The organism is Mycobacterium sp. IDUB_19, assembly GCF_055419445.1.
On sequence record NZ_JBVAXR010000015.1, the window covers coordinates 1 to 57,671 of the forward strand.

The following is a 57,671-nucleotide window of genomic DNA, read 5'->3' on the forward strand; positions in this document are numbered from 1 at the left end:
TTCCATGGCACCGGTCCGGCGATGCGCGGGTTCACCAGCCGCTGGGACAGAACGGTCAGCGCCTCGGCGAGTTCGCGGCGGGCCAGGTTGGCGCCCAGGCAGTAGTGAATGCCACCGCCGAATGTCAGGATGGGCGGTGCCCCCTCGCGGGTGATGTCGACGCGGTGTGGGTCGGCGTACACATCCGGATCACGGTTGGCCGCAGCGGTATTCACCAACACCATGGTGCCGGCAGGGAAGAGGTAGCCGTCGAGCTCGGCATCCTCGATCACCAGCCGCAGAGTCCCACAGGCGATCGGTGAATGGCGCATGGTTTCCTCGACCGCGCGCATGGCCAGTTCGGGATTCCCCTTGAGCAGTTCCCACTGCTCGGGGTGCTCGCAGAGCACCTGCACCGAGGCGCCCACCTGGTTGCGGGTGGTGTCCGTCCCCGCCAGCAACAGCCCTCCGGCGAGCATGCGCAGCTCGGCGGCATTGAGGCGGTCCCCGTCGTCCTCGGCGCGGATGAGGTCGGAAAGCAGGTCGTCGGTCAGGCTGTGCCGGCGCCGGTCGACCATGTCGTCGACATAGTCGTCGAGTTCGGCCCACGCGCGCATGACGCCGGGCTCGAGTTCGCGAATGTCGACATTGAAGCTGAAGGCTTTGAAGATCTCGTCGGCCCACAGCGAAAACTGTTGCCAATCCTCACGCGGCGCGCCGAGCAGCGCGCAGATGATCGGCACGGGGTAGGGGCGGGCGATGTCGGTGACGACGTCGCAGCGCCCCGCGTCGGCAACCTGGTCGACGAGCTCGTTCATCAGGTCGGCCATCGTGTCGTGCAGGCGCAGGGTCGCCCGGGGGGTGAACGCCTTGGAGGTCAGACTGCGCAGCCGATGGTGCGCGTCGCCTTCCAGGCAGAGCAAGCTGTTGACCACCTTGTCCCACAACGGGCCCGACGTGATGCCCTGGACGAGCAGATTGATGCCGGGCGGAATCTGGAACCGGGTGTCGCGAAGAACGGTGCGCACGAGGCGGTATGAGAGCACCTCGGGTCCGAAAGGTCCGATCGCGATCGGGGCCTGTCGTTGCACGGCTTCGATGCGCGGGTAGATCTCCGCCGGGGTTTCCCCGGCGTCGTAGTCCAGCGCAGGCAGGTCGGCGTCGAAAACACTTGCGGGAGCGGTACCGACGGCCATGGCGGTCTCCTTAGCCCGGGAATCCGCGCTGAGCGAAGCTCGCGGACAACTTCCAGACAATGTATGGCCACGGTGTACAGGTGTCAACGAGGCGCGTTTCGGGGAATCGATTTTGGCCGTCAAGTGGACCGGTTTTGGGGCGGATGCCTCATGTGCCGACGGGGCCCGGAGCCGACAATTGCGGCATGGTTGTCTTAGATTCCACGCCCGCCACCGCTCCGATAGCCCCAAAGCAGCCGTGGGAGAAGGTGTTAACGGAAGGTCATGCGCCTCTGGTCAGGGCGCGACGGGTGTTCCGTTACCTGCCCTCGGAACCGCGTTGCAAGGTGTGCAACAACCCGTTTGGTGGGCCGGTCGGACGCGTCTTCGCTGCGGCCGGATTCAGCCCGTCGCGCAAGAACCCCAATCTGTGCAGTCGCTGTTGCGACGCGCTTCCTCCGGGTGGCGCCGAAGTGGACGTCGCGGTGTTGTTCGCCGACGTTCGCGGTTCCACGGCGCTGGGCCAGCGCGGTGACGCCGCGGACTTTGCCGCGCTGCTCAACCGGTTCTACGCAGCCGCGACGCAGGCTCTACTGCGGCATGATGCGGTGATCGACAAGCTCATCGGCGACGAGGTCATGGCGTTCTTTGTGCGGGGCATCAGTGGGCCCCATTACCGGAGTCGTGCGGTGCGCGCGGGGATGGATCTGCTCCACGCGGTCGGGTACGGGGGTGACCAGGGGCCTTGGCTGCAGCTAGGCGTGGCGGTCAATGCGGGAATCGCGTACGTCGGCAATGTCGGGGAGGCGGTGGTCGATTTCACCGCGCTCGGCGATCCGGTCAACGTTTCGGCGCGGATGCAACAGCACGCCGCCGGTGGGGAGATGCTCGTCGCGTCCGGAGTGGCCGACGAGTTGATGGGAAGCTCGCCGCAGCGGCGGTTGAGCCTGCGCGGATACGACCAGCCGATCGACGCGTTCAGCCTCAAGGTGTGACTTCGATTACCGGCGAACAGGACTCAGCCGCTACTGAGCGAAGGGACAGGCGCTGTTGTAGTCGACCTGCCAATGCTTGATGCCGTTGATGAACGGTGAGCGCAGCCGCTGGGGATCTCCCGCGGAAGCCAGGTCGGGCAGGTGATCGGCGATCGCGTTGAACATGATGTCGATCGTCATGCGAGCCAGGTTGGCGCCGATGCAGTAATGCGCTCCGGTGCCACCGAATCCGAGGTGCGGGTTGGGGCTGCGCAACACGTTGAAGGCGAACGGGTCGTCGAAGACCTCTTCGTCGAAATTGGCGGAGCGGTAGAACATCACCACCCGCTGACCCTTTTTGATCTCGACGCCGCCGAGCTCGGTGTCGGTCAGGGCGGTGCGCTGAAAAGCCGTGATCGGAGTGGCCCACCGGATGATCTCATCGGCCGCGGTCTTGGGTCGCTGCGCCTTGAACAGCTCCCACTGCTCGGGGTGGTCGGTGAAGGCCATCATCCCCTGCGTGATCGAGTTGCGAGTCGTCTCGTTGCCGGCGATGCCCAGCGTGACCACGAACATGCCGAACTCCGCCTCGGAAAGTCCGTCACCGTCGGCGTCGGCCTCGACCAGCGTCGTAACGATGTCGTCACCCGGATCTTCGGCTTTGCGGGCAGCCAATTGCATTGCGTACCACATCAATTCGCCTGCCGAGGTGAGGGCGTCGTAGTCGGCGAATTCCGGGTCGTCGCTTCCGATCATCTTGTTGGACCAGTCGAACAGCTTGCCGCGGTCCTCCGCCGGCACCCCGAGCAGGCCGGCGATGGCCTGCAGCGGCAACTCGCAGGCCACCTGAAGAACGAAGTCGCCCGAGCGTTGCGCCGCGGCGTGTTGGGCGATCTGCCGCGCGCGCTCGTTGAGGTCGGCGCGTAGGCGTTCGACGGCGCGCGGGGTGAATCCGCGGGCGACGATCTTGCGCAACCGGCTGTGTTCGGGGTCGTCCATCATGATCATCGATGCCCGGCCGGCTTCGATCTGGCCCTGTGCCTGGTCTTCCCGGTAGCGCGGCACGATGGATTTCGTTGCCGACGAGAAGATGTCGCTGCGCAGCGACACCTCGCGGATGTCGCGGTGCTTGGTCACCACCCAGTAGCCGCCGTCGGAGAACCCGCCCTGGTCGAGCGGTTGCTCATTCCACCAGATCGGCGCCGCCCGGCGCAGTTCCGCCAACTCGCCCACCGGTAACCGGTGGGCATAGATGTCGGGATCGGTGAAGTCGAACCCCGGCGGGAGGTTGACAGTGGCGATGGGTGCGCTCCTCGGGGATTGCGGGTGGTGAGGAGATGCTAGCGCTTAGACGCGGTTGGGCATACACATAAGACCAAATGTCGGCCATGCGCCTTTGCCTGCGGGTGCAGAGCCACTGCCAAGCCGATCCCGCTGGTCGAGCCACTGTGCGAGAGCCCGGCGAAGACAGGAGACAATCGGACTATGTTTCTGGTCCCGGCGTGGGCGTGGCGCGGGGGTCCGGTGCGGCGGGGGGTGTGCGTAGGGATTCCCGTCGGATTCTTCCTGGCCACGTTGGTGCTCGCCGAATCCGGACTGGTGCTGGGTGGGGTAATCGCATTCGTGGTGACGAGCGTCTTCTACGGCGCGGTGGTGGCTAGGCGGATGGGCAAATTCTGGCCGGTCGCCAAGGATCTGAGCGGTGCCGAACGAGTCGCGTTGGTTCGTGCGGCACGACAGGGCCACCGCCTGGACGACGCGCGCCTGGCGTCCGCGGCCGTTGAGTACGCGACGGGTCTGCGCGATGCCCGCGAGCAAGCCCGTGCCGGGCGGTGGCTGGTGTGGCTGACGGCCGCGGCGATGGTGGTGTTGGCGGTGCTCGATAGCGTCTCCGCGTCACCCCGAAGCGCCTTTGTGTCATGGCTTTTCGTCGTATTCTTCGCCGTCGAGATCTTCTGGTGGCCGCGGGTGCGGGATCTGCTCGTCGTCGACGCGGAGCACACCCTGCAACTGAGCCAGACCGACGACGGGTGATGCTCAGCGCGCGGTCGAGCTGGGTGCCTGCTGGGTGTCGTGCGCGCCGAGGTTTATTGCCGCGGTGATGACGGCCCGCTCGATCTGGCGAAGCGCGTGCACCGCGGTGAGGAATCGCCTCGTGTCGGGATGCGGCCCGTCCTCGCCGTCGTGATGGCGGGCCAGGGCCTCGGCGGCGTCCAGCGCGTAGGTCGCGGAGTTGACGGTCGCCGTGCCCGCTCCGTCGACGAGGGTGACGAGCGCATCGATGTTGCCCAGAGTTTGCGCTGCGGCAGCGGTGAACGCGTCGCCCAGCTGTGGTGACCCGACGGCATCCCGGTAGCGCTCGCTGCTGCGGGCCAGGCTTCGCCCGTAGCGATCGCAGGCGGTGAAGATGCGTAGGCCGCGGCGAATGCTGCGGCGCCCGGCGAGGCCGGCCACTCCTGCCAAGAGTGGCTTGGCGGTAATCCGGAACTGTTGCAGGTTCCGGTCGAGCTGGCGCGCTTGCTCGGTCGGGCTGACGGACTCGTCCTCGCCGAACATCGTCGCGGTGGAGATCTCGATCAGCGCGGTCAACGCCTTCAAGAAGGCACGGGTGTCCTCGCGGATGGCGGTTCTGGTGTTCGTCGGTAACACCAGGATTGCCACGGTAACTCCGATCACGGCGCCGATCGCGGTTTCTTCGATGCGCAACATCAATACGCCCAAAGAGAATTGGCCCATCAAGCCGTAAAGCAGCGCCAGCATGGTGGTGATCCAGAAGGTCATCAGGCTGTAGGTGACCGTCATGAAATAGAACGCGCAGAACAGGCAGACGAAAATCGCCACCAGCGAGGCGGTCTTGTCGCCGGCGAACAGCGTGGCCGCCAGCATGCCGCAAGGCACGCCGAGGATGGTGCCGAGCGTCCGCTGCCAGCCCTTGGTCAGGGTTTCACCCCACGAGTTGGTCCCGGCGAAGATCACGAACGCCGCGATGACCGCCCAAAACCAACGGGCGGGCGACACCAACTCGCCGATGGCGATAGCCAGCGACGCGGCGATCGTCACCTGAATGGCTTGCCGAGTGGTCTGCGACAGCCCGCGGTCGGCTGGCTTGGCATCGGCATCGTCAACTTCGGGGCAGGCTTCGGATTCGGGTGGCTGTGTGGTACCGGAGGTTTGCACGGCGCCGGCGGTGGCCCGTTCGACGATGGCGCGGACTTCGGCAGTTGCGTTGGCGGCGTTGATGATTGCCAGCGCAAGGCGGCGTACCGCCGCTTCGGCGGGGTCGTCAGTGGCGGTGGGCCGGGGCAGCTGGTCGACTACCCGCTGGGCCTGACTCGCGGCCTGCGCAAGCCCGTCGAGCGACGGAATGCGGATCGCTCGCGCGAGCTCGTTGAGCGCCCCGACCAGTTCGAGGCGGGTGTTGGGCGCGATGGCGGGCGGATTCTCCGCGACGACCAATGCCGCTTGCCGCCCGGCGTTGGCTACCCACTCGATGGCCAGTTCGGCGTCGAACAACCACGGAGCCAGCTGTTGGCTGGTCACCCCGGGCCACAGCACGGCGGGATCGGCCTTGTCTTCGATCTGGCTCTGCACCAGCAAGGCGGTCTCGTTGAGCCGAATGGTGCGGGCCCGCATGTGGCGTCGTCGCCGTTCGTCGAGCCGGCCGGTGCGAACCGCCTCCGCCGTGGTGTCGACAACGATCGCCATCCGCGCCCGCAGCGCGCGAATCGTGGCGCGCAGCACGCGTTCTGGCCGATCAGGCAGTACGTAGGTGCTCATTACGAACGTGCACACCGTTCCGACCACGACGGCGCCGATCATCCACGGCAACTCCGAAATACTCGCTCGCAGATACAAAGTGAAGAAATAGGCCATGAACGCGACCATGCCGAGTGCTCTGCCGCGGGGCCCGAAGCGGCGGACGTAGACCGCGGCGAAGACCACCACCACGAAGACGGCGTCGGCGGCCACCAGGTGCGGCGCGAGCAGCACGGCAGCTGTGATCGACAGCGCGGCGGGCAACGGCAACAGTGCCATCGTGATTCGCTGCTGGCGCGGGTCGGGCTCGTTGACCGATCGGGACGCGATCATCGTGATGACGACGCCCAGCAACGCTACGGTCAACGGCTGTCCGGTCGCGCGGGTCAGCGCGAAAAGGATCGCGAGCGAGCAGGCCAGCGCGGCCGTCGTCCGAATCGCCATTCGCAGTCGCAACAGTCCCGGATCGGAGCCGATCCACCAGTTTCGCGCCCGCTCATACAGCACCGTCGCCGATGCGCCGAGACCCTCGGCGGCGCTGGAATCCACATCATCTCGGCGGGTATCGCGAAGGCCGGGCTCGTGCGCCCCGCGCCCACCCGACACCGGCTACCGCCTCTCCTTTTTTGCTTCCTCATCACGGCGCTACTGCGCGACCGCTGTGGACCAGGCTAGTCTTCGAGGTCGTGACAGCGCCGACGCGGGCGAAGCTGGCCGATGGCCGTGACCTGTTGTTCTTCGCGTTGCCCGGGCACCGTCCGGCGCCGGTCGCCGATCGCAGGCCCTTGCCGGAGCGGGTTCCGGACCAGACGCAGTTGCGGTTTGACCGGTCGACCGGACAGTGGGTGATCATCGCGGCGCTGCGACAAGACCGCACCTACAAGCCGCCAGCCGACCAGTGTCCGCTGTGTCCGGGTCCGACCGGGCTGACCAGCGAGGTGCCCGCGCCGGACTACGACGTAGTCGTGTTCGAGAACCGGTTCCCGAGCCTGTCCGGTGCCGGCCGGCCGGTGGGCGCGCCGGACGCTGACGGATTTGTCTGCGCACCCGGGCATGGCCGGACCGAGGTGATCTGTTTTTCCAGCAACCACACCGGGTCGTTCTCGGAGCTGGAACCGGCGCACGGGCGGCTGGTTGTCGAGGCATGGCGGCACCGCACCGCCGATCTGATGGCCGCACCGGGCATCGAGCAGGTGTTCTGTTTCGAAAATCGCGGCGAGGAAATCGGGGTGACGCTGACCCATCCGCATGGTCAGATCTACGGCTACCCTTATCTGACGCCGCGAACCACCGCGATGCTGGGGCAGGCGCGCGAATATCGAATGCGTCACGGCGGCAACCTCTTTGCCAATCTGCTGGCCGGTGAGGTCGCCGACAGCAGTCGCATTGTCAAGCGCACCGAACTGTTCACGGCGTTTGTCCCGTTCGCGGCGCGCTGGCCGGTCGAGGTGCACATCTACCCGAACAGGTTCGTGCACAACCTCGTTGAGTTAACAGAGGACGAGCTGGACGCGTTCGCGCAGCTCTACCTCGACGTGCTGGGGCGGTTCGACCGGATGTATTCAGCTCCGCTGCCCTATATTTCGGCGCTGCACCAGTACGCCGACACCGCGGCTCAGGCTGACGGCTACTTCCACGTCGAGTTGATGTCGATTCGGCGCAGCGCCACCAAGCTCAAGTATCTGGCGGCCTCCGAATCGGCGATGGACGCGTTCATCACCGACGTCACGCCCGAAAGCGTGGCCCAGCGACTGGCCGAACTCGGATGACGGTTCGGTACGCCGCGCCGGGGCGGATCAATCTGATCGGGGAGCACACCGATTACAACCTCGGGTTCGCGCTGCCGATCGCGCTCCCGCAGCGCACGGTGGTGACCTTTACCCCCGACCGCGGTGACGCGATCACGGTGAGCAGCGACCGCACGGACGGCGCGGTGCGCATTCCGCTCGGCACCGCTCCCGGGGACCTGGATGGCTGGGCGAGTTATGTGGCCGGGGTGATGTGGGCGCTGCGCCAGGCCGGTCACCCGGTGCCGGGCGGCGCGATGTCGATCACCAGCGACGTGGAGATGGGGTCGGGCCTGTCTTCCTCGGCGGCATTGGAATGCGCGACGCTGGGCGCGATCGCGTCGGCCGCCGGTGTGCACATCGACGCAACAGAGCAGGCGTTGCTGGCCCAGCGCGCCGAGAATGAATATGTCGGTGCCCCAACGGGTTTGCTTGATCAACTGTCCGCACTGTTCGGGGAGTCGTCGACCGCGCTGCTGATCGACTTTCGCGATGTCACCGTGCAGCCCGTCGCATTCGACCCGGACGCGTGCGGCGTCGCGCTGCTGCTGATCGACTCCCGGGCGCGGCATCGGCACGCGGGTGGCGAGTATGCGGCCCGGCGTGCGTCGTGCGAGCGGGCGGCCGCCGAGCTCAAGGTGCCGTCATTGCGTGAGGTCCAAGATCGCGGACCATCGGTTTTGGCGGCGGTCACCGATGCGGTCGACGCCCGTCGGGCCCGTCATGTGCTGACCGAGAACCGGCGTGTCCTTGATTTCGTTGGCACACTGCGGGATTCGGACTTCACCGCGGCCGGCCAGATCATGACCGCGTCGCATGCCTCCATGCGTGACGATTTCGAAATCACCATTCCGCACATCGACCTGATCGCCGACACCGCGGTCCGCGCGGGTGCCCTGGGCGCTCGGATGACCGGCGGCGGCTTCGGGGGCTGTGTGATCGCCCTGGTGCCAACCGAGCAGGCAGAGGTGGTTGGCGAGGCGGTGCGACGGGCGCTGATTGATGCCGGGTTTGAGCAGCCGGTGATCACTCGAACCCGCGCGGCTACGGGGGCGCGACTATGTGGGTAGAGGGTGCCCGCCAGTGCCCGCTGGACGTCGACGCGTGGGCTACCCGCCCGGAGTGAACCGAACCGCGCCGAGGTGCATGCGGTCGACCGCCTCGCCGAATTCCTCGAGCGTCGGGATTCGCTGGTCGCGGAATTTCAACCCGATCATCGTTTGTGCACGCCGGACGCCATACGAGTCGGCGCAGCGCTTATAGAGATCGGAAACGATAGCGCGGTCCCGGATGAGCTCGCCGTGCATCGCGGTCGTCCTGCCGTCGTAGATGACCTGGGCGGGAGCGCCGCCGCGGAAGTTCTGCTTCCACGGTGCACCGGTCAGCGCATACAGATCGCTGTCGATCACATGGGCGCTCACCGGAAGTGTGAACGGGCGCCCCGTCTTTCGCCCGGTGAAGCTCAACACCATGAGCTGCTTGCGGGCGGGGCCGGCCAGCGGGGTGCGCAGCAGGAAGCCCAGCATCGGGTTGATGAGTTTGAGCAGGGCCGACGGTGGGTGCCCGGCGTCGATCGCGTACGACTCTTCTGCCATGCACATACCGTAAGACCAATCGTGCTTCGCGGGGCCACGAATGTGCGGCCAGCCGCACGCGCGGCGGGGAATCGGGGGCGACGATTTCGATGAGCCTGCGTCAATCGTTACGTTGAGCAGCGTTTTCCCGACGCCACAGCAATAGTTGCTGCGGAGAAATGTTTCGCCGATCTACTCTCCCGAAAATTGGGTCGCCACCAGTGCCAGTAGGGCGTAATCAGACTGGCCGACATCGTCGGGAAAGGTTGCTAGCGCGATATCGGCCGCTCGGAGCACGGTCGTCCGAAAATGCTTTTCCTAAACACGTGCCCGCAGGGACGAGTATGCAGTAAGAGACAGCTATGAAGTCACGAAGGATCCTCATCGCACTGGTTGCGGTGACGGCTGTCTTCATGACGTTTATTGGGGCCGCCCCGCCCATTGCCTACGACGGTGAACCCGGGTTCGTCGCGAATCCGGTCGAGCATGTCGACACGCTCATCGGAACGGGCACGGGCGGCGAGACGGTGGGCGAGATCAACGACTTTCCCGGCGCCTCGGTGCCATTCGGAATGGTGCAGTACTCGCCGGACACCGTCGGCAACTACGCCGGCTATAGCTACCACAACTCGCGCTCGACCGGCTTCAGCATGACGCATGCGTCGGTGGGCTGTGCGGCATTCGGCGACATCTCAATGTTGCCGACCACCACCCCGACTTATGCACAATCGTGGAATGCCTGGGAACGGATCGCCCACGATGACACGGAGCAGGGCGACCCGGGCTACTACACGGTGCGGTTCCCCGATACCGAAGTGACCGCTGAACTCACTGCCACCACCCGCACCGGCGTCGGCCGGTTCAGTTACCCGCACAACGGTCGGCCCGCGCTGTTCCACGTGCGTTCCGGCGCTTCGCTGGCGGGCAACTCCCGCGCAGCCATCCAAATCGGAGAAGACAACACCACGATCACCGGATGGGCGACCAGCGGCGGATTCTGCGGCAAAAACAATACGTACACAGTGTATTTCGCCATGAAATTCAGCAAGCCGTTCACCTCCTACGGCACCTGGGACGGCTATTCGGTCTACGCCGGTGCCCGCAACGCGGCTTCGTCCTTCGGCGGAGGGTACGTGGGGTTCCCGGCCGGTTCGGTGGTCGAGGTGCACACCGCGATCTCCTACGTCGGTATCGAAGGAGCGCGGGCCAACCTGGCTTCCGAGGGCGCAGCAAGCTTCGATGAAGTGCGGGCCGCCGCACTCTCCGAGTGGAACACGACCCTGTCGTGTATCGCGGTGGCCGGCCGGAACTCCGCCAACCTCGACACGTTCTATACCTCCCTGTACCGATCTCTGTTGCACCCCAACACCTTCAACGATGTGGACGGACGCTACATCGGATTCGACGGCTTCATCCACGAGGTGGCCAAGGGGCACACCCAGTACGCCAACTTCTCCGACTGGGACACCTACCGCAGCCTGGCGCCTCTACAGGGACTGCTCTTTCCGAAGCAAGCCAGCGACATGGCGCAGTCGCTCGTCAATGACGCCGAGCAAAGCGGATCATTTCCACGTTGGTCTTTTGCGAATTCGGCGACCGGCGAGATGAGCGGAGACAACGTAGTACCGTTCATCGTCAATCTGTACGCCTACGGGGCCACCGACTTCGACGTTCGAACGGCGTTGCGCTACATGGTGAATACGGCGACGTACGGCGGAGTCGGCTTGAACGGGTACGTGGAGCGGCCTGGCATCAAGAAGTACTTGCAGTTCGGCTATGCACCGTTCACCTTCGAGTTCGGCAGCAACGGTTGGATCACCGACGCTTCCCTCACACTCGAATGGTCGGTCGACGACTTCGCCATCTCGCGATTCGCCGACTCACTCGGCGACGCCGCAACCGCAGCCCACTTCCAGAACCGGTCGCAGTACTGGCAGAACCTGTTCAATCCGACCACCCGCTACGTTTCGCCGCGGAGTCTGATGGGATTCTTCCCTGCCGGGCCTGGATTCGTAGATTCGCCTGCAACTTTCGGCCAAATCGGATACGACGAGGGCAACGCGGAGCAATACGTCTGGTGGGTACCGCACAACGTAGCCGGCCTGGTGACGGCGCTCGGCGGCCGTCAGGCAGTGGCGGACCGGCTCGACCGCTTCACCAGGAAACTCAATGTGGGCCCCAATGAGCCGTACCTTTGGGCCGGCAATGAGCCGGGATTCGGGGTGCCATGGCTCTACAACTACATCGGTCAGCCCTCGAAGACTCAGCTCACGGTCGACCGGGTGCGCGGCCTCTTCGGACCTACGCCGGATGGCGCGCCGGGCAACGATGACCTCGGGGCGCTCTCCAGCTGGTATGTCTGGGCCGCGCTCGGCCTGTATCCCGTCACTCCCGGTACGCCGATCCTCACACTGAACACGCCGCTCTTCGATCGCGCCGTAATCAAGCTTCCGGCAGGCAATTCCATCCGGATCTCCGCGCCGGGGGCATCCGGACCGAACCATCTGAAGTACATCAGCGGTCTGAGCGTCGACCGCAAGCCCACCGACCGGACCTTTCTTCCCGAGTCGATCATCAAGACCGGCGGCGAGCTGGCGTTCTCGCTCGCCGCCTACCCGGACATGGGCTGGGGCGCGGGTGAATCCTCGGCGCCACCGTCGTTTGGCGCGGGCGGTTCTGCCGTGACACTCAATGTGTCCCCTCCCGTCGTCACGATTGCTCCCGGAAGCACGGGAAGTGCCAAAGTCGACGCTCAACGGATGGCCGGCGATGCCGGCAACTACAGCATCACCGGCGTGTCCTCCGCCGACGGGGTTACAGCTACACCGGTGTCGGGTCAGTTCGCCTCTGACGGGTCGTCCGCGGTTACCGTCCCGATCACGCTGGCGCGGTCGGTGCCCGAGGGCTATTACATCGTCTATCTCACCGTCATGGTCGGCGAGAGTGTCCGGAGGGCAACCGTACTGGTCATGGCGCAAGCCCATAGTGACGAACCCTGAGTGTATCGCTAGACCATGTCGTTGTCGGCGAGCCAGCGCATCACCGGCCACCCGATGAAGACCGGCAGCCAGCAGGTGAGCACCCGATACAGCAGCACCGACGGCACCCCGACGGCGGCGGGCACGCCGAATGCGGCCAGCCCACCGATCAGCGCTGCTTCGACGGCACCCACCCCACCGGGCGTCGGCGCAGCCGAGGCCAGCGTGCCGCCGACCATCGTCACCACGGTGCAGGTGACGAACGTGGCGCCGCCGCCGAAGGCCTGGACGCTGGACCACAGCGCCAGCGCCGCACCGAGAGTTGTTCCGGCACAACCGAGTACAATCAGCGCCAATCGCCTGGGTTCACGGACGAGCTCGACGAGGTCCTTGGCCACCTCCTGCAGCCGCGGGCGGACCGCCGTCGCCAGCCAGCCGCGGAGCTTGGGCACGAACCCGAACGTCCCGACAATACCCAGCGCCACACCCGCGATCAGGTAGAGCACCGTGGCATCCGGGACGAAATGCGAAAGGTCCATCGACGCGCCCGCCACGGTGCTGAACAAAATCAGCAATATCAGGTGCATGATCACCTGCACCGATTGCTGCAGCGCCACCGCGGCGGTGGCCCGCATGACGGACAGACCGCCCTTCTGCAGGATACGGGTGCTCAGCGCCAGACCGCCGACCCCGGCCGGGGTCGTGGTGGCAGCAAAGGTGTTGGCTACCTGGGCAATTGACAGCTTCCAAAAGTTCACCGTCCCGTCCGTGCAAGCCCACAACGCCGCAGCCGCACCCACATATGTCGAGGCCGAAATGAACAGGCCTAGTAGCGCCCACCACCAATTCGCGGTTCTGAGTTCGGAAAAGAACGTCGGCACGGTGCTGATGAAGGGGTACGCCACATAGACCAGCGCCCCGAGCAGGACCAGCTGGACGACCTGGCTACGGGTGAATCGGGTGATGGTCTGCTTCTCGATCTGATCAGCACCCGTTTGGGACTTGACTTCGGCCCTCGCAGCGGAGATGACGGCGGACGGGTCGCCCACCGAATTCCGGACTCGTTTGGGCACAGCGGATTTGGTAAGCCGCCGGGAGGCGGTCAAGACGCTGTCTTTGCCGAACGTGTCGATGGCCGCCCGCACCGCCGATTTGGCGTCGTACAGCGCTGACGTGGTCACCAGGAGCTGGGCGAGGTCGGATTGGAGTTGGACGTCGGTGGCGCCGTATTCGGCGTTGCCGAACCCGCCGAAGAGCACCGTGCCATCATCGACGGTGATCTCGTGGCTGCGCAGGTCGCCGTGCGAGATCTGAAAGTCGTGCAGCTTTCCCAGCGATTCCCACACCCGCGCGACCGGCGTCGTCTTTGTGCACTCGTCGAGCGGGATCCCCCGAACGGGCCTGTGCGCGTAGAGCGTCCATCCCCGGTCCAGAGCCGCGAAGGCGATCGTCGACGTGTTGGCCACCCCCGCCTCACCGATGGCGATGGCCATCAAGGCGCGATGTTCGACGGCGCGACGCATCGAGGCCTGCAGGGGAGCGGTTTCGGCATCGCGCAGTCGTAGCTTGCGCCATAGCTCGCGCAGCGCGCCGCCGCTGCGTTGGTGCGGGCCGTACAACTCGATCGCTGCCGTCGAATCGGGATCGCCGGAATCGGTCGACAACACAAGCGGACCGGGTCCGGCGGGCCGGATCACCATCAGCCGCGAGACGACGAATCCACGCTTGGCCATCGCACGGACCGCGGCCACCAGCGGCACTTCCAGCGCGGGCGTACCGACGGCAAGCACCACCAGCGCGCCGACGAACCATCCCACCGCCAGCCCCGCCAAGGAGCGAGCCGGGACGATGGCACTGATGACGAGGTGAATCGGTACGAAGGCGAGCAGCAGCGCCCACCACCAGTGCCGCCAGCGCGCGGGCAGCCAGGGGCCGGAGACCGTCAGCACCGCGGCCAGCATCGCGATCCAGCGCGGGTCGTCGAGGAACTGCGCCGGCAGGGTGCTCAGCCGGTCCGAGACATCGAAGTGCCATCGGGGTGCCGCGAGGCGGTTGCTGCTGATCGACAACGGCAGTGCCGCGAGAATCGCGGCCGCCCCGTAGGCGCCCAATAATTTCCATTGCCGGGCGACGATCAGGCCGATCAGGATCATGAACGGCAACGCCAGAATCGCGAATCCGTACAGCAGGTAAACCAGGTCGGATTGCGTGGGGGTCAAGACCCCGACAATCTGCGAGATGGATCTTTCCAGCCGAATCCAGCGGGGGCGGGTGATCAGTGAACCGGTGATCACCGTCGCGAGAAAGGCGGTGGCCAAGATCAGCCGCAGAATGTCGTTGGTCCGCCGGTTCACCGGTTGCAGCAAGCTGCCCGAAACGCTGATATCGCGCCCGTCAACTCGCATGTCAGGATCCTTCGGACCGGGGCCACGCTGTTAGCGGCCCGCCGACAACTTAACCGGATACCTCCGGGCAAGCGTGCATGAACTTGACGGACAGCTTGTTCACCTGCAGGTCAACGGTAGCGGGGCGCCGCCGACGGACACAGCTTGCGGACAGCTCGCTCACGTAAGGTCGCCCAAGGCATGTGTCAACCGGGAGGACGTGAGCGTGGCCAGAACCGATAACGACAGCTGGGAGATCACCGAGAGCGTGGGGGCGACGGCGCTGGGGGTCGCGGCATCCCGCGCGGCCGAGACCGAGAGCGAAAATCCACTCATCCGCGATCCGTTCGCGCGCGTCTTCCTCGACGCCGCCGGCGACGGAGTGTGGAACTGGTACTCCGCGCCGCAGCTGCCCGCCGACCTCCTCGAGACCGAACCCAATTTGGCGCAGCAGATGCAGGCGATGGTCGGCTACATGGCTTCCCGGACCGCCTTTTTCGACGCGTTCTTTCTGGACGCGACAACGGCGGGCATTTCCCAGGCGGTGATCCTGGCGGCCGGCCTGGACTCGCGGTCCTGGCGGTTGCCGTGGCCGGACGGCACGACGGTCTACGAACTCGACCAGCCCAGGGTGCTGGATTTCAAGGCGTCGACGTTGGCTGAACACGGGGCAGAACCCGCCTGCAACCGGATCGCGGTCCCGGTGGACTTGCGCCAGGACTGGCCGAAGGCGTTGCAGGAGGCTGGTTTTGACGCCTCGGCACCCAGTGCCTGGTCGGCCGAGGGGCTGATGCCGTATCTGCCGGCCGCGGCGCAGGAGCTGCTTTTCGAACGTGTGCAGGGGCTGACTGTCGCCGGGAGCCGGGTCGGCGTGGAGGCGCTGGGACCGAAGTTCCTCGACCCCGAAGCCCGGGCGCGCCGGCGGGCGCGGATGGATCGCGTCCGCGCGGCGTTCGCCAAATCCGACCCGCAGCGACAGGTCCCCAGCACCGACGAACTGTGGTACTTCGAAGAGCGTGAGGACGTGGGTGACTGGTTTTCTCGCCACGGCTGGGACGTGACGGTGACCCCGTCTCTGGAGCTGATGGCCGGCTATGGCCGCAGCGCCCCGGAAGAAGTCGAGAACGACGTCCCCGGCAATCTGTTCGTGGCTGCGCAACGCTCGGCAGGGTAGCGACTTCAAATCCGTTGGCGTAGCGCAAACTCATCAGCCCTACAGCGGGTGTTCGTGTCGATGTAACGGCTGGTTAGACCTTCATGGCGAATGCTGTGGGTGTATCCGCCGCCGTCGTCGGAGTGGCAACGTTCCGACGGGAGACAGCCATGAGCATCGCCAAGGTCGCGCCCGGCGCCGTCACCGGGCAACGCGACGGCAAAGCAACCGAGATAGCGTTTTCGGGACGGTTTGGTTTTGGCATCTACCGGTGGGCTTACCTGCCGTTCGACGTACCGCGGGGCGTGCAACAAATTCGGGTGGCCACTTCCCACGACTTCGGCGTGGGTGGCTTGGCGCGAAATGTGTTGGATCTAGGGATGTTTGGCCCTGCCGGCCACGACTTGGGCAATGCGGCCGGGTTCCGCGGCTGGTCCGGCGGGGCCCGCGACGGCTTTGTGATCGCCAGTGGCTATGCCACGCCCGGTTATCTGGCGGGTCCCATCGAGCCGGGAGTGTGGGCGGTAGCGCTGGGCCCGGTGGTGCTGAGCCCGTGGGGAATGGCGTGGCAGGTGCGGGTCACGTTGGACACCGAGCCGCCCGCCACGCACAACGGGCGACCGGTCGCGCAGGACGCTGCGACGAGCGCGTTTATGCCCGCCTCGGTCGTTGGTGCGCGCTGGTATCGCGGTGATCTGCATCTGCATACGGTTCACTCCGACGGTGAGCGCGATCCCGGTGAACTCGTGTCGGCCGCGCACGCCGGCGGACTTGATTTCATCGTCTCCACCGAACACAACACCACCTCCGCCAACCGGGTATGGCCTGGCTGCGACACCGGATCGCTATTGGTGATTCCGGGTGAGGAGGTCACTACCCGCCACGGACACTGGCTGGCTGTCGGCCTGCCTCCGCGCGCCTGGGTGGACTGGCGATACGGGCCGCGCGACGGGGTGTTTCCCCGCTTCGCCACCGAGGTGCGCCAAGCCGGTGGACTGGTGGTCGCTGCCCATCCCGCCGCGCCACTGCCGGGCTCGGCGTGGGAATTCGGATTCGCCGACGTGGACGCGCTGGAGGTGTGGAACGGCCGGTGGAACGTCGATGATGAACTATCCCTTCGTATTTGGCAAAGGCTGCTGCGCAATGGGCGGCGCCTTGTCGCGGTTGGCGGCAGCGACTCGCACGCCAAACGCCAGTTGGTCGGCGCGCCCCAGACGGCCGTGCACGCGGCCGAGCTGTCGATCCCCGCAATCGTCGACGGGCTGCGCCGCGGCCGCTCCTACATCGTGGGATCCCGCGATGTCGCGTGCGAGCTGACCGCGTTCTGCAGCGGTGGCGACGTGACCGGGCCCGGGCAGCAGCTGCGGGTACCGCCCGAGACGCCGGTGACGGTCACCGCCGTGATCAGTGGAGCTCCCGGTACAACCGCCGCCCTGATCACCGCGGCCGGCTGCGTCCGACGAGCATCGGTGTCCTCGACGCGTACCCGGCTGCAATGGGAGCTCGACGCCGCGTCGGCGCGTTTTGCCCGACTCGAGGTACGCGACGGGCGGCGGGGGCGGCTCGGTGCGATGGTCGCCTTGACGAATCCGGTGTGGCTAACCTGAGAAAGGGCAAGACACACCGGCATTCACGGCGTGGCGGGCGCAGACGAGAGAGGAACGAGATGGAAACCTGGGATGCGATCTGCGCTCGGCGCAATGTCCGGCAGTACAACCCCCAACCGGTGTCAGAGGACGACCTGAACCGAATCGCCGAGGCCGGATGGCGGGCGCCGTCCGCGAAAAACCGACAGCCGTGGGACTTTGTGATCGTCACCGACTCGGCTGCGCTGCAGGAGCTTTCCACGGTCTGGCGCGGCGCCGGTCATATCGCGGCGGCCCCGGCCGCGATCGTGTTGGTCGTACCGGTGCCACCGGACGATCGCCGGCTGGTGACCGACAACTACGACGTGGGCCAGGCGACGATGGCGATGATGATCGCGGCCACCGACCTGGGCATCGGCACTGGCCATTCGTCGGTGGGCGATCAGGAGAAGGCGCGCGCGATCCTGGGTGTCCCGGACGACTACCTGGTGGCCTTCATGCTCGGCGTCGGGTATCCGGCCGATCGTCCGCTCACCCCGATCCGCAAGCCGGACCGGCGCCCGTTCAACGAAGTCGTCCACCGCGGACGCTGGTGAAGGCCGGGACAGTGGCAGACACGGCGCGGGAGCACAAGGGCGAATACGGCTACGACGGGTCGTTCCACACCGTCTCGGCCGGGTCGCAGGTGGCGGGGGTGGCCGGCATCTCGGCCGTCCTGTTCGCCGGCGCGGGCGTCGCCCTGGCCCGCGGTAACCGGCTGGCGGCAGCGCTCGGCGCGGCCTCGGCGATCGAGGTGCTCGCCACGACCGCCTCCTACATCTACGCAACCAGGCGCGGCAAGTTCGTGGTGTGGGACCGAATCCTCGACGAACTGGGGCTGCAAGGCGACGAAACCGTGCTCGATCTCGGATGTGGCCGCGGCGCGGTGTTGCTCGCCGCGGCCAAACGGTTGCCGCGCGGCCTTGCCATAGGCGTCGATCTGTGGCGTGCCGATCAGACCGAGAATTCGCAGCAGGCAACGTTGTCCAACGCCGATCTGGAAAACGTCGCCGACCGCATCGAGGTGCACACCGCCGACATGACTGCACTGCCGTTGGCCGACGAGAGCGTGGACGCGATCGTCAGCAGCCTGGCCATCCACAACATCCCGAGCCCCGAGGGCCGGCGCAAGGCCTTGGACGAAGCGATTCGGGTGCTGCGCCCGGGCGGCCGCCTCGCGATCGCCGACCTCTGGGAAACCAGCCGTCACGCCGCACATTTGCGCGACCTTGGTTGGGATAACGTCCGACGCCGCAACCTCGGTTGGCGCATGTGGTACGGCGCTCCCTGGTTTGCAACGCGTGTGGTCACCGCCACCAAGCGCACTTAGCCCGCGTGCAGCATGCTGGATTCATGAACAGAAACGACATCACCGAACAGATCGTCGTTGCGCGCCTGACGCGCGGTCTCACCTGGCAGGAGCTGGCCGACGCCATCGGCCGGCCGGTGGTGTGGACAACCTCGGCGTTGCTCGGCCAGCATCCGATTCCGCCGGAGTTCGGCAAGCTGCTGGCCGAGATGCTCGGTCTCGACCAGTCGGTGGTTCCGGTGCTCGCGGCGCCGCCGATGCGCGCGGGACTGCCCACCTCCTCAGCTGGAGGGGTGCCGACCGACCCCACCATTTACCGCTTCTACGAAGCACTTCAGGTGTACGGTGGCGCCATCAAGGAACTGATCCACGAGCAGTTCGGCGACGGCATCATGAGCGCGATCAACTTCAGCGTCGACCTGCAGAAGAAGCCGCACCCGTCGGGCGATCGCGTCGTCGTGACTTTCGACGGCAAATACCTTGCCTACGACTGGGTTTCAGCGCAAGGGGAGTGATGGCCAAGGCGAGCCCAAAGCCGACACCCGCAGATCTCGTCCTCTCCGGTGGGGGCGTCAAGTTCATCGGCCTGGTCGGTGCCATCGTCGCCTTGATGGACGCGGGATATACCTTTCCGCGGGTGTCGGGGGTTTCGGCCGGATCGGTGGTCGGTGCGATCTTGGCCGCCGCGTCCAACGGCGACCAGCTGACGAGCCAGGAGGTCAAGGAGCTCGCGCTGTCGGCGCCGCTGAGCAAATGGCGCGACGCGGGACCCGTGCCCATCCTCGGTGCCGCATGGGGACTTGTCCGGGACACCAGCATGTTTCGCGGTGACGCCGCCTACGACTGGATTCGCAGCGAGCTGAAGAACCTGGGTGTCACCTACTTCGGTGATCTGGTCCTCGAGGACGGCATGCTGCCCAAGGGACGGCACCACAAGCTGGTGGTCACCGTTGCCGACTTGACCGCGGCACAGCTGGTGAGACTGCCCTGGGACTACCGGCGGCTCTACGGGCTGGACCCCGATGAGCAGCTGGTCGCCGACGCCGTGCGCGCGTCGATGGCGATCCCGTTCTTTTACCCCCCGGTCAAGCTGACCGGGGTCAGCGGCGCAACGTCCACCCTCGTCGATGGTGGTGTGCTGTCAAACTTTCCAATCGACACCTTTGACCGGTTCGACGGAAAACCGCCACGCTGGCCCACATTTGGGATCACGGTCTTACCCAGGCTCAATGAAGGTTTCAGCGCGGTCATGCCCGCGCTGAAGCCCCTGCGCTTTTTCGAGCAGACCGCGTTGCTGGAAAGTCTGCTCACCACCATCCTGGCGGGCCACGACCAGACCCACCTCAACCAGCCGTGGGTTGCGGCCCGCGCGATCGCCGTCGAATCGACCGATGTGGGCGTGCTCGACTTCGATGTAGCAGCGGATCGCCTTGCGGCGCTGTACGCCAAGGGTCATGAGGCGGCGCAGGAATTCCTGCTGACGTGGGACTGGGCGGGGTATCTCAAACGGTTCCGCTGGGCCGTTTGACGCTGGGGCCGCAAGGGTGAAGTGACGACTCATCGCCGGCGTGCCACACTTCGGATTGGAGGAGGCGACGGGAGGTGAGGCGGTTGCCCGGGCAACCGCATCGCCTCCTCCTTACAGGCCGAATTCGGCTTCTATGCCGTCGATTCCGGCGCGCAGCGCCTTGAGCGTGTCTGCGCGGGCACGCAATTTTGTTGCGGCGTGCGCGTGCTGGTGCAGGCCGGCGAATTCCTGCGCGGCTTCTTCGGCGCGGCTGACCACCATCTCGGGCAACACGATCTCGTCGACAAAGCCTGCGGCGAGTGCGGTTTCACCGAAGAACGTCTTGGCCAGCCCGGTGGCTTGCTGATACGCCGACCGCGTCAGCCGCAGCTTCAGGATCTCCAGGGCCGCATAGGGGATCGTCATGCCGATCGCCACCTCGTTGGCCTGGATGTTGTAGGCGTGGGCGGCCACCCGGTGATCGCCGGAGCACAACAGGAACGATCCCATCGCGATGGCGTGTCCGGTGCAGGCGATCACCACCGGCTTCGGATAGGAAAGCAGCCGATACGACAACTCGAAGCCACCCCTGAGCATGTCGATCGCGGGCTGTGCCTCGCCCGAGGTCAGGATCTTCAGGTCGAATCCGCCGCTGAACACCCGCTCGTTGCCGGTGATCACCAGCGCGCCGGCATTGTCGCTGTCCGCCTGGTCGATCGCCTCGTTGATCGCCGCCTGCATGGTGGGACCCAGCGCATTGACCTTGCCGTCGTCCAACTTGATGACAGCGACGGCATCCTTGACGGTGTAGCTGACCGGACCGCTCATGGAGTCGATTGAATCAGATTGACGTTGAGTGACGCCGCGGGGCCGGATCTAGCCCGAGGGTCACACCTGTTCGCCGTGATGTCTACCCAGATCGTTTTCGCCATTACCCAGGCGCAGACCGACATCGGTGGGTGCGTCGAGCTGCCGGGCGCGCCAGCGATCCTGAGTTTCGGCCACCGCGTTGTTGATACGTTCGATCTCACTGCGGAACACGTCTGCGCGCGTTTCCTTGCTCGCGTAGTGAAAGTAGGTCAGCAGGCTGCGTAGCAGTTCCAGCTTCTGCTTTTCCCTCTTGGCCAGGTCGTGCGTGGTCATCAACTCAATGCGCTGAACGGGCGGCAGCGCCTCCCAGTCCAGCACCACGTTGGTCTGAAGCGGCTGGCGTTCGCGTTCCCAGAACCGCCACCCGCGCGGCTTATCAGGGCGGTCGTAATAGATCACTGACCCGGCAAAGCGAGATTCGATGGCACCGCCGATTTCGGCGCGGTCGAGCGCCGAATCCCAGACCATCCGCCACTCCTGGCCGGGCGCAAGCACCGGCAATTCGCGGGGGAGCTGCAGTTCGACGACTTCGGCATAGCCGTCGCTGGAATTCTCGTATTCGGCCACCGTCGGTGGAGTCGGAAATGAAAACCGGATGTCGTAGGCCGCGGTCCGGCCGAAATTGCGGACCACCAGCTCGATCACATGCCAGTCCGCAGCATGCGGTTCCATCAGCATGCCGACGTGGGGCCGAGTCTGCTCGGCGGCCAGTCGCCGGTTACGGCTGATCTGGTGATTGGTAAACACCAGCGCGATGATGCCGAGCGCAATCGCCGCCCACGCCGCCCATGCCAACCAGGTGCTGGACTCAACGTCGGTGACCCCGTGCCAGCCGCCCTGGATCCACCCCATTGAATCCATCCCTCCGCTATATCACAGCGACATGCACCCGAAATTCTGCTGGTCCGGCTGCCGAATCGCAACGATCCGTTAGCCGCCCATCAACATTCGCCACTGATCAAGATTGGTGGCTCGATACACATAGTTGGAACGCTTCACCTCCGCCAGCGACGCGCTCGGGTCGACGGAATACCAGTGCCCTGGAAACACGGTCGGGTCGCCGGGCAGCGTAGCCAGCTGCTGCAGACTGCGGTACATCTCGTCGGAGTCGCCGCCCGGAAAGTCGGTGCGCCCGCAGCCATCCAGGAAGAGGGTGTCACCGGCAACCAGCCGACCGTCGAGCAGAAAGCACTGGCTACCGGGCGTATGACCCGGAGTGTGCAGCAGCTCGATCTCGATGTCGCCGATGCTGATCTTGTCGCGATGCTCATGCGTGGTCAGGTCACCGATGGCAACCCCGGTGACTCGCGAAACCCAAACTGCTTCATGGGTATTCACGTGAACCGGCACATTGGTCCGCTCGAGTAACTCGGCCAGTCCATTGAGCTCGAAACCCATCATCGACCCGCCCACGTGGTCCGGGTGGTGGTGGGTCACCAGCACGCCGGACAGGCGCATGCCGTCGGCCTCCACCGCGTCGACAAGCTCGCCGGCCGCGTACGCCGGGTCGACCACGACGCAATCCCCGGTCTGACGGTCACCGATCAGGTATGCGAAATTGCGCATCTGTGTCGCGAACATGTCGCCGGGGGCGAAATCGCGGCCGGCGAGCAGTTGGCGGAAATACAGTCGGTCCGCTGACGAGTCTGTCACCGCACCAGACTATGACCCGGCCATCAGACCTGGCATTTCGGGCGCGTCGTGGCCTGTCAACCGTGCTTTTGTCGAACGATTGGGCACGTATCCGGTGGGTATTGTTGGTCCATGCTGAAGAAGGTCGAAATGGAGATCGACGACGACCTTGTCCTGGAGGCAATACGTCGCTATCACCTGGCCGACGCCCGCGAGGCCGTCCATCTCGCGCTGCGGACTCTGCTCGGCGACACCGCGGACGGACCCGGCGACCAAGAGGACATTTACGACGAGTTCAGCGACCTCAGCGCATGGCAACCGCACCGCGGCAGCGACGGGGGCTGACCGCTGCCGGTCGTTTGGTGCGGTCGCGCGTCGCGCTGTACCCTCTTTTAGGCCCGAGGCAAGACTGATCGCTACGGGTTCCAGGCCCCCTTAGCTCAGTCGGTAGAGCGTTTCCATGGTAAGGAAAAGGTCAACGGTTCGATTCCGTTAGGGGGCTCGGCGGGACGCCGAGCAGGCGGGCGGCGCGTGTCAGAGGCGATGTAGCTCAGTCGGTTAGAGCGAACGACTCATAATCGTTAGGTCGCCGGTTCGAGTCCGGCCATCGCTACAACACAACAATGTGACGTGTGAAAGAGAACTGAAATGGCTTCAAGTACCGATGTGCGGCCCAAGATCACTTTGGCCTGCGACGTGTGCAAGCACCGCAACTACATCACCAAAAAGAACCGCCGTAACGACCCGGACCGGCTGGAGCTGAAGAAATTCTGCCCGAACTGCGGCAAGCACCAGGCGCATCGCGAGACGCGCTAATTGTTGGCGACCGTTTAGCCGAGATTGACCAGGTAGGTTTTGTAGCCGTGCCGTTGACCACAGACATCGTCGGGATGCACTATCGCTATCCCGACTACTACGAGGTGGAGCGGGAGAAGATCCGCGAGTACGCGGGGGCCGTGCAGAACGCCGACGCGTGCTTCTCCGATGAGGACGCCGCCGCCGAGCTCGGCTACAAGGGGCTGCTGGCCCCGCTGACGTTTTGCTGTGTGTTCGGCTACCAGGCTCAGACGGCGTTCTTCAGGTACGCCAACGTCGCGGTCCAGGACGCGCAGATCGTCCAGGTCGACCAGGTGCTCAAGTACTTCAAGCCGCTGGTGGCGGGCGACCGGCTCTACTGCGACGTATTCGTGGATTCGGTGCGTGTGTCGCACGGCACCCAGATCATCGTGACCAAGAACATCATCACCAACGAAGACGGCGAGACTGTCCAGGAGACCTACACGACCTTGGCGGGCCGTGCCGGCGACGATGGAGAAGAGGGTTTTTCTGATGCCACTGCGTGAGTTCAGCTCGGTGAAGGTGGGCGACCAGCTGCCGGAGAAGACCTATCCGCTCACGCGCCAGGATCTGGTGAACTATGCGGGAGTTTCGGGTGACTTGAACCCGATCCACTGGGACGATGAGATCGCCAAGATCGTCGGGCTGGACACCGCGATCGCCCACGGCATGCTGACCATGGGCATCGGCGGCGGTTATGTCACCTCGTGGGTCGGCGACCCCGGTGCGGTCACCGAGTACAACGTGCGATTCACGGCGGTCGTGCCGGTGCCCAACGACGGCAAGGGTGCCGAGCTGGTCTTCAGCGGTCGGGTCAAGTCCGTCGATCCGGAGAGCAGGTCGGTCGTCATCGCAATCAGCGCCACTACCGGCGGCAAGAAGATCTTCGGACGGGCCATCGCGTCGGCCACGTTGGCGTAGCCCATGGCGCTCAAAACCGATATACGCGGCATGGTCTGGCGGTATCCGGACTACTACGTGGTGGGCCGCGAGCAGCTTCGCGAGTTTGCCCGGTCGATCAAGAACGACCACCCGGCCTACTTCGAGGAGACCGCGGCGGCAGAACTCGGCTACGACGCCATCGTCGCGCCGCTGACCCTCGTCACGATCTTCGCCAAGCACGTGCAGTTGGATTTCTTCCGTCACGTCGACCTGGGCATGGAGAGCTTGGTGATTGTCCAGGTTGAACAGCGGTTCGTCTTCAACAGGCCGATCCTGGCGGGCGACAAGCTGTGGGGGCGGATGGACGTCGTGTCGGTCAACGAGCGTTTCGGCGCCGACATCGTCCTCACCAAGAACGTCTGCACCGACGACGACGGTGAGGTCGTGATGGAGGCCTACACCACGTTGATGGGGCAATACAACGAGGTTCCGGACGACGGTTCTGTCCAGCTCAAATGGGACCCCGCATCCGGGCAGGTCGTCAGAACCGCGTAATTAGTATCTGACTCGCGTGCCGATGTACACTCGGACCTCGGGGTTTTCCCATTACAGCGCGCTGTCCGTAGGTTCGGCGATCACCGAACGGAGAGCGCGCGCGTCATGTAGGCCCCGGTAGGTAAGCGCAGGTTGGCCTGCCAACCGCGAAGGGGCGTAGCTCAACTGGCAGAGCAGCGGTCTCCAAAACCGCAGGTTGCAGGTTCAAGTCCTGTCGCCCCTGCAAAAGGCGAAGCGTGCCATGCTGGACACTGAGGTGCCCGATCAGCGCGGGACGAATCGTGAGATAGCGAGCGACAAAGGAGCATGCGGTGAGCGACGAAGGCGACGCTGCCAGCGACGCGGCACGCGACGGCGGTGACACCGACGACAGCACGAGCGGTGGCCGGACGGCCGTGGTGACCAAGTCTGCGACGCGTCCGCAACGTCCGACCGGTAAGCGGTCCCGGCAGCGAGTGGCGGATACCGACGACGACGTCGACGTAGAGTCCTCGGACGAGGTCGAAGCCGCCAAGCAGGACAAGAAAACCCCGGCAGCCAAGAAGGCCAAGAAGCCGAAGAAACCCGGCGACCGTACGGCTAACCCGTTCGTTTTCATCTACAACTACCTCAAGCAGGTCGTTGCAGAAATGCGGAAGGTGATCTGGCCGAACCGCAAGCAGATGCTCACTTACACGTCCGTGGTGCTGGTGTTCCTGGCATTCATGGTGGCGCTGGTAGGTCTTGCTGATTTTGGCCTGACCAAGCTCGTGCTGTTGGTGTTCGGCTGAGCTTTCCAGAGTGATAGAGAGGACTGAAAACCGTGACTACCTTCGACGGTGACACGTCCGCGGGCGAAGCGGTCGACGTAGACGAGCCCGCCGAGGTCGTCGAGGCCCCTGAGACCTCGGAGGCCTCGGAGGCCTCGGAGGCCCCCGAGGCCCCGGAGCCCGCCGAGAACGCGGAATCGGCCGAGGAGGCCGACCCTGCCGCCGCGCTCAAGGCCGACCTGCGCAGCAAGCCCGGCGACTGGTACGTCATCCACTCCTATGCGGGATACGAGAACAAGGTCAAAGCCAACCTCGAAACCCGTGTGCAGAACCTGGACGTCGGCGACTACATCTTCCAGGTCGAGGTGCCCACCGAAGAGGTCACCGAGATCAAGAACGGCCAGCGCAAGCAGGTCAACCGCAAGGTGCTGCCGGGCTACATCCTGGTGCGCATGGAATTGACCGACGACTCGTGGGCCGCGGTGCGCAACACCCCCGGCGTGACCGGATTCGTCGGCGCGACCTCTCGCCCGTCGGCCCTGCGGCTCGACGACGTGGTGAAATTCCTGCTGCCGCCGGCGGCGACGAAAAAGGCCGCCAAGGGTGCCGCCACCGCTGCTGCCGCCACCGAGGCCGGTGGGCTGGAACGTCCGGTTATTGACGTCGAGTACGAGGTCGGCGAATCGGTGACGGTCATGGACGGGCCGTTCGCCACGCTGCCGGCCACGATCAACGAGATCAACGCCGAACAACAGAAGCTCAAGGTGCTGGTGTCGATCTTCGGCCGCGAAACACCCGTGGAACTCACCTTTACCCAAGTCTCCAAGATCTAGCCAGCCGGCCCCGTTCGCGGGAACGGCTGGACGCATAAACCAGGAAGGAACGTCACAATCTCATGGCCCCGAAGAAGAAAGTCGTTGGGCTGATCAAGCTGCAGATCCAGGCCGGGCAGGCCAACCCCGCCCCGCCGGTGGGGCCCGCGCTCGGCCAGCACGGCGTCAACATCATGGAGTTCTGCAAGGCGTACAACGCCGCGACGGAGAACCAGCGCGGCAACGTGATCCCGGTGGAGATCACGGTCTACGAGGACCGCAGCTTCACCTTCGCGCTCAAGACGCCGCCCGCCGCCAAGTTGCTGCTCAAGGCCGCCGGCGTGGGCAAGGGCTCGGCCGAACCGCACAAGACCAAGGTCGCCAAGGTCAGCTGGGATCAGGTGCGCGACATCGCCGAGACCAAGAAGGCCGATCTCAACGCCAACGACATCGACGCCGCCGCCAAGATCATCGCCGGCACCGCCCGGTCGATGGGGATCACCGTCGAGTAATCCCCAGCACCACCGTGGGAGGGCCAGCTTCGGCCCGAATTAACCACGACCCAACACCAGATTGGATAAATCATGAGCAAGAACAGCAAGGCCTACCGCGCCGCCTCCGAGAAGATCGACCGGGACAATCTGTACACCCCGCTGGAGGCCGCCAAGCTGGCCAAGGAGACGTCCTCGTCCAAGCAGGACGCGACCGTCGAGGTGGCGATCCGGCTCGGCGTCGACCCGCGCAAGGCCGACCAGATGGTCCGCGGCACGGTCAACCTGCCGCACGGCACCGGCAAGACCGCCCGCGTCGCGGTGTTCGCCGTGGGTGACAAGGCCGAACAGGCGCAGGCCGCCGGCGCCGACATCGTCGGCAGCGACGACCTGATCGAGAAGATTCAGGGCGGCTGGCTGGAATTCGACGCCGCGATCGCGACTCCTGACCAGATGGCCAAGGTCGGTCGCATCGCGCGTGTGCTGGGTCCGCGCGGTCTAATGCCGAACCCCAAGACCGGCACCGTGACGCCCGACGTCGCCAAGGCCGTCGCCGACATCAAGGGCGGAAAGATCAACTTCCGCATCGACAAGCAGGCGAACCTGCACTTTGTGATCGGCAAGGCCTCGTTCGACGAGAAGAACCTTGTGGAGAACTACGGCGCTGCGATCGACGAAGTGCTGCGGCTCAAGCCGTCGTCGTCGAAGGGCCGCTACCTGAAAAAGATCACCGTCTCGACGACGACCGGCCCGGGCATTCCGGTGGACCCGTCCGTCACCCGGAACTTCTCCGAGGCGTAGTCACGCCGAACGTCGACTTGTCGGGCGTTTTCCTCCGAAATCGGCCCGACAACTCGACGCTCGGCAGGCTAGCCGCCGCATTCGGCGATACGTCGCCGCAGGAAGTCGCGCCCGGGCTCAGAACCGTTGGACTCCAACGCCGTTCGATACCAGGTGAGCGCTTCGCTGGGCCGTCCCGCGCGCCGCAGCAGATCGGCCCTTACCGTCGCTACCAGATTCGACCGGGTCAGCCGGGGATCACGTGCCACTTCGTCGAGTGCGACAAGACCGGCGTCGGGGCCATCGCGGAAGCCCACTGCCAGCGCGCGGTTGGCACCTGCCACCGGCGAACCCGTCAACTCCAAGAGCCGGTCATAGGCCGTGCAGATGGTGATCCAGTCGGTGTCCTCCCAGGAGGCGGCCGTCGCGTGCAGTGCGGCGATCACCGCCTGGGGCAGGTACGGGCCGGTCGAACCCTCGGCCCGCCGCAGCCGATCCAGCCCGCGCGCGATGCGGCCGCGGTCCCACTTGCGGCGATCCTGCTCCTCGAGCGGCACCAGCATCCCGGCGTCGTCGACTCGGGTTGCGCGCCGCGAGTCATGTAGCAGCATCAGGGCGGCCAGGGCGTGCGCCTCGCGCTCGTCCGGCATCAGCGCGCACAACTCCCCGGCCAGCCGAACGCCCTCGTCGCACAGCTCGTCGCGAATCGCGGACGGGCCGGCGGTCGACCAGTACCCCTCGGTGAACACCGAATAGATGCAACCGAGCACGTGTGGTGTCCGCTCACCCAACAGCTGCGCCGGCGGCACCCGCAGCGGGATGTTGGCGTGGCGAATCTTGTTCTTGGCGCGCGTGATTCGCTGACCGACGGCGATGTCCGTCTGTAGCAGCGCGCGCGCGATCTCGGCAACGGTCAGCCCGGACACCAACCGCAGCGTGAGCGCCAATTGCGACTGCCGGTCCAGCGCCGGATGCGCACAGGTGAACATCATCCGCAGCTCGTCGTCGCGAACCGGATGCGGGTCGGTGCGGTCGGTGCGCGCCCTGATGTCGTCCACGACAGCAGCCAATTCCTTTCCGGGACGCACTGATTCGCGACGCAGCCGATCCCGCGCGCGGTTGCGGGCGACGGTGAGCAGCCACCCGCCGGGGTTATCGGGCACACCGTCGTCGGGCCAGCTGCGCAGCGCCTCGGCGCAGGCCTCCTGGACGGCGTCCTCGGCGACGGTGAGGTCACCGGACCACCGCGCGAGCGCGGCGACGGCGGAACCCCATTCCCGGCGGAAGACGCCGTCCAGGTTGGTCATTGCGGGCGATTAGAGTGCCGAGACTCCGGCCAGTTGCCGCAGCTGCACCGTCGAAGCGGGGATCATCGACGCGATCTTGACGGCCTCGTCGCGATCCGCTGCGTCAAGCAGGTAGAAGCCGGTGGCCACTTCGGCGCCCTCCGCGTACGGTCCATCGGTGACGATCGCCTCGCCGTCGCGCACCTTGACCGTCGTCGCGGTCGACCGGTCGTGCAATGCGGCGCCGCCGATCACGTGATCGCCCGCGGCAGTATGGAAATCCGCGTGCTTGGCCGCGACCGCTTCCCACTCCGGTGTTCCCGGCGTGTGCGCGGATGCCGGCGGTTCCAGCAGCAGCGCGAGCCAGTCGTTGCCGGTGAGCTTGCGGGACGGTTCCGATGAGTGGACCATCGGCCACACCTCCACGGCGCCGTCCTTGGCCGCGGGAATGTCCCGGGCCAAAGCCAAAGCCTCGTCCAGGTTTTCGGCCTCGAAAACGTAGTAGCCGCCGGCTACTTCGGCGCCCTCGGCGAACGGGCCGTCCGTGATGACAGGCGCATCCGGGCCGCCGCTGATGCGGACCGCCGTGGCCGCGGACGCCAGGGCATCACCACCGCGGATCGCCGCCGCGGCTTTGGCGTGGAACGCCCCGTAGGCCGCCATCTGGGCCGCCCCCTCCTCAGGTGTGCGTTCGCGCTCCCCCATGATCAACAAGGCGAAGTACTGCATTTGTGTCACCTCCGATAGTGAGCGAAGCCTCGTGCTCCACTCTCTACCTATCCGACGAACGACGCAGCCCTAATCCGACAAGCTAGGCGACGGCACCCGGCTTGAGGTAGGTCACCAGGCTGACGTCGAGAATCTCGTAATCGAAATAGTGCTCGCAGCCGCGCAGATACTTCATGTACCGGTTGTAGACCTCTTCGGAGGTGATCTCGATGGCCTTGTCCTTATTGGACTCCAGCGTGTCCCCCCAGATACGCAGCGTCTTGATGTAGTGCGGGCGCAGCGAGAGGGGTTCGGGGACAGCGAAACCCGCTTTTTCGCCGTGTTCGACCATCATCTCGGTCGTCGGCAGGCGGCCGCCCGGGAAGATCTCTGTGATGATGAACTTGATGAAGCGCACGGTTTCGAAGGTGAGCTTCTTGCCGCGGGCGTTCATGTCGTAGGGGTGGTAGCTGACGCTGCTTTGAACGGTCATGCGGCCGTCGTCGGGCATGATGTCGAAACACCGCTTGAAGAAGTCGTCGTAGTTCTCGTGCCCGAAGTGCTCGAAGGCCTCGATCGACACAATCCGGTCGACCGGCTCGGTGAAGTCCTCCCAGCCGTGCAGCAGCACCCGCCGCGACCGGTTGGTGTCGATACCACTCAGCACCTGCTCACAGCGGGCGTGCTGATTCTTCGACAGCGTCAGACCGATCACGTTGACGTCGTACTTCTCCACGGCGCGCCGCATGGTGGTGCCCCACCCGCAACCGATGTCCAGCAGGGTCATGCCGGGTTTGAGATCCAGCTTGTCCAGGTTCAGGTCGATCTTCGCGTATTGAGCTGCTTCGAGGGTGAGGTCGGACGGCTCGAAGTACGCGCAGCTGTAGGTCCGGGTCGGGTCCTGGAACAGGGCGAAGAAATCGTCGGAGACGTCGTAATGCGCTTGGATGTCTTCGGAGCGCGTCCGGATCTTCGTCGCACTGGTCGGTTGCTCAGCCATGGTCGTCTATTTCTCCTGAATTCACTGCTTCAAACCCACTACCCATCGTCACCCGATTGACCAGCAACGATACCCACCCTTAATCGGACTGCTTAACCGCCGGCGGTGCTGCGCGCCCGCCCCCCACTGCCCGACACATGAGTCTACTTTTCCAGCGTGAACTGGTTGCAGTCGATATAGCCCACCCGGAACGCATTCGCGCAGCCGGTCAGGAACTTCATGTACCGCTCGTACATCTCTTCGGACTGCATCTCGACGGCCTGGTCTTTGTGCGCCTCTAGCGCCGCGGCCCACAGGTCGAGGGTGTGGGCGAAGTCCAACTGCATCGACTGGCGGCGGGTGACGTCGAAACCCGCCTTTGCGCAGTGCTCCTCCACCTTCTCGATGGACGGCAGCCGACCCCCCGGGAAGATGTCGGTCAGGATGAACCGGATGAACTTCGCCATCTCGATGGTCACCGGGATGCCGCGCTCCATCATCTGCGTTGGATGCAACGCGGTGATCGAGTGCAGCAGCATCACACCGTCTGCGGGCATGGTGTTGTAGGCGAATTTGAAGAAGTCGTTGTAGCGTTCGAAGCCGAAGTGCTCGAGCGCTTCGATGATGACGATGCGGTCCACCGGCTCGGTGAAATCCGCCCAGTCGCTCAGCAGCACCTGTCGCGAACGGCTCGAGTCGACCGTTTCGAGCACCTGCTGGCAGTAGGCGTACTGGTTCCTGGACAGGGTCAAGCCGACGACGTTGACGTCGTATTTCTCGACGGCGCGCTTCATCACCGAACCCCAGCCACAACCGATGTCGAGCAGGGTCATCCCCGGCTCCAACCCCAGCTTGTCCAGCGTCATGTCGACCTTGGCGATCTGCGCTTCGTGCAGCGTCATGTCTTTGTGCGGAAAGTACGCGCAGCTGTAGGTGCGGGTCGGGTCGACGAACAGTGCGAAGAACTCGTTGGAAAGGTCGTAGTGCGCTCGGACGTCGGCCGCGTTGGACTGCGTCCGACTGGCGCTCGCTGAACTATTAGTCATATGTCCCCCCCGATGGACAGGCACCTCGGCGTGGAGGCCATTCCCGGGGACCATACACCGGGCCGGGCGCATCTCTGGCATTTGAGGTGTCGTGCCACTGGGTTTCTCGATGGCAGATCCGCCACCCTTCAGTGTGACGACCCGATCGCTACTTCTCCAGCGTGAATTGGTTGACGTCGATGTAGCCGACCCGGAACGCGTTGGCGCAGCCGGTCAGGTACTTGATGTAGCGCTCGTAGACCTCTTCGGACTGGATCTCGATGGCCTCATCTTCATGGGCTTCCAGCGCGGCGGCCCACAGATCGAGGGTCCTGGCGTAGTGCAGCTGCAGCGACTGGCGGCGGGTCAACCGGAAACCGTGCTTCGACGAGTGCTCCTCCACCTTCTCGATGGACGGCAGCCGGCCACCCGGGAAGATCTCGGTGACGATGAACTTGATGAAGCGGGCCATTTCGAACGTCAGCGGTATGCCACGTTCGATGCACTGCGGGCCCGTCAACCCGGTGATCGTGTGCAGCAGCATCACGCCGTCATCCGGCAGCACACCGTGGGCCATCGTGAAGAAGTCGTCGTAGCGGTCGTGGCCGAAATGCTCGAACGCACCGATTGACACGATGCGGTCGACGGGCTCGTCGAACTGCTCCCAGCCGGCCAGCAACACTTGCTTACTGCGGGGGTTGTCCATTTCGTCGAACGATCTCTGCACGTGGGCGGCCTGGTTCTTGGACAGCGTCAGGCCGACGACGTTCACGTCGTACTTTTCGACCGCGCGGCGCATGGTGGCGCCCCAGCCGCAGCCGACGTCGAGCAGCGTCATGCCGGGCCGTAGTCCGAGCTTGCCGAGCGCCAAATCGATCTTGGCGAGCTGCGCCTCTTCCAGCGTCATGTCGTCGCGCTCGAAGTACGCGCAGCTGTAGGTCTGGGTGGGATCCAGGAACAGGCGGAAGAAGTCATCCGACAAGTCGTAGTGAGCCTGCACATCGGCGAAGTGCGGTGTCAGCTTCCGAGCCATGACAGTGAGCCTTCCTGACGAAACGCACCTAACATACCCCGCCCACGCCCCAGGACCCGCTATTCGATGCCGCAGGTCAAGGCGGCCGGATTACTTCGCCAGGGTGAATTGGTTGACGTCGACGTAGCCGTCCCGGAATTTGTCGGCGCAGCCCGTCAGGTATTTCATGTAGCGCTCGTAGACTTCTTCGGACTGGACCTCGATGGCTTCGTCCCTGTGCGCCTGCAACGCTTCGGCCCACAGGTCGAGGGTTCTGGCGTAGTGCGGCTGCAGTGACTGGCGGCGAGTCAGTCGGAAATTCGCTTGGCTCGCATGTTCTTCCACCGTCTGGATTTTCGGCAACCGACCGCCCGGGAAGATCTCCCGCTGGATGAAGATGATGAAGCGGAGCAGGTCGATGGAGATGGGCAGACCCCGGTCGATGACTTCCTGTTTCGTCAAATCGGTGATCGTGTGCAGCAGCATCACGCCGTCACCGGGCAACGCGTGATAGGCCATTTTGAAGAAGTCGCCGTAGCGTTCGGGACCGAAGTGCTCGAACGCACCGATTGACACGATGCGGTCGACGGGCTCGTCGAACTCTTCCCAGCCGGCCAGTAGCACTCGCGTGCTGCGCGGGTTGTCCATCTCGTCGAACGACTTCTGCACGTGGGCGGCCTGGTTCTTGGACAGCGTCAGGCCGACGACGTTCACGTCGTACTTCTCGACGGCACGGCGCATGGTGGCGCCCCAGCCGCAGCCGACGTCGAGCAGCGTCATGCCGGGTCGCAACCCGAGCTTGCTGAGCGACAAATCGATCTTGGCGAGCTGCGCCTGTTCCAGCGTCATGTCGTCGCGCGCGAAGTAGGCGCAACTGTAGGTCTGGGTCGGATCCAGGAACAGGCGGTAGAAGTCATCGGACAGGTCGTAGTGCGCCTGCACGTCTTTGAAGTGTGGTTCCAGTTTTTGAGTCATCAGTGTTACGCCCTCCCCGCCATACGCACCGAACATCCCCCGAGCCCGAGTGGGGCAAATTTTATTACTCAGCATCTGCCCGGTTGGACGAATGGCGAAACCTCGCAGTTCAGCGCGACTGTCACCTCGGGCGTGTCGCGGGCAGCGGCGCCCTACTTGGTGAGGGTGAACTGGGCGACGTTCGAGATGCCTTTGCGGAAGAGGCCCGCGCAACCGGTGAGGTAGCGCATGAACCGGTCGTAGACTTCTTCGGACTGGATGGCGATGGCGCGTTCGCGATTGGCCTCCAGATTGGCCGCCCACGTGTCCAGAGTCCGCGCGTAATGCGCCTGCAGATATTGGGTCTGCTCTAGCGAGAAACCGCTGGCCTGCGCATAGTCGACGATATCGGGTTCGCCGCACATCTGCCCGCCGGGGAAGATTTCCTTACCGAGGAAGTGGAAGAAACGCAGATCTGTCATGGTGATCGGGATGCCGCGCTCTTTCCATTGCGACTGCGGATAGGTGAAGATGCTGTGCATCAGCATCCGGCTGTCGTCGGGGAGGGTCTTGTAGGCCCAGTCCCAGAACGCGGGCCAACGTTCCTTCTTGAACGCGTCGAAGGCTTCGAAGCTGATGATCCGATCGACGTGGTCGTCGAACTCTTCCCAGCCCTGCAGACGAGCCTCGGCCCGCCGCGTAGTCGGGATCGCGGCGAGCCTTTCTTTGGTGCGCGCGTAGTGATTTCGGCTGAGCGTGATACCGATGACGTTCACGTCGTATTTCTCAACCGCTCGGACCACTGCTCCGCCCCAGCCGCATCCGACGTCGAGCAGCGTCATTCCCGGCTCGAGGTTCAGCTTGTCCAGCCCGAGATCCAGCTTGGCAAGCTGTGCCTCTGCCAGCGTCATGTCGTCGTTCTTGAAGTAGGCGCAGGTGTACACCATGTTGGGGTCTAAGAACAGCGCGAAGAAGTCGTCCGAAATGTCGTAAGTAGCCTGCGACTCTTCGTAATACGGCTTCAGGTTCGCCACCATCAAGTCCTTCCAGTGTGTTAACGCTACAACGCAATGAGATCCGCGCGAAACTCGCGATGAACTGAAAACGCCGGAGCCGCCTGCTCGACTCTGACTTCAGCTGGCCTCGACGAAATTGCCCGTCAAAACACCGATCACCGGATCCCACAGCTGCTGTGGCAGATCATGACCCATTCCCTCGAATAACACCAATCGGGCACCACTTATTGCGCGCGCGATCGCACGTCCGCCGAAAGGCCGCATGAGTTTGTCGGCCCGGCCGTGGATGACAACCGTTGGTGCCACGATGCGCCGGTTGTGGTGCACCAGGCTTCCGCTTCCCAGGATTGCGCTGAATTGTCCGGCGATGCCTTGCGGATAGTAGTCGCGGTCGTATCCCTCGGCGGCTTCGGCGCGAACCTGCTCGTCGGGTATGCGGTAGCGCGGGCTGCCGATGATCCTGCTCACCCGGACCGCGTTGTCCAGGATGACGTCGCGGGGCGAGCTCGGTGGCGGGCCCTTGATCAGCGCCAGCAGTGCGCGTGGCGCCGGTGGTGGCAGGAACGCCGAGTTGTTGCTGGAAAAGATGATCCCGAGAGTTCTGGTGCGCTCGGCGAATTGCGCGGCGAAGACCTGGGCGATCATCCCGCCCATCGATGCCCCGACGACGTGAGCCGCCTCGATGCCCAGATGGTCCAGCACGGCCGCGGCGTCGTCGGCCATATCCTCGAGCGTGTACGTCGCCTTGCTGCGCAGACCCACCCAGGAGCGGGCCAACCGGGTGACAAATGGCTGGCCGACGCTGCGCCGCTCGGTCTTGCCAGATAGGCCGACATCGCGGTTGTCATAACGGATTACGCGCAGTCCGTGGCCGACCAGCCTCTCGCAGAACTCGGTTCGCCACAGCAGCAGCTGCGCGCCGAGTCCCATGATCAGCAGCACGGGCGGGTCGTCGATATCGCCCATGTCCTCGTAATAGATCTTCAGGTCGCCTTCGGGTTCGCGCGCGTCGGCCCCGGAACTGGCTCCTGATACTGCAAAACCGGTGCGGACCTGCACTAGACCTCCACGTCGGACTGGTGCTCGCGGCTGACCTCGACCATGAAGTTGGCGAAGTATCCCGTCAGCTGAGGGTCGGACATCATCTGCCATTTCGGCGCCAGCAGCTTCATATACCGCTCGACGTAGAGGAACTGCTTGCCGATCAACACCAACTCGCGCGGCAGCTTGACGTCGTAGGCGTCGGCCAGCGTCGACAGCTGACGCCCGATGTCGGCATACGACATGTCGCCCAGGGTCTGCATGGTCAGCGGGGCGGCGAAACGCTCCAGGTCCTTGGCGGCCTCAGCCTCGGGCTTCATGGTTCCGACGGCGCCCATCAGCACGACGATCTTGCCCGCCGCGGCGTGGTCCTTCGTGACCAGCAGGGCGTACACCAATTCGCGCAGCAGCCAACGGGTGCGCGGGTCGATGCGGCCCATGATCCCGAAATCGAAGAAGACGATGCGGCCCTGGTCGTCGACGTACAGGTTGCCCGCGTGCAGGTCGCCGTGGAACAGCCCGTGCCGCAGCCCGCCTTCGAAAAGCGAGAACAGCAGCGCCTTCACCAGCTCGGTGCCGTCGAACCCGGCCTTGCGAATGGCGGCGACGTCATCGATGCGGATGCCCTGCACCCGCTCCATCGTCAGCACCCGGTCGCTGGTGAAGTCCCAATACACATCCGGCACCCGGATGTTCTTGCCCAGCGGCGATACGTGCAGGTGCGAGACCCACGCCTCCATCGACTGCGCCTCGAGGCGGAAATTGAGCTCCTCGGCCAGGTTGGCGGAGAAGTCGGCGACGACGTCTTGTGCCGAAAGCCGGCGGCCCAACTTGGCCAGTTCGACGGCCTGGGCGAATCGCTTCAGGATCTGCAGGTCGGCGGCGACCCGGCGGCGGATGCCCGGACGCTGGATCTTGACGACGACCTCCTCGCCGCTGTGCAGGGTGGCGTAGTGCACCTGGGCGATGGAGGCCGACGCGAATGGAGTCTCGTCCCACTCGGCGAACAGGTCTGCCGGGTCGGCGCCGAGCTCGTCGACGAACAGCTTGTGCACCTCGTCGGGGTCGGCCGGTGGCACCCGGTCGAGTAGGCCACGGAATTCGCGGGACAGCGATTCGCCGAACGCGCCGGGGCTGGACGCGATGATCTGCCCGAACTTCACATACGTCGGACCCAGGTCGGCAAAGGTCTGCGGGAGCTGCCTGATCACCTTCTGCTGCCACGGCCCCTTCGCTGACAGCTTGGTGACGACGCGGGTGGCGGAGCGGGTGAGCTGCCAACCAGTGACGGCGACCCGGGCCGCTTCGACCGGCAGCGGCACCCGGTCAAGCTTGGCCAAGTCTCGGTGTTTGGTAGAACTCATCCCAGCAGTCTGCCAAACCTGGGCTGTCTAGTCCCAATTCACTCCGCGGTGAGCAGGCTTTTTACCCGCTCGCCCCGGGCTTCACGGCTTCTTCACGCCTTTTTCCAGGGTGTCACCCAGCCATCGATTTTCCAGCCTTCCAGCGCGGCGATCAGGTCGTACATCGTGGCTCCGTCGATGGTTTCCCGGACGATGTCGGCGTGCCCGGCGTGGCGTGCCAGCTCGTTGATGACGTGCAGGATCACCCAGCGCACCGACCAGGCCTGCACGTCTTTGGGAAACCACGGAACGTCCCGCGGAACGGGCACCGTCGCGTCGAGGTCCGCGGTCGCCACCAGCCGCAGCGATGTCGCGTTCTGTTCCCCGAATGCCCGCAGCAGCCCGTCCAGCGTCTCGTCGGACCGCATCACGTGCTGGTCGGAGAACGCCTTGGCGATCTCGTCGGGCGGCCGGGGATCCTTCGGCGGTGCGTCCGGTGCGGCCGCGACACGCGTCATCCAGCTGCCTTGCATGCGTGTCACGTGTTTGACCAGTCCGCCGATGGATAGCGCACTCGCCGACGGCGCCGACCGGGCCTGTTCGTCGGTGAGGCCGTACGCCACGGCGAAGTAGGCGCTCTGGTGAAACGCCATGAACTCACGCAGCGCGCTGCGCTCGTCGGCGACGGGTGGGGCAAGGGCGGGCATACTCAGACCTCCTGGTTGACGGGTTGGTCATGGAACTCACGATGCAGGTAAAGGTCGCGGAGGCAAGCGATTTCGGCGCCATGGTGGATCGCTTCTCGATTGATGTGCAACACCAACTCGGTGAGCGGGTGGTCGGCGTAGGGACCCTCGGCGGGGTCGCAACGGCGGGTCAGGTCGGCCGCGGACAACGAGCGCACGCCGGTGATCCACGCGGCGTACGCCTGGTCGAGTTGTCGCAGGGCGGTGACAGCGTCAGCCGCGTAGTCCCAACTCTGGTAGCCGGCGGGCGGCCCGCCGAAATGGTGGTGGTTGCGCATGGCGAACACGCCGACGATGACGTGGGCCATGCGCCAGGCGATCGTGGTGAAGGGGGCCGGGCTGGGCGCCGGGAACGCGAAGTCCACCGACCCGCCGGGATGCACTGTCCAGCAGTTGGGCACCGGCTGCCAGAAGTACTCGTCGTCGGTGAGGCCGTCCAGACGGGGGCGCAGATATCCGCGCCAGTGCCAGTCGAGCTGGTCTGCCAGTTGCGTGGTCAGGTTCGACATGTCATCGAGCTTTCCAGCAACCGGTGACAAGCGTGCTTTATCGCAACGCCTTTGTCGCGGCGTTGGCCCGCCGTAAGGTGCGGGCATGCAGCTGATTTCGGCGCAGTCGACCGAACTGTTCGTTGGGCCGCCGGAAGCGCCATTACAGCTGGTCCGGGTCGCTTTCAGCGATGTAGGCAAGGCCACGTCGATACGTATCGACGGCGACGGTCTGAGCGGCGAAGCGCTCGCCGACGTCGGCCACGAGGTGCTCGAGATTCCGGTGACGGTGCGCACCCCGGTCGTCGGTCAGCGGCGGGCCGCTCGAGTGCACGCCGGCGCCGCCGGTCTGCAGTTCGAGTTCACCGTGGCCGAGCCCGGCTGGACGATGTTCATGGTCAGCCATTTCCACTACGACCCGGTCTGGTGGAACACGCAGGGCGCGTATACCAGCGAGTGGCGCGAAGACCCGCCGGGCCGACAAGCCAACGCTTTCGAATTGGTGCACGCGCACTTGGAAATGGCCCGCCGCGAGCCCGAGTACAAATTCGTGCTGGCCGAGGTGGATTACCTCAAACCATATTGGGACACCCGCCCCGAGGACCGCGCCGATCTTCGTCGCTTCATCGCCGAGGGCCGTGTCGAAATCATGGGCGGCACCTACAACGAACCCAACACCAACCTCACCAGCCCGGAGACGACAATCCGAAACCTGGTGCACGGCACAGGGTTTCAGCGCTATGTCCTGGGCGCTGATCCGGCGACCGCATGGCAGCTCGACGTGTTCGGCCACGACCCGCAGTTTCCCGGAATTGCCGCCGACGCGGGGCTGACGTCGAGTTCGTGGGCCCGCGGACCGCACCACCAATGGGGCCCGACCCACTCCGGCGGCGTCGACGGCATGCAGTTCTGCAGCGAGTTCGAATGGATCTCGCCATCCGGCCGCGGCCTGCTCACCCACTACATGCCGGCGCACTATGGGGCGGGCTGGGGGATGGACTCGTCGGCCTCGCTCCAAGAGGCCGAGCAGTACACCTACGCGCTGTTCGACGAGCTCAAGAGGGTCGCGCTGACGCGCAACGTGCTGCTGCCGGTCGGCACCGACTACACCCCGCCGAACAAGTGGGTCACCGAAATCCACCGCGACTGGTCCGCGCGCTACACCTGGCCGCGATTCGTGTGCGCGACACCGCGCGAGTTCTTCGCGGCGGTGCGCGCCGAGCTCGACGAGCGGGGGTCGGTGCCGTCGCCGCAAACCCGCGATATGAACCCGATCTACACCGGCAAGGATGTCTCCTACATCGACACCAAGCAGGCCAACCGTGCTGCCGAGATGGCGGTGCTGGACGCCGAGCGCTACGCGGTGTTCGCCGCGCTGACGACCGGCGCCGCCTACCCGCATGCGGCCTTGGCCAAGGCGTGGGTGCAGCTGGCCTACGGCGCGCACCACGACGCGATCACCGGCTCCGAATCCGACCAGGTCTACCTCGATCTGCTGACCGGCTGGCGCGACGCGTGGGAGCTCGGTCGCGCGGTCCGCGACAACTCCTTGGCGGTGTTATCGCGGGCCGTAAACGTTCCGGCCGGCCCCCGCGGCGTCGTGGTGTGGAACGCGTTGACACACCAGCGCACCGACATCGTCACCGCCCGGGTTGACCCGCCGCTGGCCGCGGGGGTGCGGGTGCTCGACGCCGACGGTGTCGAGCTGCCAGCGCTGGTCGAGCACGACGGGCGGTCGGTCAGCTGGCTGGCCCGCGACGTCGGATCGCTGGGCTGGCGGGCCTATCGGCTGGTTCCCGCGGACCAGGGCACCGGCTGGGAACCGGTGTCCGGACGCGAGATCGAAAATGAGTACTACCGGTTGGCCGCTGACCCGGCCCGGGGTGGGGCGGTGGTGTCGCTCATTGCAGACGGCCGTCAGTTGATCGCGGACGGACGAGTGGGTAACGAGCTGGCCGTCTACGACGAGTACCCGGCACACCCGAAGCAGGGTGAGGGCCCTTGGCATCTGCTGCCCAAGGGGCCGGTGGTGTGCTCGTCGGAATCGCCGGCGCGGGTGCGGGCGTATGCCGGACCACTCGGACAGCGGCTGGTCGTGCACGGCCGGATCGGCGAAATGCTGCGCTACACCCAGACCTTGACGCTGTTCAACGGCGTGGCCCGGGTGGAGTGCCGCACCACCATCGACGAGTTCACCGGCGAGGACCGCCTGCTGCGGCTGCGCTGGCCGTGCCCGGTGCCCGGTGCCATGCCGGTCAGCGAGGTGGGCGACGCCGTCGTCGGCCGAGGGTTCGCGTTGCTGCACGAAGGATCTCGCTCCGTCGACACCAAGCGTCTGCCGTGGACGCTGGACAACCCGGCCTACAGCTGGTTCGGTCTCTCGTCGACTGCCAGGATTCGATTGGGAGACAACGATATTCGCGCAGTCTCCGTGGCCGAAGTGGTGTCGCCGTCGGAAACGTCGTCCGGCCCGCTGGCGCGCGAGCTGATGGTGGCGCTGGTTCGCGCCGGTGTCACGGCCACCTGCAGCGGTGCCGACAAACCCCGCTACGGCAATCTCAATGTCGACTCCAACCTGCCCGATGTCCGCATCGCACTCGGCGGCCCCGATCGCAACGCCTTCACCAAAGCGGTGCTGGCCGAGGCCGATCCGGCGTACGCGAAAGAGCTCGGCCGCCAGCTGGCGGAGACGGGCCGGGCCCGGGTGTGGGTGCCCGCGGTGACGCCGTTGGCGGCGGCCTGGGTGCCCGGCGCGGACCTGCGTGCGACGCGCGCGCTGCCGGTGCTGGTGATCGCCGGCGCCGACGAGACGAGCCTCGACACTGAGATCGCTTCGGTGGCAGACGATCTCGACGACGCCGAGATCGTCGTCGCCCAGCAGGCCGCGTCGGGTACCCAACATTTCGAATCCCGCACCGTCGCATTGCTCAACCGCGGCGTGCCGAGCTTCGCCGTCGACACCGAAGGCACGCTGCACACGGCGCTGTTGCGGTCCTGCACCGGCTGGCCGTCGGGCACCTGGATCGACGAGCCACGCCGCACCGCGCCAGACGGCTCGAACTTCCAACTCCAGCACTGGACACACCATTTCGACTACGCACTGGCCTGCGGCGACGGCGACTGGCGGCATGCCGAGATCCCGATGCGCAGCGCGCAGTTCTCCCACCCACTGCGCGCGGTCTTCGCAGACCAGCAACGCGGCAACCTGGCGCCCGCCGGATCGCTACTGCACGTCGAGCCCGCCGACACGGTGCACCTCGGGGCGTTCAAGGCGGCCGGCAACCCGCTGACTGCCGGTCGCGCCGAGCCCGTCGACCCCGGCGCGGTGGCGCTGCGGCTGGTCGAAACGAAGGGTTCGCGCGCCCGCGTCTCGATCGGTTCCACGCTCGGCAAGCTGGACGAGATGCAGCTCGCCGATCTGCTGGAGACGCCGCAGCTGCGCAAGCGAGCTGTCGAGCTGCACGGGTATCAGATCGCCACCGTGCTGGCCCGGCTCCAGATCCCCAAGGCGTTCGACGATGCCACCGCGCTGGGCCCCGACGCCGAGATCGCTCAGCCGCTGTACGCGCGCTACTGGCTGCACAATCGCGGGCCCGCGCCCCTAGGTGGCCTGCCGGTCGTCGCACACCTGCACCCGCAGCGGCTCACCGCCGAGCCGGGCAGTGCGGTGGGGCTGCGGCTCACCGCGGCCAGCGACTGCACCGATGCGGAGCTACCCGGCGCTGTCGTGCTGGCGTGTCCGGAAGGCTGGACGGCCGCCCCCGCCGAGTTACCCTTCACGCTGGGCAGTGGCGAGCACCGGGAGGCCGACGTGCAGGTGGCGATTCCGGTCGATGCCGACCCCGGTCTATATCCGATTCGGGCGCAGCTGCGCGTCACCGGGGATAAAGTCCCGGCGGCCTGGCGTCAGACGGTCGAGGACGTGTGCGTCGTGGAAGTCGGTGCCGTCCGGGACACCGAGCTGGTCTACCTCGCCGACGGGCCCCGCGAGATCGCGATACGTGCGGGTGAGACGGCGCGGCTTTCCGTGACGATGGGCAGCCACGCCGGGGCCGACTTGTCGGCCGAGGCGCATCTGATCAGTCCCTGGGGCACCTGGGAGTGGATCGGCCCGGCCTCGCTCGGCGCGGTCCTGACCGCCCGCGGCACCGTCGAACTCGGCTTCGGCGTCAGCCCACCGGCGTGGCTGGAGCCCGGCGAGTGGTGGGCCCTGATCCGGGTCGGCTGCGCCGGCCGGCTGATCTATTCGCCCGCGGTCAAGGTGGCCGTGACATGAGCGTGTACCCGGTTGCCACCGTCGCGGGCACGCCCGTCGGGGTCGAGGAGGTCGATGCCGCCGAGGCGCGATTGCGCAACGGGCCTCGCTCGGCCGCGCTGCCGGCCCGCGGCACCAGCGAGGGCCGCCAATTGCGGCGCTGGCTCACGCAACTTCTGGTGACCGAACGAGTGGTCGCCGCCGAGGTCGTCGCACGCGGATTGACCGCGTCGGACGCGCCGACCGAGGCCGAGCTACTGCCCGACGTGACGGCCCGGCTGGAGATCGGCAGCGTGGCGGCGGCGGCGCTGGCGGGCCCGCGGGCCCGGGCGCTGTTCGTCGACGTGACCGCCGCGGTCCGGGTCAGCGACCGCGAAGTGGCCGACTACCACGCCCGCAATCCGCTGCGATTCGCCGCGGCGCGCCCCGACCATCACGGCTGGCGCGCGCCGTCGTGCGTCGGGCCGCCGCTGGTCCAGGTGCGCTCGGCGATCAACGAGCACCTGTGCGGCGCCGCGCGCCGTCGTGCCTTCCGGGTGTGGCTGGATGCCCGACGCGCCGCGCTGGTCGAGCTCGCTCCCGGCTACGAGCACCCCGGCGACCCGCGCCAACCCGACAACACTCATCGGCACTGATCGGCCATGCTCACTTTATGTTTGGACATCGGCGGCACGAAAATCGCTGTGGGCCTTGCCGATTCCGGCGGAGCGCTCGTCCACAACGCCGTCCGGCCCACCCCGGCGGGCGCGTCGGCCGAACAGGTGTGGGACGTGATCGCCGCGATGATCGTCGAGGCGTTGGCCGCGGCCGGCGGTGCCGTCCGCGCGGTGGGCATCGCTTCGGCCGGGCCCATCGACCTGCCCAGCGGAACCGTCAGCCCGATCAACATCAAAGGCTGGCAACGCTTTCCGTTGCGGGACCGGGTCGTGGCCGCCGTGCCGGGTGTGCCGGTGCGGCTGGGCGGCGACGGCGTATGCATGGCGTTGGGGGAGCATTGGCAAGGCGCGGGACGCGGTGCGGGCTTTCTGCTGGCCATGGTGGTGTCCACCGGCGTGGGCGGCGGATTGGTGCTCAATGGCGCGCCCTACACCGGGCGCAGCGGCAATGCCGGACATGTTGGTCATGTGGTGGTCGAAGAGGGCGGCGAGCGGTGTGCGTGCGGGGGCCGCGGCTGCGTCGAGACGGTTGCGGCCGGGCCGTGGCTGGTGCACTGGGCGCGGGCCAACGGCTGGTCCGCACCGCCCGGCGCCGGCGCGCGGGAGCTGGCCGCGGCCGCGGCGGCCGGGGATGCGATCGCGCTGCGCGCATTCCGCCGGGGCGCCACCGGGCTCGCGGCCATGATCGCCTCGGTGGCCGCGGTGTGCGATCTGGACCTGGTGATCATCGGGGGAGGAGTCGCCAAATCCGGTCGCCTGCTCTTCGACCCGCTGCACGCGGTGCTGGCCGACTACGCCGGGCTGGATTTTCTGTCTGGCCTGCGTGTGGTGCCGGCCGAGCTAGGCGGCGAGGCCGGCCTGGTCGGCGCGGCCCGACTCGCGGGACTCTAGCCAACCGCGCTGCGCTGCATGTGTTTTCGTCCCCAGTCGCACAAACTCGCCAGCACCGGCGCTAGCGTCGTGCCGTACTCGGAAATCGAGTAGTGCACACAGGGCGGAACGGTGCGGGCGTCGTGGCGTTCGATGATCCCGGAGTCAACCAGCTCGTGCAGGTGGCGGATCAGCATCCGCTCGGTGATGCCCGCTGTTCGCTCTGCTGAGCGTCGCGGTCACCTGAGATCCGCCGTTGTGGTTGACCTTTTTGCTGACCAGGGCTTGTCACGCTATTCTTGGTCCCGATCCACCGAAGACCGTCGGTTACCGAGTAATCGGTCGAAGGTCCGGGAACATCCCGGCGGCCCACGCAGGAGGACGAGGCATTACCGCCGGCGCCCGCGCCGGTAGATCTCAACGCCCCGTGCCGCTTCCTGCGCCGGGGCGTTCGTCGTTCCTCGGGTGATCACAGACGACACGTCTAAGCGTGACTTTTAACGAGGAGGTATGCATGGCCAGAGCCGACAAGGCCACCGCCGTTGCGGACATTGTCGAGCAGTTCAGCGCCTCGACCGCGACCGTGATCACTGAATACCGCGGCCTGACCGTCGCCAACCTGGCTGAGCTGCGCCGCTCGTTGGCGGGTTCGGCCACCTACACCGTGGCCAAGAACACGCTGATCAAGCGGGCGGCTTCGGAGGCGGGGATCGAGGGCCTCGACGAACTGTTCGCGGGCCCGACGGCCATCGCGTTCGTCAGCGGCGAGGCCGTCGACGCCGCCAAGGCCATCAAGACCTTCGCCAAGGACAACAAGGCGCTGGTCATCAAGGGTGGCTACATGGACGGCCGCGCGCTTTCGGTCGCCGAGGTCGAACGCATCGCGGACCTGGAATCCCGCGAGGTCCTGTTGGCCAAGCTGGCCGGTGCCATGAAGGGCAACCTCGCCAAGGCCGCCGGCCTGTTCAACGCGCCGGCCTCGCAGGTGGCCAGGCTCGTGGCTGCGCTGCAGGAGAAGAGGGCCGCCGAAGAGCCCGCACCCGCTGCGGAAGCAGCCCCGGAGGCGGCACCCGCCACAGAAGCTGCCCCGGAGGCAGCCGCAGAACCAGCTTCGGAAACACCCGCCGAAACCACGGCCGAAGCCGAATAAAACCAACCCGCAAACCAGGGAAAACAAGGAAGGACCCACACCATGGCAAAGATTTCTACCGACGAGCTGCTAGACGCATTCAAGGAGCTGACGCTGCTCGAGCTCTCCGACTTCGTGAAGAAGTTCGAGGAGACCTTCGAGGTCACCGCGGCCGCCCCGGTCGCTGTTGCTGCTGCCGGCCCCGCCGCCGGTGGTGCGCCCGCCGAGGCCGCCGAGGAGCAGTCGGAGTTCGACGTCATCCTCGAGGCCGCCGGCGACAAGAAGATCGGCGTCATCAAGGTCGTCCGCGAGATCGTCTCCGGCCTGGGCCTCAAAGAGGCCAAGGACCTGGTCGACGGCGCACCCAAGCCGCTGCTGGAGAAGGTCGCCAAGGAAGCTGCCGAGGAGGCCAAGACCAAGCTCGAGGCCGCCGGCGCGACCGTCACCGTCAAGTAGTTCAACTCGCGCGAGAAGCCCCCGGGAGCCTAGTGACTCTAGTCCCGGGGGTTTCGTGTGTTCAGCCGGAAAACGCCGACCGCAGTGACTGTGCCACCCGCTCTGCTGAATCACCCAGGGCCACAAGCAGATTCGAGGTCATCGCGTTGAGCACCGGCGCGATCGCCGATCCGTCGTCGCCGTAATACCCGGCCAGCTCGAGCATGACGAAACCGTGTATCGACGCCCAGAACTGGGCGGCGGTGGCCACCACGGACGCGTCGTCGTCTGCACCACCCACGGTGATCCGGCCGGCCAGCATGCACCGGCGCACGACGCGCACCACATGCGCGAAGCTGGGGTGGTGCTGCTCGATCTCGGCGACCGTGAGCGTCAGGACGTTGCCGGCAGGCGCGTTGATGCCGTGCGCGCTGGTGCTACCGAACATCAGGCGATACATGTGTGGCCGCTCAATGGCGTAGTGGCGGTAGGCGGCGCCGACAACGAACAGATCGGCGACCGGGTCGGCGGTCTGCGGCACCGTCTGGGCGGCGTCGAACTGCCGTAGCCCCTCCTCGGCGACCGCGGCGATCAGTGCTTGCATCCCGCCGAAGTGGGTGTACACCGACATCGTCGACGTGCCCGCGGCGCCGGCCACCTTGCGGGTCTGCAGGGCGTCCGGCCCGTGCTCGTCGAGCAGGCCGACCGCGGCGTGCAGCATCTCGTCGCGCACACTGCGCTGAACTTCCGAAGTCATCTCTCCAACCATCTCTGCTGAGGCCTTGCCATCTTCTCATCACCGGCGTACGGTCTCAATAACGCTGCAATAACAATGTTATAGGAGCTCAGCCCATGACTTCCACACAAGCCGTCAAATCCGAGAACCCGTATCTCGAAGGCTTCCTGGCGCCGGTGGGCGCCGAAATGACCGCGACCGATCTCCACGTCACCGGGCAGATCCCGGAGCACCTGGACGGGCGCTACCTGCGCAATGGGCCCAACCCGGCCGCCGATGTCGACCCGGCCACCTATCACTGGTTCACCGGTGACGCGATGGTGCACGGAGTAGCCCTGCGCGACGGCAAGGCCTGCTGGTACCGCAACCGCTGGGTCCGCACCCCACCCACCAGCGCCGCGCTGGGCGAGCCCGAGCCCCAGGGGCTGAACCCGCGCGCCGGGATGCTGTCGGTCGGCCCCAACACCAATGTGCTGACCCACGCCGGGCGGACGCTGGCGCTCGTCGAGGGCGGCGGCGCGAACTACCAACTCACCGACGAGCTGGACACCGTCGGCACTTGCGACTTCGACGGCACCCTGTTCGGTGGCTACACCGCCCACCCGCACCGGGATCCGCACACCGGCGAATTGCACGCGGTGTCCTACAGCTTCGGGCGCGGGCGCACGGTGCAGTACTCGGTGATCGACGTCGCCGGGCACGCGCGGCGCACCGTCGACATCGAAGTCAGCGGCTCGCCGATGATGCACGACTTCTCCCTGACGGAAAAGTATGTGGTGATCTACGACCTGCCGGTGACGTTCGACCCGGCGCAGGTCGTGCCGGCCAATGTGCCGCGCTGGCTGAGTTTGCCGGCCCGCCTGGTCGTCCAGTCGGTGCTCGGCCGGGTCCGGATTCCCGGTCCGATGGTGACGGCGATCAATAGCAATCGGCAGCCCATGCATCAGATGCCTTACAGCTGGAAGGACAGCTACCCGGCGCGTATCGGGGTCATGCCCCGCGAAGGGGGCAACGACGACGTGCGCTGGTTCGATATCGAGCCCTGCTACGTCTACCACCCGCTCAACGCCTACTCGGAGATGCGCGACGGTGCCGAGGTCCTGGTGCTCGATGTCATCCGCTACGCGCGGATGTTCGACCGCGACCTTCGGGGTCCCGGCGACAGCCGACCCGTGCTGGATCGCTGGACCATCAACCTGACGACCGGCGCGGTCACCACTGAATGCCGCGACGATCGCCCGCAGGAGTTCCCGCGGATCGACGAAACCCTGTTGGGCGGTCGGCACCGGTTCGGCTATGCCGTCGGCATCGAAGGCGGCTTCCTGTCGGGCGGCGCAACCGAGATGACCAGCGCGCTCTACAAGCACGACTATGCGACGGGCTCCAGCGAGGTCGCATCCCTCGACGCAGACCTTTTGCTCGGCGAGATGTCCTTTGTGCCGAATCCCGCGCACGGTTCACAGCAGCGTGCCGAGGACGATGGCGTCCTGATGGGCTACGGCTATCACCGGGGCCGTGACGAAGGGCAATTGCTGTTGCTGGACGCCAAGACGCTCGAGTCGATTGCCACGGTCCACTTGCCGCAGCGCGTACCGATGGGCTTCCACGGCAACTGGGCTCCCACCATCTGACCCCTTTACCGCCGATGTCTTGACCGTTAGCCTGCGTGCAAGGGTGGGGTCTCGAGTCTGCTAATTTTTCGCTCCGGTGCTGCGCAACCACTGCTGCGCGGTCCCAGGCGTGCGCTACAGTGACTCAAGCCACACAAAGGGGCAGGTGGCAGCAGGTGTCGACGGAAGGATTCCAATGGGCGTCGCTATCGAGGTCAGTGGTCTGACCAAGTCCTTCGGATCCTCGAGGATTTGGGAAGACGTGACCCTGGATATCCCCGCCGGGGAGGTCAGCGTTTTGCTGGGCCCGTCGGGTACCGGCAAGTCCGTGTTCTTGAAGTCCCTGATCGGCCTCCTTCGTCCGGAACGTGGCTCGATCATCATCGATGGCACCGACATCATCGAGTGCTCGGCCAAGGAGCTCTACGAGATCCGCACCCTGTTCGGGGTGCTGTTCCAGGACGGCGCGCTGTTCGGCTCGATGAACCTCTACGACAACACCGCCTTCCCGCTGCGTGAGCACACCAAGAAGAAGGAAGGCGAGATCCGTGACATCGTCATGGAGAAGCTCGAGATGGTCGGCCTTGGCGGGGACGAGAAGAAGTTCCCCGGCGAGATCTCAGGTGGTATGCGCAAGCGTGCCGGCCTGGCCCGCGCCCTGGTTCTGGACCCGCAGATCATTCTCTGCGACGAGCCCGACTCCGGCCTGGACCCTGTCCGTACCGCCTACCTGAGCCAGCTGATCCTCGACATCAACGCCCAGATCGACGCGACGATCCTGATCGTGACGCACAACATCAGCGTCGCCCGCACCGTGCCGGACAACATCGGCATGCTGTTCCGCAAGCATCTGGTGATGTTCGGCCCGCGCGAGGTGCTGCTGACCAGCGATGAGCCGGTGGTGCGACAGTTCCTCAACGGGCGCCGCATCGGGCCGATCGGCATGTCCGAGGAAAAGGACGAGGCGACAATGGCCGAAGAGCAAGCCATGGTCGACGCGGGTCACCACTCCGGCGGCACCGAGGAGATCGAGGGCGTGCCGCCCCAGATCCTCGCGACGCCGGGGATGCCGGAGCGCAAAGGGGTGGCACGCCGCCAGGCCCGGGTGCGCGAGATGCTGCACACCCTGCCGAAGAAGGCGCAGACGGCGATCCTCGACGACCTCGAGGGCACCCACAAGTACCAAGGCCACGAGTTCGGCGGCTAGCCGCACATCGTCTGATCTTCCTGCCCGTTCACCACGGCCTGCCGGGTCGGGTTCAGCCGTGCACGCGGGAAGCGACGGCCAGAGGATTTTCCTGACAACTTGCCGTGCCTTCCTCTTGACGAAAAGGCGCGCACAGGTCAATCTGTTGGGCAGAATGTACCCACGGGAAAGTCGAGATGCCAGCCAGCGCCGATCTCCCTTGGATGGGTAGTTGAGGAATGCGCGCGCCTGCGCTATTGTTGGACGTTGCGCTGGCTACTTCCTGCCCACCTCACACCCGCCACTTGACACTGTGGTCTTAGCCTGAGCCCCCTCTGCGGCTCAGCTATTTAGTTGCGCGCGTGAGTTCGGGTAGATCGTTCGCCGGCTTAACCGACACAATTCGCGGCGAACAGGTCCGGTGGCCCCGGTTTTCGTGAGTCGCACGAGGTGCTGGAAGGATGCATCTTGGCAGTTTCTCGCCAGAGCAAGACGGACTCCTCTAGTTCAAACAACTCCGTGCCCGGAGCACCTGACCGAGTTTCTTTCGCCAAGCTCCGCGAACCGCTCGAGGTTCCGGGGCTTCTCGACGTGCAGACCGACTCGTTTGAGTGGTTGATCGGCTCGCCGCGTTGGCGCGAGATCGCCGCCGGTCGCGGCGACGTCAACCCGGTTGGTGGTCTCGAAGAGGTGCTGTACGAGTTGTCGCCGATCGAGGACTTCTCGGGCTCAATGTCGCTGTCGTTCTCCGACCCGCGCTTCGACGAAGTCAAGGCGCCGGTGGACGAGTGCAAAGACAAGGACATGACGTACGCGGCCCCGTTGTTCGTGACGGCCGAGTTCATCAACAACAACACCGGTGAGATCAAGAGCCAGACGGTCTTCATGGGTGACTTCCCGATGATGACCGAAAAAGGCACGTTCATCATCAACGGGACCGAGCGCGTCGTGGTCAGCCAGCTGGTCCGGTCGCCCGGTGTGTACTTCGACGACTCGATCGACAAGTCGACCGAGAAGCTGCTGCACAGCGTCAAGGTGATTCCGAGCCGCGGTGCGTGGCTGGAGTTCGACGTCGACAAGCGCGACACCGTCGGTGTGCGCATCGATCGCAAGCGTCGTCAGCCGGTCACCGTGCTGCTCAAGGCGCTGGGCTGGACCAACGAGCAGATCCACGAGCGGTTCGGCTTCTCCGAGATCATGATGTCGACGCTGGAGAAGGACAACACCGCCGGCACCGACGAGGCGTTGCTGGACATCTACCGCAAGCTGCGTCCGGGCGAGCCGCCGACCAAGGAGTCCGCGCAGACCCTGCTGGAGAACCTGTTCTTCAAGGAGAAGCGCTACGACCTGGCCCGCGTCGGCCGCTACAAGGTCAACAAGAAGCTCGGGCTGAACGCCGGCAAGCCGATCACGTCGTCGACGCTGACCGAAGAAGACGTCGTCGCCACCATCGAGTACCTGGTGCGCCTGCACGAAGGCCAGGCGACCATGACGGTTCCCGGCGGCACCGAGGTTCCGGTGGAGACCGACGACATCGACCACTTCGGCAACCGCCGTCTGCGCACCGTCGGTGAGCTGATCCAGAACCAGATCCGGGTCGGCATGTCCCGGATGGAGCGCGTCGTACGCGAGCGGATGACCACGCAGGACGTCGAGGCCATCACGCCGCAGACCCTGATCAACATCCGGCCGGTCGTCGCCGCGATCAAGGAGTTCTTCGGCACCAGCCAGCTGTCCCAGTTCATGGACCAGAACAACCCGCTGTCGGGTCTGACCCACAAGCGCCGGTTGTCGGCCCTGGGCCCGGGTGGTCTGTCGCGTGAGCGCGCGGGCCTCGAGGTTCGTGACGTGCACCCGTCGCACTACGGCCGCATGTGCCCGATCGAGACCCCTGAGGGTCCGAACATCGGTCTGATCGGTTCGCTGTCGGTGTACGCGCGGGTCAACCCGTTCGGGTTCATCGAGACGCCGTACCGCAAGGTGGTCGACGGTGTGGTCACCGACGAGATCCAGTACCTGACCGCCGACGAGGAGGACCGCCACGTCGTGGCGCAGGCCAACTCGCCGATCGACGCGAACGGCCGGTTCGAAGAGTCGCGCGTTCTGGTTCGCCGGAAGGCGGGCGAGGTCGAGTACGTGCCGTCCTCCGAGGTCGACTACATGGACGTCTCACCGCGCCAGATGGTGTCGGTGGCCACGGCCATGATCCCGTTCCTCGAGCACGACGACGCCAACCGTGCCCTGATGGGTGCCAACATGCAGCGCCAGGCGGTTCCGCTGGTGCGCAGCGAGGCTCCGCTGGTCGGCACCGGGATGGAGCTGCGCGCCGCGATCGACGCCGGAGATGTCGTCGTCGCGGAGAAGTCGGGCGTCATCGAGGAGGTGTCCGCCGACTACATCACCGTGATGGCCGACGACGGCACCCGGCACACCTATCGGATGCGCAAGTTCGCCCGGTCCAACCACGGCACCTGCGCCAACCAGTCGCCGATCGTCGACGCGGGAGACCGGGTCGAGGCCGGACAGGTGATCGCCGACGGTCCTTGCACCGAAAACGGTGAGATGGCCCTCGGTAAGAACCTGCTCGTGGCGATCATGCCGTGGGAAGGCCACAACTACGAGGACGCGATCATCCTCTCCAACCGCCTGGTTGAAGAGGACGTGCTCACCTCGATCCACATCGAAGAACACGAGATCGATGCCCGCGACACCAAGCTGGGCGCCGAGGAGATCACCCGGGACATCCCGAACGTCTCCGACGAGGTGCTCGCCGACTTGGACGAGCGGGGCATCGTGCGCATCGGTGCCGAGGTTCGTGACGGCGACATCCTGGTCGGCAAGGTCACCCCGAAGGGTGAGACCGAGCTGACGCCGGAGGAGCGGCTGCTGCGGGCGATCTTCGGTGAGAAGGCCCGTGAGGTCCGCGACACCTCGCTGAAGGTGCCGCACGGCGAGTCCGGCAAGGTGATCGGCATTCGGGTGTTCTCCCGCGAGGACGACGACGAGTTGCCCGCCGGTGTCAACGAGCTGGTCCGCGTCTACGTGGCCCAGAAGCGCAAGATCTCCGACGGTGACAAGCTGGCCGGCCGACACGGCAACAAGGGCGTCATCGGCAAGATCCTGCCGGTCGAGGACATGCCGTTCATGCCGGACGGCACCCCGGTGGACATCATCCTGAACACCCACGGTGTGCCGCGACGGATGAACATCGGCCAGATCCTGGAGACTCACCTCGGTTGGGTCGCCAAGGCCGGCTGGAATATCGAGGGCGCCCCTGAGTGGGCGGCGAACCTGCCGGAGGACCTGCGGCAGGCGCAGCCGGACCGGATCGTGTCGACCCCGGTGTTCGACGGCGCCAAGGAGGAGGAGCTGCAGGGTCTGCTGTCCTGCACGCTGCCCAACCGGGACGGCGAAGTCATGGTGAACGCGGACGGCAAGTCCAGGCTGTTCGACGGCCGCAGTGGTGAGCCGTTCCCGTACCCGGTGACCGTTGGCTACATGTACATCATGAAGCTGCACCACCTGGTGGACGACAAGATCCACGCGCGGTCCACGGGTCCGTACTCGATGATCACCCAGCAGCCGTTGGGTGGTAAGGCGCAGTTCGGTGGACAGCGATTCGGTGAGATGGAGTGCTGGGCCATGCAGGCCTACGGCGCGGCGTACACGCTGCAGGAGCTCTTGACCATCAAGTCCGACGACACCGTCGGCCGGGTCAAGGTGTACGAGGCGATCGTCAAGGGCGAGAACATCCCGGAGCCGGGTATCCCCGAGTCGTTCAAGGTGTTGCTCAAGGAGCTGCAGTCGCTGTGCCTCAACGTGGAGGTGCTGTCCTCGGACGGCGCGGCGATCGAACTGCGCGAGGGCGAGGACGAAGACCTCGAACGCGCAGCGGCGAACCTGGGAATCAACCTGTCTCGCAACGAATCTGCGTCCGTTGAGGACTTGGCTTAATACCGAGATGAGCGCTTGCGCGAAGAACCAATTATTCAGTTAAACCCGCAAGGGGAAAGGGAGTTACGTGCTCGACGTCAACTTCTTCGATGAACTCCGTATCGGCCTGGCCACCGCGGAGGACATCAGGCAATGGTCTTACGGCGAGGTCAAGAAGCCGGAGACAATCAACTACCGCACGCTGAAGCCCGAGAAGGACGGCCTGTTCTGCGAGAAGATCTTCGGACCGACTCGCGACTGGGAGTGCTACTGCGGCAAGTACAAGCGCGTGCGCTTCAAGGGCATCATCTGTGAGCGCTGTGGCGTCGAGGTGACTCGCGCCAAGGTGCGTCGTGAGCGGATGGGGCACATCGAGCTGGCCGCGCCGGTCACGCACATCTGGTACTTCAAGGGTGTGCCTTCGCGCCTCGGGTACCTGCTGGACCTCGCGCCGAAGGATCTCGAGAAGATCATCTACTTCGCCGCCTACGTGATCACGGCAGTCGACGATGAGATGCGGCACAACGAGCTGTCCACGCTCGAGGCCGAAATGGTGGTGGAGCGCAAGGCTGTTGAGGACCAGCGCGACGCCGACCTGGAGGCCCGTGCGCAGAAGCTGGAGGCCGACCTTGCCGAGCTGGAGGCCGAGGGCGCAAAAGCCGATGCGCGGCGCAAGGTTCGGGACGGCGGCGAGCGTGAGATGCGCCAGCTCCGCGACCGCGCCCAGCGTGAGCTGGACCGGTTGGACGACATCTGGACGACCTTCACCAAGTTGGCTCCCAAGCAGCTGATCGTCGACGAGAACCTCTACCGCGAGCTCATCGACCGTTACGGCGAGTACTTCACCGGCGCCATGGGCGCGGAGTCGATCCAGAAGCTGATCGAGAACTTCGACATCGACGCCGAGGCCGACATCCTGCGCGATGTCATCCGAAACGGCAAGGGGCAGAAGAAGCTTCGTGCGCTGAAGCGCCTGAAGGTCGTCGCGGCCTTCCAGCAGTCGGGCAACTCGCCGATGGGCATGGTGCTCGACGCGGTTCCGGTCATCCCGCCGGAGCTGCGTCCGATGGTGCAGCTCGACGGTGGTCGGTTCGCGACCAGCGACCTCAACGACCTGTACCGCCGCGTGATCAACCGCAATAACCGTCTCAAGAGGCTGATCGACCTCGGTGCGCCCGAGATCATCGTCAACAACGAGAAGCGGATGCTGCAGGAGTCCGTCGACGCGCTGTTCGACAACGGCCGTCGGGGCCGTCCGGTCACCGGGCCGGGCAACCGTCCGCTCAAGTCGCTGTCGGATCTGCTCAAGGGTAAGCAGGGCCGGTTCCGCCAGAACCTGCTCGGTAAGCGTGTCGACTACTCGGGCCGTTCGGTCATCGTGGTCGGTCCGCAGCTCAAGCTGCACCAGTGCGGACTGCCCAAGCTGATGGCGCTGGAGCTGTTCAAGCCCTTCGTGATGAAGCGACTGGTCGACCTCAACCACGCGCAGAACATCAAGAGCGCCAAGCGAATGGTCGAGCGCCAGCGCCCCCAGGTGTGGGACGTGCTCGAAGAGGTCATCTCCGAGCACCCGGTTCTGCTGAACCGCGCGCCCACCCTGCACCGCCTCGGTATCCAGGCTTTCGAGCCAATGCTGGTGGAGGGCAAGGCCATTCAGCTGCACCCGTTGGTGTGTGAGGCGTTCAACGCCGACTTCGACGGTGACCAGATGGCGGTTCACCTGCCGCTGAGCGCCGAGGCGCAGGCCGAGGCTCGCATCCTGATGCTGTCGAGCAACAACATCCTGTCGCCCGCGTCCGGCCGCCCATTGGCCATGCCGCGACTCGACATGGTCACCGGCCTGTTCTACCTGACCACCGAGGTGGATGGGGCCGACGGCGAATATCAGCCGGCTGCCAAGGATCAACCGGAGGTGGGCGTGTATTCCTCGCCGGCCGAGGCGATCATGGCGTCCGACCGTGGTGTGCTCTCGGTGCGGGCCAAGATCAAGGTGCGGCTGACGCAGCTGCGTCCGCCGGCCGACATCGAGGCCGAGCTGTTCGGCCAGAACGCTTGGCGGCCCGGTGATGCGTGGACGGCCGATACGACCCTGGGCCGGGTGCTGTTCAACGAGCTGCTGCCGCTGGGTTATGCGTTCGTGAACAAGCAGATGCACAAGAAGGTGCAGGCTGCCATCATCAACGACCTGGCCGAGCGCTATCCGATGATCGTGGTCGCGCAGACCGTCGACAAGCTGAAGGACGCCGGTTTCCACTGGGCGACCCGAAGCGGTGTCACGGTCTCGATGGCCGACGTGTTGGTTCCGCCGCGTAAGAAGGAGATCCTCGACCACTACGAGGACCGGGCGGACAAGGTCGAAAAGCAGTTCCAGCGTGGTGCTTTGAACCACGACGAGCGCAACGAGGCGCTGGTGGAGATCTGGAAGGAAGCCACCGACGAGGTCGGTAAGGCGCTCCGCGAGCACTACCCGGCCGATAACCCGATCATCACGATCGTCGACTCGGGTGCCACGGGTAACTTCACCCAGACCCGAACACTGGCCGGCATGAAGGGCCTGGTGACCAACCCGAAGGGTGAGTTCATCCCGCGTCCGGTCAAGTCGTCGTTCCGCGAGGGCCTGACCGTGCTGGAGTACTTCATCAACACGCACGGTGCTCGAAAGGGCTTGGCCGACACTGCGTTGCGTACCGCCGACTCGGGTTACCTGACCCGTCGTCTGGTGGACGTGAGCCAGGACGTCATTGTCCGCGAGCACGACTGCGAGACCGAGCGCGGCATCAACGTCGAGCTCGCCGAGCGTCAGCCGGACGGCACCCTGATCCGTGACCCGTACATCGAAACCTCGGCGTACGCACGGACTTTGGGCGCCGACGCGATCGATGAGGCCGGCAACGTCGTCGTCGCGCGTGGTGAGGACCTGGGCGACCCGTCGATCGAAGCCTTGCTGGCTGCGGGCATCACGCAGATCAAGGTCCGCTCGGTGCTGACCTGCACCACCGGAACCGGTGTGTGTGCAACGTGTTACGGCCGCTCGATGGCGACCGGCAAGCTGGTCGACATCGGCGAGGCCGTCGGTATCGTGGCCGCGCAGTCCATTGGTGAGCCCGGTACGCAGCTGACCATGCGTACCTTCCACCAGGGTGGTGTCGGTGAAGACATCACCGGCGGTCTGCCACGTGTGCAGGAGCTGTTCGAGGCTCGGGTGCCGCGAGGCAAGGCGCCGATCGCCGACGTCACCGGGCGGATTCAGCTCGAGGACGGTGAGCGCTTCTACAAGATCACCATCATCCCCGATGATGGCGGCGAGGAAGTGGTCTACGACAAGCTCTCCAAGCGGCAGCGGCTGCGGGTGTTCAAGCACGAAGACGGTTCCGAGCGAGTGCTTTCCGATGGTGACCACGTTGAGGTGGGCCAGCAGCTGATGGAAGGCTCGGCCGATCCGCACGAGGTGTTGCGGGTGCAAGGCCCCCGTCAGGTGCAGATCCACCTGGTCCGGGAGACCCAAGAGGTCTACCGCGCCCAGGGTGTGTCGATCCACGACAAGCACATCGAGGTGATCGTTCGCCAGATGCTGCGCCGCGTCACGATCATCGACTCGGGCGCGACGGAGTTCCTGCCCGGCTCGCTGATCGAACGTGCCGGGTTCGAGGCGGAGAACCGCCGGGTGGTGGCCGAGGGCGGCGAGCCCGCAGCCGGTCGTCCGGTGCTGATGGGTATCACCAAGGCGAGCCTCGCCACCGACTCGTGGCTGAGTGCGGCGTCGTTCCAGGAGACCACGCGTGTGCTGACCGATGCGGCGATCAACTGCCGCAGCGACAAGCTGCAGGGTCTGAAGGAGAACGTGATCATCGGAAAGCTGATCCCGGCCGGTACCGGTATCAACCGGTACCGCAACATCCAGGTGCAGCCGACCGAGGAGGCCCGGGCCGCGGCGTACACGATCCCGTCCTACGAGGATCAGTACTACAGCCCGGACTTCGGCCAGGCCTCCGGTGCTGCGGTTCCGCTGGACGACTACGGCTACAGCGACTACCGCTAAGTCAACAATCGAGAAAGCCCCGGGTTTCGCCCGGGGCTTTCTCGTTGCGGCCAACCGCATGTTCGACGCGCTGTGGGGCCGACTCATTAGACTGGCCCACGTGTTGATCGGTTCACATGTCAGTCCGCAGGATCCACTGGCCGCAGCGGCAGCCGAAGGCGCTGACCTGGTGCAGATTTTCCTCGGCAACCCGCAGAGTTGGAAGGCGCCCAAGCCACGCGAGGACGCCGCTGTGCTGAAGGCCGCGGCGCTGCCGATCTACGTGCATGCGCCCTACCTGATCAATGTCGCATCGGCGAACAACAAGGTGCGGATCCCGTCGCGAAAGATCCTGCAGCAGACCTGCGACGCGGCCGCCGACATCGGCGCCGCGGCGATTATCGTGCACGGCGGCCATGTCACCGATGACAACGAT

Annotated in this window: 51 protein-coding genes and 3 tRNA genes (1 of these 54 running past the window's edge); 33 read left to right on the forward strand and 21 right to left on the reverse strand. The window is 65.6% G+C overall.

The window, feature by feature from the left end; all coding sequences use genetic code 11:
- On the reverse strand, nt 1-1,175 hold a 1,175-nt coding region (locus tag ACZY0B_RS14045), incomplete at its 3' end, for a cytochrome P450 (protein WP_463764737.1).
- Between the two features lie 185 nt (nt 1,176-1,360).
- Here ACZY0B_RS14045 and ACZY0B_RS14050 point away from each other — a divergent pair.
- Nucleotides 1,361-2,149: an adenylate/guanylate cyclase domain-containing protein gene (locus ACZY0B_RS14050; protein WP_463764738.1), complete on the forward strand. Its 789-nt coding sequence runs from the start codon at nt 1,361-1,363 to the stop codon at nt 2,147-2,149.
- Between the two features lie 30 nt (nt 2,150-2,179).
- On the opposite strand, the gene ACZY0B_RS14055 is transcribed toward ACZY0B_RS14050, so the two are convergent.
- Nucleotides 2,180-3,430 (reverse strand): cytochrome P450, encoded by a 1,251-nt coding sequence (locus tag ACZY0B_RS14055; RefSeq protein ID WP_463764844.1) that lies wholly within the window; start codon nt 3,428-3,430, stop codon nt 2,180-2,182.
- Nucleotides 3,431-3,613: 183 nt separating this feature from the next.
- On the opposite strand from ACZY0B_RS14055, the gene ACZY0B_RS14060 reads away from it, so the two are divergent.
- Nucleotides 3,614-4,162, forward strand: a complete 549-nt coding sequence (locus tag ACZY0B_RS14060; RefSeq protein ID WP_463764739.1) for a hypothetical protein — start codon at nt 3,614-3,616, stop codon at nt 4,160-4,162.
- Nucleotides 4,163-4,165: 3 nt separating this feature from the next.
- Here the strand turns inward: ACZY0B_RS14060 and ACZY0B_RS14065 are convergent, their stop codons facing one another.
- On the reverse strand, nt 4,166-6,328 hold the full coding sequence (locus tag ACZY0B_RS14065) for an FUSC family protein (RefSeq protein WP_463764846.1): 2,163 nt from the start codon (nt 6,326-6,328) through the stop codon (nt 4,166-4,168).
- A gap of 215 nt (nt 6,329-6,543) precedes the next feature.
- Between ACZY0B_RS14065 and galT the strand changes: the two genes are divergently transcribed.
- Entirely contained in the window at nt 6,544-7,653 is a 1,110-nt protein-coding gene (galT, locus tag ACZY0B_RS14070) for a galactose-1-phosphate uridylyltransferase (RefSeq protein WP_463764848.1), read from the forward strand.
- The gene (locus ACZY0B_RS14075; RefSeq protein WP_463764740.1) at nt 7,650-8,741 is read left to right on the forward strand and encodes a galactokinase; all 1,092 of its coding nucleotides are present in this window, start codon (nt 7,650-7,652) and stop codon (nt 8,739-8,741) included. Before galT ends, ACZY0B_RS14075 begins: the two co-directional genes overlap by 4 nt.
- A gap of 39 nt (nt 8,742-8,780) precedes the next feature.
- On the opposite strand, the gene ACZY0B_RS14080 is transcribed toward ACZY0B_RS14075, so the two are convergent.
- Entirely contained in the window at nt 8,781-9,266 is a 486-nt protein-coding gene (locus tag ACZY0B_RS14080) for a hypothetical protein (RefSeq protein WP_463764741.1), read from the reverse strand.
- A gap of 341 nt (nt 9,267-9,607) precedes the next feature.
- Between ACZY0B_RS14080 and ACZY0B_RS14085 the strand changes: the two genes are divergently transcribed.
- A complete protein-coding gene (locus ACZY0B_RS14085; protein WP_463764742.1) occupies nt 9,608-12,244 on the forward strand; it encodes a GH92 family glycosyl hydrolase in 2,637 nt (878 codons plus the stop codon).
- Between the two features lie 8 nt (nt 12,245-12,252).
- Here the strand turns inward: ACZY0B_RS14085 and ACZY0B_RS14090 are convergent, their stop codons facing one another.
- Nucleotides 12,253-14,628, reverse strand: coding sequence for a lysylphosphatidylglycerol synthase domain-containing protein (locus tag ACZY0B_RS14090; protein ID WP_463764743.1), 2,376 nt, complete (start codon nt 14,626-14,628; stop codon nt 12,253-12,255).
- Nucleotides 14,629-14,833: 205 nt separating this feature from the next.
- Here ACZY0B_RS14090 and ACZY0B_RS14095 point away from each other — a divergent pair, with 205 nt between their 5' ends.
- From ACZY0B_RS14095 to ACZY0B_RS14120, 6 genes are all read left to right on the forward strand, one after another.
- Complete coding sequence (locus ACZY0B_RS14095; RefSeq protein ID WP_463764744.1) at nt 14,834-15,781, forward strand: class I SAM-dependent methyltransferase; 948 nt, start codon at nt 14,834-14,836, stop codon at nt 15,779-15,781.
- A gap of 149 nt (nt 15,782-15,930) precedes the next feature.
- Nucleotides 15,931-17,367 (forward strand): CehA/McbA family metallohydrolase, encoded by a 1,437-nt coding sequence (locus ACZY0B_RS14100; protein ID WP_463764745.1) that lies wholly within the window; start codon nt 15,931-15,933, stop codon nt 17,365-17,367.
- A gap of 59 nt (nt 17,368-17,426) precedes the next feature.
- Nucleotides 17,427-17,942 (forward strand): nitroreductase family protein, encoded by a 516-nt coding sequence (locus tag ACZY0B_RS14105; RefSeq protein WP_463764746.1) that lies wholly within the window; start codon nt 17,427-17,429, stop codon nt 17,940-17,942.
- An 11-nt stretch (nt 17,943-17,953) separates the two neighbouring features.
- Entirely contained in the window at nt 17,954-18,715 is a 762-nt protein-coding gene (locus ACZY0B_RS14110; protein ID WP_463764747.1) for a class I SAM-dependent methyltransferase, read from the forward strand.
- 23 nt (nt 18,716-18,738) lie between these two features.
- Nucleotides 18,739-19,209, forward strand: a complete 471-nt coding sequence (gene cynS, locus ACZY0B_RS14115) for a cyanase (protein WP_463764748.1) — start codon at nt 18,739-18,741, stop codon at nt 19,207-19,209.
- Nucleotides 19,209-20,222, forward strand: a complete 1,014-nt coding sequence (locus ACZY0B_RS14120) for a patatin-like phospholipase family protein (protein WP_463764749.1) — start codon at nt 19,209-19,211, stop codon at nt 20,220-20,222. The genes cynS and ACZY0B_RS14120 overlap by 1 nt, the downstream gene beginning before the upstream one ends.
- A 111-nt stretch (nt 20,223-20,333) precedes the next feature.
- Here ACZY0B_RS14120 and ACZY0B_RS14125 read toward each other — a convergent pair whose 3' ends face one another.
- From ACZY0B_RS14125 to ACZY0B_RS14135, 3 genes are all read right to left on the reverse strand, one after another.
- Complete coding sequence (locus ACZY0B_RS14125) at nt 20,334-21,029, reverse strand: crotonase/enoyl-CoA hydratase family protein (RefSeq protein WP_463764750.1); 696 nt, start codon at nt 21,027-21,029, stop codon at nt 20,334-20,336.
- 60 nt (nt 21,030-21,089) lie between these two features.
- A complete protein-coding gene (locus ACZY0B_RS14130; protein ID WP_463764751.1) occupies nt 21,090-21,932 on the reverse strand; it encodes a hypothetical protein in 843 nt (280 codons plus the stop codon).
- Nucleotides 21,933-22,001: 69 nt separating this feature from the next.
- On the reverse strand, nt 22,002-22,724 hold the full coding sequence (locus ACZY0B_RS14135; RefSeq protein ID WP_463764753.1) for an MBL fold metallo-hydrolase: 723 nt from the start codon (nt 22,722-22,724) through the stop codon (nt 22,002-22,004).
- Nucleotides 22,725-22,835: 111 nt separating this feature from the next.
- Between ACZY0B_RS14135 and ACZY0B_RS14140 the strand changes: the two genes are divergently transcribed.
- The 12 genes from ACZY0B_RS14140 to rplA all read left to right on the forward strand — a co-directional run bounded on the left by ACZY0B_RS14140 (nt 22,836) and on the right by rplA (nt 27,830).
- Entirely contained in the window at nt 22,836-23,048 is a 213-nt protein-coding gene (locus ACZY0B_RS14140; RefSeq protein ID WP_463764754.1) for a type II toxin-antitoxin system VapB family antitoxin, read from the forward strand.
- 84 nt (nt 23,049-23,132) lie between these two features.
- Nucleotides 23,133-23,205 (forward strand) — tRNA-Thr (locus tag ACZY0B_RS14145).
- A gap of 37 nt (nt 23,206-23,242) precedes the next feature.
- Nucleotides 23,243-23,316 (forward strand) — tRNA-Met (locus ACZY0B_RS14150).
- A 35-nt stretch (nt 23,317-23,351) separates the two neighbouring features.
- Nucleotides 23,352-23,519: a 50S ribosomal protein L33 gene (gene rpmG / locus ACZY0B_RS14155; RefSeq protein ID WP_066818100.1), complete on the forward strand. Its 168-nt coding sequence runs from the start codon at nt 23,352-23,354 to the stop codon at nt 23,517-23,519.
- A 47-nt stretch (nt 23,520-23,566) separates the two neighbouring features.
- On the forward strand, nt 23,567-24,046 hold the full coding sequence (hadA, locus tag ACZY0B_RS14160) for a (3R)-hydroxyacyl-ACP dehydratase subunit HadA (RefSeq protein WP_463764755.1): 480 nt from the start codon (nt 23,567-23,569) through the stop codon (nt 24,044-24,046).
- Nucleotides 24,033-24,461: a (3R)-hydroxyacyl-ACP dehydratase subunit HadB gene (gene hadB, locus ACZY0B_RS14165; protein ID WP_463764756.1), complete on the forward strand. Its 429-nt coding sequence runs from the start codon at nt 24,033-24,035 to the stop codon at nt 24,459-24,461. The genes hadA and hadB overlap by 14 nt, the downstream gene beginning before the upstream one ends.
- Before the next feature lie 3 nt (nt 24,462-24,464).
- On the forward strand, nt 24,465-24,977 hold the full coding sequence (gene hadC, locus ACZY0B_RS14170; RefSeq protein WP_463764757.1) for a (3R)-hydroxyacyl-ACP dehydratase subunit HadC: 513 nt from the start codon (nt 24,465-24,467) through the stop codon (nt 24,975-24,977).
- Nucleotides 24,978-25,127: 150 nt separating this feature from the next.
- Nucleotides 25,128-25,200 (forward strand) — tRNA-Trp (locus ACZY0B_RS14175).
- 88 nt (nt 25,201-25,288) lie between these two features.
- A complete protein-coding gene (gene secE, locus ACZY0B_RS14180) occupies nt 25,289-25,747 on the forward strand; it encodes a preprotein translocase subunit SecE (protein ID WP_463764758.1) in 459 nt (152 codons plus the stop codon).
- Between the two features lie 32 nt (nt 25,748-25,779).
- Entirely contained in the window at nt 25,780-26,559 is a 780-nt protein-coding gene (gene nusG, locus ACZY0B_RS14185; RefSeq protein WP_463764759.1) for a transcription termination/antitermination protein NusG, read from the forward strand.
- Nucleotides 26,560-26,621: 62 nt separating this feature from the next.
- Nucleotides 26,622-27,050 carry a 50S ribosomal protein L11 gene (gene rplK / locus ACZY0B_RS14190; protein ID WP_108926211.1) on the forward strand — a complete coding sequence of 143 codons (429 nt, stop codon included), beginning with the start codon at nt 26,622-26,624 and terminating at the stop codon, nt 27,048-27,050.
- 72 nt (nt 27,051-27,122) lie between these two features.
- Nucleotides 27,123-27,830, forward strand: a complete 708-nt coding sequence (rplA, locus tag ACZY0B_RS14195) for a 50S ribosomal protein L1 (RefSeq protein WP_463764760.1) — start codon at nt 27,123-27,125, stop codon at nt 27,828-27,830.
- 68 nt (nt 27,831-27,898) lie between these two features.
- On the opposite strand, the gene ACZY0B_RS14200 is transcribed toward rplA, so the two are convergent.
- The 11 genes from ACZY0B_RS14200 to ACZY0B_RS14250 all read right to left on the reverse strand — a co-directional run bounded on the left by ACZY0B_RS14200 (nt 27,899) and on the right by ACZY0B_RS14250 (nt 38,428).
- A complete protein-coding gene (locus ACZY0B_RS14200; RefSeq protein ID WP_463764761.1) occupies nt 27,899-29,116 on the reverse strand; it encodes an RNA polymerase sigma factor in 1,218 nt (405 codons plus the stop codon).
- A gap of 9 nt (nt 29,117-29,125) precedes the next feature.
- Nucleotides 29,126-29,824 (reverse strand): YciI family protein, encoded by a 699-nt coding sequence (locus ACZY0B_RS14205; protein WP_463764762.1) that lies wholly within the window; start codon nt 29,822-29,824, stop codon nt 29,126-29,128.
- An 82-nt stretch (nt 29,825-29,906) separates the two neighbouring features.
- On the reverse strand, nt 29,907-30,803 hold the full coding sequence (gene mmaA4 / locus ACZY0B_RS14210) for a hydroxymycolate synthase MmaA4 (protein WP_463764763.1): 897 nt from the start codon (nt 30,801-30,803) through the stop codon (nt 29,907-29,909).
- A gap of 143 nt (nt 30,804-30,946) precedes the next feature.
- Nucleotides 30,947-31,828, reverse strand: coding sequence for a cyclopropane mycolic acid synthase family methyltransferase (locus ACZY0B_RS14215; RefSeq protein ID WP_463764764.1), 882 nt, complete (start codon nt 31,826-31,828; stop codon nt 30,947-30,949).
- Between the two features lie 148 nt (nt 31,829-31,976).
- The gene (mmaA2, locus tag ACZY0B_RS14220) at nt 31,977-32,840 is read right to left on the reverse strand and encodes a cyclopropane mycolic acid synthase MmaA2 (RefSeq protein ID WP_463764765.1); all 864 of its coding nucleotides are present in this window, start codon (nt 32,838-32,840) and stop codon (nt 31,977-31,979) included.
- Between the two features lie 90 nt (nt 32,841-32,930).
- Nucleotides 32,931-33,794: a cyclopropane mycolic acid synthase family methyltransferase gene (locus ACZY0B_RS14225; protein ID WP_463764767.1), complete on the reverse strand. Its 864-nt coding sequence runs from the start codon at nt 33,792-33,794 to the stop codon at nt 32,931-32,933.
- A gap of 152 nt (nt 33,795-33,946) precedes the next feature.
- Nucleotides 33,947-34,807, reverse strand: a complete 861-nt coding sequence (locus tag ACZY0B_RS14230) for a cyclopropane mycolic acid synthase family methyltransferase (protein WP_463764768.1) — start codon at nt 34,805-34,807, stop codon at nt 33,947-33,949.
- A gap of 99 nt (nt 34,808-34,906) precedes the next feature.
- Nucleotides 34,907-35,755, reverse strand: coding sequence for an alpha/beta fold hydrolase (locus tag ACZY0B_RS14235; RefSeq protein ID WP_463764849.1), 849 nt, complete (start codon nt 35,753-35,755; stop codon nt 34,907-34,909).
- A gap of 92 nt (nt 35,756-35,847) precedes the next feature.
- Complete coding sequence (locus ACZY0B_RS14240; RefSeq protein WP_463764769.1) at nt 35,848-37,194, reverse strand: ABC1 kinase family protein; 1,347 nt, start codon at nt 37,192-37,194, stop codon at nt 35,848-35,850.
- Nucleotides 37,195-37,286: 92 nt separating this feature from the next.
- Nucleotides 37,287-37,880, reverse strand: a complete 594-nt coding sequence (locus ACZY0B_RS14245) for a DinB family protein (RefSeq protein WP_463764770.1) — start codon at nt 37,878-37,880, stop codon at nt 37,287-37,289.
- A 2-nt stretch (nt 37,881-37,882) separates the two neighbouring features.
- Nucleotides 37,883-38,428, reverse strand: coding sequence for a DinB family protein (locus ACZY0B_RS14250; protein ID WP_463764771.1), 546 nt, complete (start codon nt 38,426-38,428; stop codon nt 37,883-37,885).
- 85 nt (nt 38,429-38,513) lie between these two features.
- Here ACZY0B_RS14250 and ACZY0B_RS14255 point away from each other — a divergent pair, with 85 nt between their 5' ends.
- From ACZY0B_RS14255 to ACZY0B_RS14265, 3 genes are read left to right on the forward strand one after another with little or no spacing between them, the layout of a single operon-like run.
- Nucleotides 38,514-42,683, forward strand: a complete 4,170-nt coding sequence (locus ACZY0B_RS14255) for a glycoside hydrolase family 38 N-terminal domain-containing protein (RefSeq protein WP_463764772.1) — start codon at nt 38,514-38,516, stop codon at nt 42,681-42,683.
- Nucleotides 42,680-43,297, forward strand: coding sequence for a DUF7158 domain-containing protein (locus tag ACZY0B_RS14260; protein WP_463764773.1), 618 nt, complete (start codon nt 42,680-42,682; stop codon nt 43,295-43,297). Before ACZY0B_RS14255 ends, ACZY0B_RS14260 begins: the two co-directional genes overlap by 4 nt.
- 6 nt (nt 43,298-43,303) lie before the next feature.
- On the forward strand, nt 43,304-44,209 hold the full coding sequence (locus ACZY0B_RS14265; RefSeq protein ID WP_463764774.1) for an ROK family protein: 906 nt from the start codon (nt 43,304-43,306) through the stop codon (nt 44,207-44,209).
- On the opposite strand, the gene ACZY0B_RS14270 is transcribed toward ACZY0B_RS14265, so the two are convergent.
- Entirely contained in the window at nt 44,206-44,397 is a 192-nt protein-coding gene (locus ACZY0B_RS14270) for a winged helix-turn-helix transcriptional regulator (protein ID WP_463764850.1), read from the reverse strand. The two genes, ACZY0B_RS14265 and ACZY0B_RS14270, sit on opposite strands and share 4 nt — an antisense overlap.
- Before the next feature lie 305 nt (nt 44,398-44,702).
- On the opposite strand from ACZY0B_RS14270, the gene rplJ reads away from it, so the two are divergent.
- Together rplJ and rplL are read left to right on the forward strand one after the other, a co-directional pair.
- On the forward strand, nt 44,703-45,338 hold the full coding sequence (rplJ, locus tag ACZY0B_RS14275) for a 50S ribosomal protein L10 (protein WP_463764775.1): 636 nt from the start codon (nt 44,703-44,705) through the stop codon (nt 45,336-45,338).
- 42 nt (nt 45,339-45,380) lie between these two features.
- Nucleotides 45,381-45,773, forward strand: a complete 393-nt coding sequence (gene rplL / locus ACZY0B_RS14280) for a 50S ribosomal protein L7/L12 (protein WP_313862629.1) — start codon at nt 45,381-45,383, stop codon at nt 45,771-45,773.
- Between the two features lie 61 nt (nt 45,774-45,834).
- Here rplL and ACZY0B_RS14285 read toward each other — a convergent pair whose 3' ends face one another.
- The gene (locus tag ACZY0B_RS14285; protein WP_463764776.1) at nt 45,835-46,509 is read right to left on the reverse strand and encodes a TetR/AcrR family transcriptional regulator; all 675 of its coding nucleotides are present in this window, start codon (nt 46,507-46,509) and stop codon (nt 45,835-45,837) included.
- Between the two features lie 95 nt (nt 46,510-46,604).
- Between ACZY0B_RS14285 and ACZY0B_RS14290 the strand changes: the two genes are divergently transcribed.
- The 5 genes from ACZY0B_RS14290 to ACZY0B_RS14310 form a co-directional block, all read left to right on the forward strand.
- Nucleotides 46,605-48,119: a carotenoid oxygenase family protein gene (locus tag ACZY0B_RS14290; protein ID WP_463764777.1), complete on the forward strand. Its 1,515-nt coding sequence runs from the start codon at nt 46,605-46,607 to the stop codon at nt 48,117-48,119.
- Nucleotides 48,120-48,294: 175 nt separating this feature from the next.
- A complete protein-coding gene (locus ACZY0B_RS14295) occupies nt 48,295-49,305 on the forward strand; it encodes an ABC transporter ATP-binding protein (protein ID WP_463764779.1) in 1,011 nt (336 codons plus the stop codon).
- A 447-nt stretch (nt 49,306-49,752) separates the two neighbouring features.
- Nucleotides 49,753-53,238, forward strand: coding sequence for a DNA-directed RNA polymerase subunit beta (gene rpoB, locus ACZY0B_RS14300; protein ID WP_463764780.1), 3,486 nt, complete (start codon nt 49,753-49,755; stop codon nt 53,236-53,238).
- A gap of 67 nt (nt 53,239-53,305) precedes the next feature.
- Nucleotides 53,306-57,256 (forward strand): DNA-directed RNA polymerase subunit beta', encoded by a 3,951-nt coding sequence (locus tag ACZY0B_RS14305; protein WP_463764781.1) that lies wholly within the window; start codon nt 53,306-53,308, stop codon nt 57,254-57,256.
- Nucleotides 57,257-57,356: 100 nt separating this feature from the next.
- Nucleotides 57,357-57,671 carry the beginning of a deoxyribonuclease IV gene (locus ACZY0B_RS14310; RefSeq protein WP_463764782.1) on the forward strand. Its footprint extends 444 nt past the window's final position, so only the first 315 of its 759 coding nucleotides appear in the window; its start codon is at nt 57,357-57,359; its stop codon lies beyond the right edge, outside the window.

Coding starts and splice junctions, on each gene's coding strand:
- rplK (WP_108926211.1), top strand. CDS start 26,622: ATGGCCCCGAAGAAGAAAGTCGTTGGGCTGATCAAGCTGCAGATCCAG.
- ACZY0B_RS14105 (WP_463764746.1), top strand. CDS start 17,427: ATGGAAACCTGGGATGCGATCTGCGCTCGGCGCAATGTCCGGCAGTAC.
- cynS (WP_463764748.1), top strand. CDS start 18,739: ATGAACAGAAACGACATCACCGAACAGATCGTCGTTGCGCGCCTGACG.
- ACZY0B_RS14100 (WP_463764745.1), top strand. CDS start 15,931: ATGAGCATCGCCAAGGTCGCGCCCGGCGCCGTCACCGGGCAACGCGAC.
- mmaA2 (WP_463764765.1), bottom strand. CDS start 32,840: ATGGCTCGGAAGCTGACACCGCACTTCGCCGATGTGCAGGCTCACTAC.
- ACZY0B_RS14200 (WP_463764761.1), bottom strand. CDS start 29,116: ATGACCAACCTGGACGGCGTCTTCCGCCGGGAATGGGGTTCCGCCGTC.
- ACZY0B_RS14050 (WP_463764738.1), top strand. CDS start 1,361: ATGGTTGTCTTAGATTCCACGCCCGCCACCGCTCCGATAGCCCCAAAG.
- ACZY0B_RS14225 (WP_463764767.1), bottom strand. CDS start 33,794: ATGACTCAAAAACTGGAACCACACTTCAAAGACGTGCAGGCGCACTAC.
- ACZY0B_RS14125 (WP_463764750.1), bottom strand. CDS start 21,029: ATGAGCGGTCCGGTCAGCTACACCGTCAAGGATGCCGTCGCTGTCATC.
- ACZY0B_RS14060 (WP_463764739.1), top strand. CDS start 3,614: ATGTTTCTGGTCCCGGCGTGGGCGTGGCGCGGGGGTCCGGTGCGGCGG.
- ACZY0B_RS14140 (WP_463764754.1), top strand. CDS start 22,836: ATGCTGAAGAAGGTCGAAATGGAGATCGACGACGACCTTGTCCTGGAG.
- ACZY0B_RS14265 (WP_463764774.1), top strand. CDS start 43,304: ATGCTCACTTTATGTTTGGACATCGGCGGCACGAAAATCGCTGTGGGC.
- ACZY0B_RS14285 (WP_463764776.1), bottom strand. CDS start 46,509: ATGACTTCGGAAGTTCAGCGCAGTGTGCGCGACGAGATGCTGCACGCC.
- ACZY0B_RS14245 (WP_463764770.1), bottom strand. CDS start 37,880: ATGCCCGCCCTTGCCCCACCCGTCGCCGACGAGCGCAGCGCGCTGCGT.
- ACZY0B_RS14205 (WP_463764762.1), bottom strand. CDS start 29,824: ATGCAGTACTTCGCCTTGTTGATCATGGGGGAGCGCGAACGCACACCT.
- ACZY0B_RS14120 (WP_463764749.1), top strand. CDS start 19,209: ATGGCCAAGGCGAGCCCAAAGCCGACACCCGCAGATCTCGTCCTCTCC.
- rplJ (WP_463764775.1), top strand. CDS start 44,703: ATGGCCAGAGCCGACAAGGCCACCGCCGTTGCGGACATTGTCGAGCAG.
- ACZY0B_RS14250 (WP_463764771.1), bottom strand. CDS start 38,428: ATGTCGAACCTGACCACGCAACTGGCAGACCAGCTCGACTGGCACTGG.
- mmaA4 (WP_463764763.1), bottom strand. CDS start 30,803: ATGGCTGAGCAACCGACCAGTGCGACGAAGATCCGGACGCGCTCCGAA.
- ACZY0B_RS14295 (WP_463764779.1), top strand. CDS start 48,295: ATGGGCGTCGCTATCGAGGTCAGTGGTCTGACCAAGTCCTTCGGATCC.
- rplA (WP_463764760.1), top strand. CDS start 27,123: ATGAGCAAGAACAGCAAGGCCTACCGCGCCGCCTCCGAGAAGATCGAC.
- ACZY0B_RS14240 (WP_463764769.1), bottom strand. CDS start 37,194: ATGAGTTCTACCAAACACCGAGACTTGGCCAAGCTTGACCGGGTGCCG.
- hadC (WP_463764757.1), top strand. CDS start 24,465: ATGGCGCTCAAAACCGATATACGCGGCATGGTCTGGCGGTATCCGGAC.
- ACZY0B_RS14080 (WP_463764741.1), bottom strand. CDS start 9,266: ATGGCAGAAGAGTCGTACGCGATCGACGCCGGGCACCCACCGTCGGCC.
- hadB (WP_463764756.1), top strand. CDS start 24,033: ATGCCACTGCGTGAGTTCAGCTCGGTGAAGGTGGGCGACCAGCTGCCG.
- ACZY0B_RS14130 (WP_463764751.1), bottom strand. CDS start 21,932: ATGGATTCAATGGGGTGGATCCAGGGCGGCTGGCACGGGGTCACCGAC.
- ACZY0B_RS14260 (WP_463764773.1), top strand. CDS start 42,680: ATGAGCGTGTACCCGGTTGCCACCGTCGCGGGCACGCCCGTCGGGGTC.
- ACZY0B_RS14085 (WP_463764742.1), top strand. CDS start 9,608: ATGAAGTCACGAAGGATCCTCATCGCACTGGTTGCGGTGACGGCTGTC.
- ACZY0B_RS14075 (WP_463764740.1), top strand. CDS start 7,650: ATGACGGTTCGGTACGCCGCGCCGGGGCGGATCAATCTGATCGGGGAG.
- ACZY0B_RS14235 (WP_463764849.1), bottom strand. CDS start 35,755: ATGGGCGATATCGACGACCCGCCCGTGCTGCTGATCATGGGACTCGGC.
- rpmG (WP_066818100.1), top strand. CDS start 23,352: ATGGCTTCAAGTACCGATGTGCGGCCCAAGATCACTTTGGCCTGCGAC.
- ACZY0B_RS14215 (WP_463764764.1), bottom strand. CDS start 31,828: ATGACTAATAGTTCAGCGAGCGCCAGTCGGACGCAGTCCAACGCGGCC.
- ACZY0B_RS14065 (WP_463764846.1), bottom strand. CDS start 6,328: ATGGCGATTCGGACGACGGCCGCGCTGGCCTGCTCGCTCGCGATCCTT.
- ACZY0B_RS14090 (WP_463764743.1), bottom strand. CDS start 14,628: ATGCGAGTTGACGGGCGCGATATCAGCGTTTCGGGCAGCTTGCTGCAA.
- rplL (WP_313862629.1), top strand. CDS start 45,381: ATGGCAAAGATTTCTACCGACGAGCTGCTAGACGCATTCAAGGAGCTG.
- ACZY0B_RS14290 (WP_463764777.1), top strand. CDS start 46,605: ATGACTTCCACACAAGCCGTCAAATCCGAGAACCCGTATCTCGAAGGC.
- ACZY0B_RS14255 (WP_463764772.1), top strand. CDS start 38,514: ATGCAGCTGATTTCGGCGCAGTCGACCGAACTGTTCGTTGGGCCGCCG.